The sequence below is a fragment of the Halalkalibacter okhensis genome, from assembly GCF_000787375.1.
Lineage (GTDB): Bacteria > Bacillota > Bacilli > Bacillales > Bacillaceae_D > Halalkalibacter > Halalkalibacter okhensis.
Genome location: NZ_JRJU01000003.1, coordinates 57672 through 115342 on the forward strand (window position 1 = coordinate 57672; position 57671 = coordinate 115342).

51 protein-coding genes, 1 pseudogene and 1 riboswitch (2 of these 53 cut by a window edge) are annotated in these 57671 nt (G+C 38.8%); of the genes and pseudogenes, 11 read left to right on the forward strand and 41 right to left on the reverse strand.

Annotated elements, in window-relative coordinates:
• Together LQ50_RS03340 and LQ50_RS03345 are read right to left on the reverse strand one after the other, a co-directional pair.
• Positions 1–1467: the 5' portion of a sensor histidine kinase gene (locus LQ50_RS03340; RefSeq protein ID WP_034626204.1), read on the reverse strand. 336 nt of this gene lie to the left of the window's left edge; only the first 1467 of its 1803 coding nucleotides appear in the window; its start codon is at positions 1465–1467; its stop codon lies off the left edge, out of view.
• Complete coding sequence (locus LQ50_RS03345; RefSeq protein ID WP_034626205.1) at positions 1467–2507, reverse strand: response regulator transcription factor; 1041 nt, start codon at positions 2505–2507, stop codon at positions 1467–1469. Before LQ50_RS03345 ends, LQ50_RS03340 begins: the two co-directional genes overlap by 1 nt.
• 193 nt (positions 2508–2700) lie before the next feature.
• Between LQ50_RS03345 and LQ50_RS03350 the strand changes: the two genes are divergently transcribed.
• The 5 genes from LQ50_RS03350 to LQ50_RS03370 all read left to right on the forward strand — a co-directional run bounded on the left by LQ50_RS03350 (position 2701) and on the right by LQ50_RS03370 (position 7456).
• Complete coding sequence (locus LQ50_RS03350) at positions 2701–3666, forward strand: ABC transporter permease (RefSeq protein WP_034626207.1); 966 nt, start codon at positions 2701–2703, stop codon at positions 3664–3666.
• Between the two features lie 16 nt (positions 3667–3682).
• Positions 3683–4564, forward strand: coding sequence for a carbohydrate ABC transporter permease (locus LQ50_RS03355; protein WP_034626208.1), 882 nt, complete (start codon positions 3683–3685; stop codon positions 4562–4564).
• Positions 4565–4713: 149 nt separating this feature from the next.
• Positions 4714–6291 carry an extracellular solute-binding protein gene (locus tag LQ50_RS03360; protein WP_034626210.1) on the forward strand — a complete coding sequence of 526 codons (1578 nt, stop codon included), beginning with the start codon at positions 4714–4716 and terminating at the stop codon, positions 6289–6291.
• A gap of 223 nt (positions 6292–6514) precedes the next feature.
• Positions 6515–6964, forward strand: coding sequence for an Lrp/AsnC family transcriptional regulator (locus LQ50_RS03365; RefSeq protein ID WP_034626489.1), 450 nt, complete (start codon positions 6515–6517; stop codon positions 6962–6964).
• Positions 6965–7249: 285 nt separating this feature from the next.
• Complete coding sequence (locus LQ50_RS03370; RefSeq protein WP_034626211.1) at positions 7250–7456, forward strand: zinc ribbon domain-containing protein; 207 nt, start codon at positions 7250–7252, stop codon at positions 7454–7456.
• 99 nt (positions 7457–7555) lie between these two features.
• Here LQ50_RS03370 and LQ50_RS03375 read toward each other — a convergent pair whose 3' ends face one another.
• The 6 genes from LQ50_RS03375 to rnhA all read right to left on the reverse strand — a co-directional run bounded on the left by LQ50_RS03375 (position 7556) and on the right by rnhA (position 12256).
• A complete protein-coding gene (locus LQ50_RS03375) occupies positions 7556–7816 on the reverse strand; it encodes a catalase-related domain-containing protein (RefSeq protein WP_034626213.1) in 261 nt (86 codons plus the stop codon).
• A gap of 37 nt (positions 7817–7853) precedes the next feature.
• On the reverse strand, positions 7854–8306 hold the full coding sequence (locus tag LQ50_RS03380) for a TlpA family protein disulfide reductase (RefSeq protein WP_034626214.1): 453 nt from the start codon (positions 8304–8306) through the stop codon (positions 7854–7856).
• 505 nt (positions 8307–8811) lie between these two features.
• Positions 8812–9357, reverse strand: coding sequence for a peroxiredoxin (locus LQ50_RS03385; RefSeq protein ID WP_034626216.1), 546 nt, complete (start codon positions 9355–9357; stop codon positions 8812–8814).
• Between the two features lie 242 nt (positions 9358–9599).
• Entirely contained in the window at positions 9600–10967 is a 1368-nt protein-coding gene (locus tag LQ50_RS03390) for an aldehyde dehydrogenase (RefSeq protein ID WP_034626217.1), read from the reverse strand.
• A 5-nt stretch (positions 10968–10972) separates the two neighbouring features.
• Positions 10973–11623, reverse strand: coding sequence for a hypothetical protein (locus tag LQ50_RS03395; protein WP_034626219.1), 651 nt, complete (start codon positions 11621–11623; stop codon positions 10973–10975).
• A 15-nt stretch (positions 11624–11638) separates the two neighbouring features.
• The gene (gene rnhA / locus LQ50_RS03400) at positions 11639–12256 is read right to left on the reverse strand and encodes a ribonuclease H (RefSeq protein ID WP_034626220.1); all 618 of its coding nucleotides are present in this window, start codon (positions 12254–12256) and stop codon (positions 11639–11641) included.
• A gap of 83 nt (positions 12257–12339) precedes the next feature.
• On the opposite strand from rnhA, the gene LQ50_RS26200 reads away from it, so the two are divergent.
• Both LQ50_RS26200 and LQ50_RS03405 read left to right on the forward strand, forming a co-directional pair.
• On the forward strand, positions 12340–12474 hold the full coding sequence (locus LQ50_RS26200) for a hypothetical protein (RefSeq protein ID WP_272913698.1): 135 nt from the start codon (positions 12340–12342) through the stop codon (positions 12472–12474).
• Positions 12475–12543: 69 nt separating this feature from the next.
• Entirely contained in the window at positions 12544–12795 is a 252-nt protein-coding gene (locus LQ50_RS03405; RefSeq protein ID WP_034626221.1) for a hypothetical protein, read from the forward strand.
• 44 nt (positions 12796–12839) lie between these two features.
• Here LQ50_RS03405 and LQ50_RS03410 read toward each other — a convergent pair whose 3' ends face one another.
• The 3 genes from LQ50_RS03410 to LQ50_RS03420 all read right to left on the reverse strand — a co-directional run bounded on the left by LQ50_RS03410 (position 12840) and on the right by LQ50_RS03420 (position 15022).
• Entirely contained in the window at positions 12840–13691 is an 852-nt protein-coding gene (locus tag LQ50_RS03410; protein ID WP_034626223.1) for a polysaccharide deacetylase family protein, read from the reverse strand.
• Between the two features lie 56 nt (positions 13692–13747).
• Positions 13748–14083: a hypothetical protein gene (locus LQ50_RS03415; protein ID WP_034626225.1), complete on the reverse strand. Its 336-nt coding sequence runs from the start codon at positions 14081–14083 to the stop codon at positions 13748–13750.
• A gap of 186 nt (positions 14084–14269) precedes the next feature.
• Positions 14270–15022: a YkgJ family cysteine cluster protein gene (locus LQ50_RS03420; RefSeq protein WP_052144563.1), complete on the reverse strand. Its 753-nt coding sequence runs from the start codon at positions 15020–15022 to the stop codon at positions 14270–14272.
• 216 nt (positions 15023–15238) lie between these two features.
• Here LQ50_RS03420 and glcT point away from each other — a divergent pair, with 216 nt between their 5' ends.
• From glcT to mreBH, 4 genes are all read left to right on the forward strand, one after another.
• Positions 15239–16069 (forward strand): glucose PTS transporter transcription antiterminator GlcT, encoded by an 831-nt coding sequence (gene glcT / locus LQ50_RS03425; protein WP_034626227.1) that lies wholly within the window; start codon positions 15239–15241, stop codon positions 16067–16069.
• Positions 16070–16244: 175 nt separating this feature from the next.
• Positions 16245–18275 (forward strand): glucose-specific PTS transporter subunit IIBC, encoded by a 2031-nt coding sequence (gene ptsG, locus LQ50_RS03430; RefSeq protein ID WP_034626228.1) that lies wholly within the window; start codon positions 16245–16247, stop codon positions 18273–18275.
• Positions 18276–18377: 102 nt separating this feature from the next.
• A complete protein-coding gene (locus LQ50_RS24590) occupies positions 18378–18512 on the forward strand; it encodes a DUF2639 domain-containing protein (protein ID WP_070808110.1) in 135 nt (44 codons plus the stop codon).
• A gap of 277 nt (positions 18513–18789) precedes the next feature.
• Positions 18790–19797, forward strand: a complete 1008-nt coding sequence (gene mreBH / locus LQ50_RS03435; RefSeq protein ID WP_034626230.1) for a rod-share determining protein MreBH — start codon at positions 18790–18792, stop codon at positions 19795–19797.
• Between the two features lie 530 nt (positions 19798–20327).
• On the opposite strand, the gene LQ50_RS03445 is transcribed toward mreBH, so the two are convergent.
• The 30 genes and pseudogenes from LQ50_RS03445 to LQ50_RS03590 all read right to left on the reverse strand — a co-directional run.
• A complete protein-coding gene (locus tag LQ50_RS03445) occupies positions 20328–21131 on the reverse strand; it encodes a carbon-nitrogen family hydrolase (RefSeq protein WP_034626233.1) in 804 nt (267 codons plus the stop codon).
• A gap of 127 nt (positions 21132–21258) precedes the next feature.
• On the reverse strand, positions 21259–22215 hold the full coding sequence (locus LQ50_RS03450; RefSeq protein WP_034626234.1) for a calcium/sodium antiporter: 957 nt from the start codon (positions 22213–22215) through the stop codon (positions 21259–21261).
• A 114-nt stretch (positions 22216–22329) separates the two neighbouring features.
• Complete coding sequence (thiT, locus tag LQ50_RS03455; RefSeq protein WP_034626236.1) at positions 22330–22899, reverse strand: energy-coupled thiamine transporter ThiT; 570 nt, start codon at positions 22897–22899, stop codon at positions 22330–22332.
• A 72-nt stretch (positions 22900–22971) separates the two neighbouring features.
• A riboswitch (TPP riboswitch) is annotated at positions 22972–23071 on the reverse strand.
• Between the two features lie 13 nt (positions 23072–23084).
• Positions 23085–24572 (reverse strand): amidase family protein, encoded by a 1488-nt coding sequence (locus LQ50_RS03460; RefSeq protein WP_034626238.1) that lies wholly within the window; start codon positions 24570–24572, stop codon positions 23085–23087.
• Between the two features lie 144 nt (positions 24573–24716).
• A complete protein-coding gene (locus tag LQ50_RS03465) occupies positions 24717–26570 on the reverse strand; it encodes a PTS fructose transporter subunit IIABC (protein WP_034626239.1) in 1854 nt (617 codons plus the stop codon).
• Position 26571: 1 nt separating this feature from the next.
• Complete coding sequence (pfkB, locus tag LQ50_RS03470) at positions 26572–27495, reverse strand: 1-phosphofructokinase (RefSeq protein WP_034626241.1); 924 nt, start codon at positions 27493–27495, stop codon at positions 26572–26574.
• Positions 27492–28247, reverse strand: a complete 756-nt coding sequence (locus LQ50_RS03475; protein ID WP_034626242.1) for a DeoR/GlpR family DNA-binding transcription regulator — start codon at positions 28245–28247, stop codon at positions 27492–27494. Before LQ50_RS03475 ends, pfkB begins: the two co-directional genes overlap by 4 nt.
• Before the next feature lie 320 nt (positions 28248–28567).
• Positions 28568–29590, reverse strand: coding sequence for an inositol 2-dehydrogenase (iolG, locus tag LQ50_RS03480; RefSeq protein WP_034626243.1), 1023 nt, complete (start codon positions 29588–29590; stop codon positions 28568–28570).
• 40 nt (positions 29591–29630) lie between these two features.
• Positions 29631–31364, reverse strand: a complete 1734-nt coding sequence (locus LQ50_RS03485; protein ID WP_084138614.1) for a solute:sodium symporter family transporter — start codon at positions 31362–31364, stop codon at positions 29631–29633.
• A gap of 453 nt (positions 31365–31817) precedes the next feature.
• Positions 31818–33716 carry an ABC-F family ATP-binding cassette domain-containing protein gene (locus tag LQ50_RS03490; protein ID WP_034626244.1) on the reverse strand — a complete coding sequence of 633 codons (1899 nt, stop codon included), beginning with the start codon at positions 33714–33716 and terminating at the stop codon, positions 31818–31820.
• A 182-nt stretch (positions 33717–33898) separates the two neighbouring features.
• A complete protein-coding gene (locus LQ50_RS03495) occupies positions 33899–34948 on the reverse strand; it encodes a nitric oxide synthase oxygenase (RefSeq protein WP_034626245.1) in 1050 nt (349 codons plus the stop codon).
• A gap of 413 nt (positions 34949–35361) precedes the next feature.
• Positions 35362–35841: a glutathione peroxidase gene (locus LQ50_RS03500; RefSeq protein ID WP_034626247.1), complete on the reverse strand. Its 480-nt coding sequence runs from the start codon at positions 35839–35841 to the stop codon at positions 35362–35364.
• A 71-nt stretch (positions 35842–35912) separates the two neighbouring features.
• Positions 35913–36626: a trehalose operon repressor gene (treR, locus tag LQ50_RS03505; protein ID WP_034626249.1), complete on the reverse strand. Its 714-nt coding sequence runs from the start codon at positions 36624–36626 to the stop codon at positions 35913–35915.
• Between the two features lie 32 nt (positions 36627–36658).
• Positions 36659–38335, reverse strand: coding sequence for an alpha,alpha-phosphotrehalase (treC, locus tag LQ50_RS03510; RefSeq protein WP_034626251.1), 1677 nt, complete (start codon positions 38333–38335; stop codon positions 36659–36661).
• Positions 38336–38562: 227 nt separating this feature from the next.
• Entirely contained in the window at positions 38563–39060 is a 498-nt protein-coding gene (locus LQ50_RS03515) for a PTS sugar transporter subunit IIA (RefSeq protein ID WP_034626252.1), read from the reverse strand.
• Between the two features lie 73 nt (positions 39061–39133).
• Positions 39134–40567, reverse strand: coding sequence for a PTS system trehalose-specific EIIBC component (gene treP, locus LQ50_RS03520; protein WP_034626254.1), 1434 nt, complete (start codon positions 40565–40567; stop codon positions 39134–39136).
• A gap of 294 nt (positions 40568–40861) precedes the next feature.
• The gene (locus tag LQ50_RS03525) at positions 40862–42175 is read right to left on the reverse strand and encodes a polysaccharide biosynthesis protein (protein ID WP_034626256.1); all 1314 of its coding nucleotides are present in this window, start codon (positions 42173–42175) and stop codon (positions 40862–40864) included.
• 180 nt (positions 42176–42355) lie between these two features.
• Positions 42356–43651: an ATP-binding protein gene (locus LQ50_RS03530; protein ID WP_052144564.1), complete on the reverse strand. Its 1296-nt coding sequence runs from the start codon at positions 43649–43651 to the stop codon at positions 42356–42358.
• A gap of 168 nt (positions 43652–43819) precedes the next feature.
• Positions 43820–45175 carry an aspartate aminotransferase family protein gene (locus LQ50_RS03535; protein WP_084138615.1) on the reverse strand — a complete coding sequence of 452 codons (1356 nt, stop codon included), beginning with the start codon at positions 45173–45175 and terminating at the stop codon, positions 43820–43822.
• Positions 45176–45571: 396 nt separating this feature from the next.
• Complete coding sequence (locus LQ50_RS03540; protein WP_034626258.1) at positions 45572–45793, reverse strand: hypothetical protein; 222 nt, start codon at positions 45791–45793, stop codon at positions 45572–45574.
• Between the two features lie 3 nt (positions 45794–45796).
• Positions 45797–47217, reverse strand: a pseudogene (hydA, locus tag LQ50_RS03545) (dihydropyrimidinase).
• Positions 47218–47233: 16 nt separating this feature from the next.
• Complete coding sequence (gene preA / locus LQ50_RS03550) at positions 47234–48508, reverse strand: NAD-dependent dihydropyrimidine dehydrogenase subunit PreA (protein WP_034626259.1); 1275 nt, start codon at positions 48506–48508, stop codon at positions 47234–47236.
• Between the two features lie 23 nt (positions 48509–48531).
• A complete protein-coding gene (locus LQ50_RS03555; protein ID WP_052144565.1) occupies positions 48532–49902 on the reverse strand; it encodes an NAD(P)-dependent oxidoreductase in 1371 nt (456 codons plus the stop codon).
• 455 nt (positions 49903–50357) lie between these two features.
• Positions 50358–51365: a Gfo/Idh/MocA family protein gene (locus tag LQ50_RS03560; RefSeq protein ID WP_034626260.1), complete on the reverse strand. Its 1008-nt coding sequence runs from the start codon at positions 51363–51365 to the stop codon at positions 50358–50360.
• A 135-nt stretch (positions 51366–51500) separates the two neighbouring features.
• Positions 51501–52034, reverse strand: a complete 534-nt coding sequence (locus LQ50_RS03565) for a chromate transporter (RefSeq protein WP_034626262.1) — start codon at positions 52032–52034, stop codon at positions 51501–51503.
• The gene (locus LQ50_RS03570; protein WP_034626263.1) at positions 52035–52610 is read right to left on the reverse strand and encodes a chromate transporter; all 576 of its coding nucleotides are present in this window, start codon (positions 52608–52610) and stop codon (positions 52035–52037) included.
• A 52-nt stretch (positions 52611–52662) separates the two neighbouring features.
• Positions 52663–54312 (reverse strand): gamma-glutamyltransferase, encoded by a 1650-nt coding sequence (gene ggt, locus LQ50_RS03575; protein WP_034626265.1) that lies wholly within the window; start codon positions 54310–54312, stop codon positions 52663–52665.
• 209 nt (positions 54313–54521) lie between these two features.
• Positions 54522–55370 carry a transglutaminase family protein gene (locus tag LQ50_RS03580; protein WP_034626266.1) on the reverse strand — a complete coding sequence of 283 codons (849 nt, stop codon included), beginning with the start codon at positions 55368–55370 and terminating at the stop codon, positions 54522–54524.
• Positions 55367–56329, reverse strand: coding sequence for an alpha-E domain-containing protein (locus tag LQ50_RS03585; RefSeq protein WP_034626267.1), 963 nt, complete (start codon positions 56327–56329; stop codon positions 55367–55369). Before LQ50_RS03585 ends, LQ50_RS03580 begins: the two co-directional genes overlap by 4 nt.
• Before the next feature lie 22 nt (positions 56330–56351).
• A protein-coding gene (locus tag LQ50_RS03590; protein ID WP_034626269.1) for a circularly permuted type 2 ATP-grasp protein crosses the window boundary here: on the reverse strand, positions 56352–57671 show its 3' portion. 111 nt of this gene lie beyond the right edge of the window; the window shows 1320 of its 1431 coding nt (coding positions 112–1431); its start codon lies beyond the right edge, outside the window — the gene reads right to left on this strand; its stop codon occupies positions 56352–56354.

Genomic DNA, 57671 nt, shown 5'->3' on the forward strand with positions numbered 1-57671 from the left:
AAGGGGCTGTAAGGTTAATTTGGCAATGTCTTCATTGAAGAGTTGTTCTTCTATCTCAAACGATATATTAATCTTCTTTTGAAAGCGGTGTTGCTGAACAATTAAAAAGTTTCTGATATGATTGAGTTCATCTTTTAGTGTCACAACTTCAAAATTCCGAATCGAGTACCTGAACATATTAGATAAAGCTTCTGCCATTTCAGATATTTCCTCTGATTCATTTAATACAGCATACGCATTCATTGTTTCTAATGTATTGTGGAGAAAATGGGGGTTTATTTGCGACTGTAGCGCCTGCAATTCAGTTTTTTGTTTTTCTATTTTTATTTCTTGATTATGCAATTCGGACTCATATAACTCCTCCACTAATTGCGATAATTTACTGACCATTATATTGTAACTATTAACCATGCAACTGATTTCATCTGATCCTTTTAATGATTTAATTTTTTCCCATTCACCCGTTTCGATCTTTTTCATGCCCATTTGTACTTTTTGTAATGGAACTACCACACTCCGAGCTAAACCGGTTGATATCCCCATAGCAACAAGTAATACTGCAAATGACGCTATAATAGCATTATGTTTAATGCCTGAAACAGGTTCTAACACACTTTTCACAGGAGTCATTGCAACCAGTGTCCAACCCGTCTCAGCGGAACGGTTATAATAGAACATCATGTCTTCGTCTTCCCACATTTCATTAAAAGTGCCATTTTCCTGCTCTGCCATCTTACTCCCTAAACTTTCATCTAGTCGTTTCCCTAACCAGTTTTCATTTGGATGATAAACAATTCTGCCATCTTCACCAACTATATAGACAGTTGTATCCTTATTAAGCTGAGTAATATTCCAAAGTTGTTCCATGGCTGATGCATTGATTTCAACTCCTAATATTCCTTTAGGCACAAAAGAATTGACTCCTCTTAAGCGCCTTGTCACACTGATGACATATTCGTTATTGTAAAGACTTTTATTAGCAATTAAACTAATTCTTCCACTCTCTGGTGTTGATAAAAGTAGTTTTTTATAGACTTCTTCGGTTGGAAAAGCTCTATCGTTACTAAGCCCTCGATCTGATAAGATAAGTTGATTGTTCTCTCCTAGTAAATAAACCAATTGAATATCGTAATTTTGTAGGTGGATTTTATTCATTTCTTTTAAAATATCGTTATAATGGCTGTATCTCTCAAACGCTTGGGTCTCTCCTAGATCTAAGAACTCCTTTGCTTTTCGGTCTGTTAAGAGCGATAAAGTAGCTAACTCTAGATCCCGTATATAGCGGTCTGTTTGAAAACTAGTATTTTCAACAATGTGCTCTAAGTACATCTCTGCTTGTTTTTTTATTTGAGCTGTTGCTTGCATGTAAATTAAAAAGGAAGCAAAGGCAATGGCCAGAATAATAACAAAGGCAAAATAGATTAAGATTCTCGTTTTCAGACTTAGATGATAGAACCATTCGCTCATCAGTCAATCCCCATTTTCAATCGATACTCAGAAGGCGTTTGTCCGGTGAACTTCTTAAAGGTCTTCGTAAAATGAGGATGATCATTTAAACCGATTAAACCCGGTATATCCGTTACACGAATATTTTTTTGCAATAGAAGCTTTTTGGCGAGGTCCATACGATGCCGAATTCGATATTGGATAAACGTTTCGCCTGTCTCTTTTTTAAATAATTGACTGAAATAAGAGGAGTTCAATCCTAATCGAATGGCAACCTCGTCTAAGCTCACATCTCGATTTAAGTTTTCGTTTATATATTCTTTAGCAACTTCGATGGGATCAACTTCATTTCCCTTCCTTTTTTCCTCTACTCTCTCAATGATTTCAAAGCACTTCTCTTGCAGACGATCATTAGCCTTCTCTATACTAGACTCATTAATTTCCCATTGAAAAGATTGGAACATTTGCCCCCCTTTATTACTAATGTTACGAAATAGCACCTCAAGACTATGTGACAATAAGTCACAATAATATTTGGGGTGAATCGACTTCTCAAGAACTTTCTGTCTCCATGTTGTTAAATATCCTTCTACCTTTTGTCCATCAATTGCCCAAATTGCTTGTTCTAAATGTTCTAGTAGCCACTCCAATTCAACCGCTGTCACAAAGTCATGATTTTGTTCTTTTAAATTTTGGATACACCGCTCTACTGTTGCCGATATTTTCGCTTTCGTCACTGGCTTTAATAGATATTCTTTCACCCCATACTGTATCGCTTGTTGGGCAAATTCGAAGCGGTCATATCCAGATACAATGATCCACTGTGTATCTGGATAAATACCTTGCCACTTTTTAATGAGCCCTAGTCCATCCATTGCTCCCATCTCAATATCTGTAAAAATGAGATCATATTTATTCGTTTCTAATAGCAGATCTGCCTCTTCAGCACAATCGAGGTCCGTTAGTTCAGTAATTTGAAAGGTTTCCACTTCTATTTTAGATAACAATGTTAGTAACCCTTTTCGAATTAACGGTTCATCTTCAATAACTAAGATTTTCATATAAATCTACCTCCTTAATATGAAAGCGCTTACTTTAATGACCATTATAGCAACTAGAATTCAATTTATGTAATTATTTTTCATTTTAATCAAAAAAAAACACAAGACATACAAATCACACTCTATTGTTGTAAGCCTTTTCATTAATTATGCTTATCTTACATTCAAGATAATAGAAGGAGGGAATAAACAAATGAAATTAGAGGCATCTACCAAGCCAGTTAACGTAAAGAAAACTAAAAGAAAGGCAAAATTCAAGAGTACATTAAAATCGATGTGGAAATATAAAACTCTTTATTTTATTGCTCTACCAGGGTTTGCATACTTTATCATTTTTAAATACATTCCACTTCTCGGTTCAGTCATTGCTTTTCAAGACTATAGCATCTTTAAAGGGATCAGTGGAAGTGAATGGGTAGGATTCGCACAGTTTGAAAAAATGTTCTCCTATTCCGAGTTTCTACGCATTTTAAAAAATACGTTGCTTATTAATTTTTATGATCTAATTTTCGCCTTTACAGCACCTATTATTCTAGCTTTATTGCTAAATGAAGTTCGTAAAGTTCTGGCAAAGCGGATTATCCAAACGGTTGTCTATATGCCGCATTTTTTATCATGGGTAATCATTAGTGGGGTTTTCATTGGTATTCTATCCCCTTCAACTGGACTGGTTAATCAAGTGGTGGAGTTTTTTGGTTTTGATCCTATCTACTTTTTAGGTGATGAAAGTTATATCAGATCGATTATCGTAGGCTCTGGAGTGTGGCGTGATACTGGTTGGGGAACGATTATCTACTTGGCCGCTTTAGCTGGTATTAATCCTAACCTATATGAAGCTGCGGAAGTCGATGGAGCTAGTAGATGGCAACAAACTTGGGCGATTACATTACCGACTCTTCTACCGACAATCACTATTTTATTCTTACTTCAAATTGGTAACTTCTTAGACTTTGGCTTTGAACGTGTATATGTATTTTTAAACCCACTTAATCGTGAAAATGGAGAAATATTCGACACATATATTTACCATGTTGGACTTCTTCAAAATCAATTTAGCTATACCACAGCCGTCGGTATTTTTAAATCTGTAGTCGGTTTAGTCCTACTAGTTGGAGCTAATTTTTTAAGTAAACGAGCAACTGGAAACAGTCTGTATTAAGGGGGGGAGTGTAACGATGGCGATTAAAGATAGTAGATCAAGAAAGATCTTTTTGTTTTCAAATTTAACCTTTTTAATTATTTTTTCTCTAATCATGATTTTACCGATTATCCATGTGTTAGCACAGTCTTTTAGTAGCTCTGGTGCTATTGATCGTGGAGAAGTGGTTCTCTTACCAGTCGATTTTACGCTTAACAACTATCAATATGTTTTTCAAGACATTAGCATATGGAGATCGTTTGGTGTCACGATATTCATTACCGTTTTTGGTACATTATTTAATTTAATTGCGACGGCATCATTTGCCTATCCTTTATCTAGAAAGGAGTTTGTCGGCCGTAGAATTCTATTGTTTATGGTGTTATTTACAATGATATTCTCTGCTCCACTTATTCCAACCTATCTTCTAGTACAGAAACTGGGCTTACTTGATTCATTATGGGCCTTAATTTTACCTACTTCTATAAGTGCCTTTAACTTTTTTGTCATGAGATCTTTCTTTATGCAAATTCCACAAGAGTTGATTGATTCTAGTCGAATAGATGGGTGTAGCGAGCTGCGGATTTTGTGGCAGATGGTTCTTCCACTTTCTAAACCAGCTTTGGCCACTCTTGGAATCTTCTACGCTGTCTTTCATTGGAACACGTATTTTCATGCTTTAATGTTTATCGAGAATAGAAAGTTATATCCTTTACAAGTAAAACTACGAGAAATGATTGTTGATGATACAATAGTAGCAGACCCTACTTCTGACATCTTCACGACAATGTTATCAAGCTCACCAGAAGGCATTAAAATGGCTACAATTATCGTTGCGACAGTTCCAATCTTATTTATCTATCCATTTTTACAAAGGTATTTTATTAAAGGATTTATGCTCGGGAGTTTGAAAGATTAGCGAACCCTTTTTAACATATTAGTTTGTGACTTTCTAGGATTTACACAAACTCACCTAAAAATATAACATTCATTAAAATCAATAAGCCTGTTACTTTATTAATTGTAAGCACTTACATTTTTCATTCCACTATACTAAGGAGGTCTATTATGTTAAAAAGAACGATTTTGCTTATCCTCTTCATGTTTATTGCAACTGGTCTTATTGCCTGTAATAACGAGGAGACATCAAGTCCTCAAACTAACGATTCAGAACAGAATGAGAACCAAGATGGCCTGGAGGAACCACTTGCTTTTTCAATATCTATGAGAACCTTAGCAACAGAGTATGTTGAAAATCACCCTGATATCAATGAAGATAAATGGGTGAAAGAGTTAGAGAATTTGACGAATACGGATATGACAATTAATCTCGTTCCACATCGTGAATACGTTGAAAAAATGACGTTAATGCTTGCATCTGGTAATATTCCAGATGTGGTCCAGTCTTCTGGTGGTCTTCATGGTCCCGAGCTTGCAGGTGCTGTTGAAGCGGGGGTCTTTATGCCACTTGACGACTTATTACAGGAACATGGTCAAAATCTTCTAAAGGTAATTCCCCAAGCCGCTTGGGACCAAGTGACTTATGAAGATGGTAAAATCTATGCCATCCCTGATTACCTTGCGAACCGTTCTCGTCGGGGTATGGCCATTCGTATGGATTTACTAGAGCAAACAGGTCTAGACATTCCTAAAACTACGGATGAATTTTTAGAAGTACTACGAGCCTTTAAGGAGCTTGGTATTGAGAATCCATTCCAAGGTCGTGAGCAATTCAAATATGCGGATACGTTCTTTGGAGCATTTGATGCATTGCCTTATCAGTGGGAGCTTTACGAAGGTGAAGTCGTACCTAAATTCATGGCAGGAGATAAGACTTTAGATGCACTTGCCTTCTACCGTACGATGTATGAAGAAGGATTAATCCACAGAGAATTTTTAACAACACCACAACCTGAATACCGCAGCAATATCATCGCTGGTAAATCAGGCATGTGGTCGATGAATGCAGAAGAGGTTCTAGCTTGGGAACAAGAGCTTCAACAAAATGTCCCTGAAGCACGAGTGTCCATTATTCCTTCTCCTATAGGACCAGATGGCCAAGGTGGACACTACCTTTACAACTCAGTTACTCGTTCATTCTTAATCAACAAAGATACGAAAGCAGATGTTGAAAGGTTAATACAGTTTTTTGACTGGCAAGTATCAGAAGAAGCCGAAACGTTCTTCACATTTGGCTTAGAAGGGGAAAACCATACAGTTGAAGCAAATGGCGACATTAATTATGATGTCCCAACTGATTCTAACGGAATTAACGAACAGCGCTACCGTAATTACTGGCTTTGGTTAATCAGAGATGCAACCTTCACACGTGGTGTTCTTGAACAAACCGATGAGGGGCTAGAATTAATTGAAATCTTTGACGGTATCTTAGCAGAAGAGGGGCGTGATAGTTTCCACTTTGACCCACCTTTAGATTCATTGCAAACGAACCCAGATATTCGTCCAGGAAGTGACACACCAGCAGACATTTGGATGACAGGTGCTGCTAGAATTATCTTAGGTCAACAACCACTTGAGTACCATGATCAAATCGTTGAAGATTGGTTAAATCGAGGCGGACGTGAAGCCATTGAAGAAGCCACTCAACGCTATAAGGATGGCGTTGGAGTACAAGTCCCAGAATAATATATAAAGAAACGTCGGGTCATAATCGCACCGACGTTTCTTTCATGTAATTCAACTTTTAATATACATCAATGGGTTCTAAGAGGTATCGGGTTCCCTTAGAGGCATATGCTTGTAGAGCCATTCGTGTTTTTTTTGAACAAGCTCTTGACGATTTTGTTTTTTCACTCAGTGGTTTTGAACTATAATAGAAGGAAGAACAATGGATGAAGGTGCTGATAAGATGAAATTAGATAACACGGATAAACGAATTTTAGAGCTTTTAACAGCGAATGGACGAATGTCTTATGTGGATATCGCAAAGGAGCTTGGCCTATCACGCGTCGCTATTCGCGAAAGAATCAATCAATTAATGGAGGAAGAAGTGATCGAAAAGTTTAGTGTCGTGATCAACTCTGATAAAGTTGGAAAAAAAGTATCTGCCTTTTTTGAGGTCGATTGTGAACCAACATCACTTGTTGCGGTTGCAGAGACATTAGCTGAGAATCCCAAAGTAGCTAGCTGTTATCAAATGACAGGACCTAGCACATTGCATATGCATGTTCTTGTAGAAGACTTTGACCAATTAGAGCACTTTATCAATGAAGAACTATACGCATTAAAAGGAATCACCAGAGTAGAGAGTCATATTTTATTAAGGCGATTTAAAAGCCGTACCGGATTGAAGCTATAAGAGCCTCCCTAAAACGTTTCTAGAAAAGGCCACTGAAGAAGGTACGATTTTCACCTTTTTCAGTGGCCTTGTTTCTCGACTTTCGGGAACCCCCTATCTACTTTGGATCATCCAATTAGACAGGTGTCTAGTTCCAACTCTAGTGTATAAAGGATAAAGACACCCTTCGTCTATAAACACCTTTCGTATCTCTTGCTTGGACTTATTAATTTTTCTTCTAATGAAGTGAAACTCTCACTTCTTTCAAACCGTATTATGGATAAGATAACATAAGGAGGGCTTTCAATGGAAAAACGAGGCTGTATCAAATGTGGGCACACAGAAGCCAAAACGAAAGAAATTGCGACAACAGGAACAGGGCTTTCAAAAATGTTTGATGTTCAACACAATAAGTTTCGGGTCGTGTATTGTACAAATTGTGGATACTCAGAACTTTATAACAGTCAGACATCAACAGCATCCAACGTTATTGACTTTTTCTTTGGAGGATAAATAGTTTATGCAATAAATAGATCCATACCATTTTTAAAGCCTGCTATGAGATTTCATAGCAGGCTTTTTTTATGCCAGCCCTTCATTAAGGGCACCTTATTATTTCAAATGCTCTAAATATGGAGTTAAGTCAATATTCAATTCCTTCGCTACTTGCTTCCCGAGTTCTTCATCAGCACGGAAGAAATTGCAAACAGCAAGAAGTTTTGTTTGTTCGTCAAGCGCTACAAGATCTTTTGCGATAGTTTTGATTAGTGCATCTTGCTCTTCAGTAGAGTAACGACGATAAAATGGCCCTATTATTTGAGCATTTTGAAGATCATAAATTGGAGCATCTTGATTGATTGGTAAATTATCCATTTTCATCTCTCCTTATTCCTTATTTTCATAAAAGATATTATTTTACTTCTTGGCCTAGAACGCGATTGACACGCTTACGTAACATATCCATTCCACTTCCACCAGCTTGGAAATGTCTAAGTTTTCCTTCAGCATCAAATACATAATACGCAGGTACATACTTGTTTTCGAACGCATCTGTCAGCTTGTGTTCACTGTCCACAAAAGTAGGTTGAATGATATCATGACCTTGCGCCATAGCTTCAATGACTGACATATCCAAATCCTTCTCAGAACGAGGCATATGTATTGCCACGACATTCAGATCATCATCATATTCATCACGAAACTCATTAATATCCGGCATGGCATCTTTACATAAACCACAACTTACAGACCAGAAATGAATCAGTGTTGCTTTGCCACTCTCAAGTAATTCGTCCTTTGTCACTTCTCCATTTAACCATGCTGTAGCACCTGTCAATTCTGGCATTTCTTCACGTAGTTTCATAAATTCCACTCCTAATTATTTATATTTTATCAATTCAAATCTATTAATATGAGTACTTTATTTTTATACTAAAAGACTTTCCTAATGTTTCAAACACGAACCTTGCTCACATTTTCACAAAATAAGATGAGTGCGCCTTTCGAGAAAATCACGCAGGAAGGCTTAAAACATTACGGCGGACCTGCTTATGCTTCGAACTCAATCATATTGGTAAAGCTCTTTGCACCTTAACTCTGCGATCATGTGGCGATGGCTCCTCTCGCCGTGCGCCTTTCGAGAAAATCACGCAGGAAGGCTTAGAACATTACGGCGGACCTGCTTATGCTTCGAACTCAATCATATCGGTAAAGCTCTTTGCACCTTAACTCTGCTATCATGTGGCGATGGCTCCTCTCGCCGTGCGCCTTTCGAGAAAATCACTCAAAAGGCTTAAAACATTACGGCGGCTCCGCTCATCGCTTCGATCAAATACATAAAGGTAAAAAGACACCTTTATGTATTTGATCTACAGCGTTTTTTGTCCTGGTTTCCAGTTGGCTGGGCAAAGTCCACCTGTTTGTAAAGCTTGCAATACTCTTAATGTTTCATCTACATCTCGACCAATATTGTTGTGATTGACAACAGAGTACATTAACTCACCTTCTGGGCTAATAATGAATAAGCCACGAAGAGCAACTCCTTCTTCTTCAACTAGTACACCGTACTCACGAGATACAACATGATTCGTATCCGCCGCTAACGGATATGCTAACTCGCCAAGTCCATTTTCATCTCTGCCTGTATTAATCCACGCTTTATGTGTATGGATCGTGTCCGTTGACACCCCTATTACTTCCGCATCTAAGTCTTCAAACTCATCAAAACGATCACTTAATGAAGTGATTTCAGTTGGACAAACGAACGTGAAATCCATCGGGTAAAAGAACAGCACTGTCCATTTATCATTTTTCATGTTTTCCTCTAAACTTACTTTTGAAAATTCCTTATTAGGCATTACTGCTTCCATTTCGAATCGAGGTGCTTGTTTAGCTACCATTCTTTTATCAGTCATTTATCGCAACCCCTTATTTATAATAATTATCATCTGATTACATTTATTATTGTATCGAACCTTTTTCACCATGTCAATGATAAACAATAATAATTTTAAAGAAAGAATAATCATTAGCAATACGAATAGATAGAAAACCCTATGGAACAAATAGTCCCATAGGGTTTCTTTCTTTATATCTTTCTCATTGTGCTTTCTCATTCTATTGATCATGATTGAAAAAAACTTAAACAAACGTTTATTTAACGAAACAATGTTCTTAATATACGCATGGTTTTTTTATCTTGTTGATATCTAATAGGCAAGTCAAAACGCGTCGTTTGTTTCAAGACACTTTTTTTATTTGTAAACGTAGAGAAGCTTTCATACCCATGATAGCCTCCCATTCCACTTTCTCCTTTTCCGCCAAAAGGTAAATGAGGGGTAGCAAGATGCATAATCGTATCATTGACACATCCCCCACCATATGAGAGCTGCTGCATGAATAACTGCTGCACCCGTTGATCTTCTGCAAAAACATACAAAGCTAATGGTTCAGGCCTCTCACGTACCTTTGCCATCACCTCATGATCAGTTTCATAAGAGAAAACAGGCAATATTGGCCCAAAAATCTCCTCTTCCATAATAGGCGCATCCCACTTCACATTTTTAAGCACCGTCGGAGATAGACTTAATTGCTCCTCTTTAGAGAATCCACCTGTAATGACATCGCCTTCCTCTAAAAATGTAAGCAAACGCTTAAAGTGACGCTCACTTACGATTCTTGGATATGTACCGTCTTTAAATTTTGACTCATAAATATTCTCAATTTCATTTTTTAATTGAGAGAGGAACTCTTCTTGGATATCTTTATGAACAAGCGCATAATCAGGAGCGACACATGTTTGACCCGCGTTAATAAATTTCCCCCAGGCGATTCGTTTGGCAGCAAGCTTAACCTTGGCACTCTTATCAACAATAACGGGACTTTTCCCACCTAGTTCCAGCGTTACGGGGATTAAATTTCTCGAAGCTGCTTCCATTACCTTTTTCCCTACACCAACACTGCCTGTAAAGAAAATATAATCAAATCGTTTTGAAAGCAATGATTGACTAACACTCGCGTCACCTTCGACTGCTGCAATATATTCGTTTGAAAAATAATCCTCAACTAATTTTGAAATGACCTTCGATGTATGAGGTGTTAACTCAGATGGCTTGATGACTGCACAATTCCCTCCAGCAATTGATCCGATTAAAGGAGCAATCGCTAGCTGAAGCGGATAATTCCAAGGAGCAATAATCAGCGTTACTCCATGCGGTTCATGATAAATATACCCTTTAGAACCAATATGTGAGAGCGCCGTCTTAACTTTTTTAGGCCTTGCCCACTTACGAAGATGCCTCTTAATGTACGAAATTTCTTGATAAAGTGGACCAAGTTCTGTTAAAAAAGCCTCTTCGTTTGATTTATTCAAGTCTTTATTCAAAGCAAGAAGAAAGTCCTCTTCATACGTTTGTAGCGCTTGCTTTAAGGTCGTTAATTGCTTCAGACGAAATGATAGATCTCTTGTCTTTCCACTATAAAAAAACTCTTTTTGTTTTAACAATAGATGATCTGTCACTGACACAACTCCTAAATAAATAAAATATAAAGATACATCAAAAGTGGGATTAGAAAAATAATACCATTTACCATTTTCCTGAAAAGAAGGTTGTTCGTAAAGATTTTCCCCTCTCTTCTCACACGAAACGCTTCAATTAATTCCGTATGTACATCTTTAGCATGTGGAAATTGGCAGCGATTAGAAAAGCGGATAACGATGTCTTTTTGACTATTATCCTCACTCGAACGTTCTTCATGCTCCATCATAGGCCAACTCACATTAATTCGTGCTTTTCCTCCATCAATAAGAAATTGATACACCTGTGATTCAGACATCTGCTTGGTTGTTACTTTCTCTTCAAAATCATATCCAAGTTGACTGAGCACCTTCCTGACCGTCTGAACCGTAAAAAGCCAATCGACTTCAATAATGGTTATTTTCGGAAGTCGATAATACTGCCATGCTGTTACCGTTAGAATCATTCCTATCAAGATATAAAATATCTCAGGACCGGTCCCTAAAGGGTTACTCATCAGTGGTAACAACGTAAGCAGCATAGTAGTAAGCAGATAATAAACAGGGGATTCTACTTCAACCCCGTTTCGTTTTTTTATCGAGACGACCTGACTTACAAGTAAAACAGCTAATAAGAATAAAAAGACACCCCCAAAAGCTATCAACTTTATACGTCCCCCTTATTTACGTCCATAATCGGCTTTAATTTCTCCCCACGCTTCTGTATGCCATTTTTTTATTTGGTTAGGGTAACTATTTGTTTGCAACCATTTTTCAGCTCGGTCCATTAATGACCAGATATAGGCTGTTTTTTCATTTCGTTCTAATGTTGACTTAGCCTTCTTCTGTTTAACCCATTTAATGGCTGTCATCGAATCGGAATAAATGGTCTTAGAGCTTCCTTGTTCTTTTAAATAAGCTAACCCGTGAACAATGGCCAAAAATTCACCCATGTTATTTGTACCAATATGGATTTCATCATGAGCAAATAGGATTTCCCCTGTTTTTGTATGAACCCCTTTGTATTCGACAATGCCCGGATTGCCTCGACAGCCAACATCAACGGAAATGCTGTCCCATTCTACTTCCTCTATGCTTTCTTTCCCTTTTTTCTCATGCGATCGTTTACTTGTTGGTTTCATCTCACCATTAAAAGCCGCTTCCGCTTCCGCCTTTGTTGGAAACGATTTGAACCTAGCTCCCGTAAATCCCTTTACTTGTGCCTCACATTCCGCCCAAGATGTAAATATTCCGGTTTTCCTTCCTTTCCAAACAACATAAAACTTCTTTTTTGCCACGACGACACCTACTCTGAATAGAATTTTGATCTAAAGAAATAGTAACAGTGAAACCCATTTAAGACAATCAAGGAGGATGTACAATGAATAAGCGAAATAGACAAAAAGGGAAGGCATTAACAAACAACCAAACCCCAAAAGAAAACTTACTCAATGAAGAAGTAGCCAGTGAAATGATTGATAACGGGACAAACCGTGCAAACAATAAAAAGAAATAAATTCTATTTTGATGAATAAATTCAAAATAATCTTCCAATAATGGTGCTAAAAAAGAGGTGTAACCTAGCGTGGATGTGACGATTAACCGCAAACGTTCAGTTAACGAGCCTGGGGACCTTATCAGCACAAAAAAGAATAAGCTATATGCCATTATTGAAGACCGCGGTGAAAAATATCCTTTCCATCTTCTATGTCTAGAAACATTTACGATTATCGAAAGCTATGACTCGCTTCCGACAAACCAGGAGATCGAAGAGGATATCGGAGACAAGCTCGACGGAATCTATCAACATCGAGATTCGCATATTACATTAAACTAATAGGGATTGGCTCACCTCTGAGCTAATCCCTTTAGTCTTTCACATTATTTTAATGTAGCATCCGCTAATGTAACAAACTCATATCCTTGTTCCTGCAAGTCTAACACAGCCAAACGGACTCCCTCTGCCGTTCCGCTGTTAGGTTGGTTCATATGGAGAAGCACGATCGATCCACTTGTCGCCTTCATCATGGCTTGATGAACCTCACCTGCTGTGAACGTTGCTCCTGCATCACCTAAAATATCAAAATTAACAACCTGCAGCCCTAAATCATTCACAATTTCAACAGCGACATCGTCATAAAATGCCGTACCAGAACGAAATAAAGTAGGAGCTTGTCCTGTTCGTTCTCGTATGGTCTCTTGATTCCCAATTACTTCTTTTTCTACTTCCTCAGGGCTATTTGTCCCCTGAATTCCCCAAGCAGAATTCCCAGTTACAGATAGAGGAACATGAGCGGTTCCGTGATTTTCAATTTGAAATAATGGATCTTGCGCAAGCTCTAAAAACAAAGCCTCATGCTCTAGTATCCAGCGTTCATTGATAAATAAAGTTGCTGGGATTTCTTTCTCTCTCAAAAAATCAATTAATGCTTCATCATAGCCATTGCCATACGGGCCTCCACAAGCATCAAACGTTAAAGCAATCACATTCTCATCTGTATCTATCCGTGTTTTAACCCCTTCGACATTCTCCCCCCATTGAATGGGATCACGCCCTTGATATACGCTGATGTCGATCTCTTTTTCACTATCAGCGAATTCCTCTTCTACTACTTCTTCCTCGATAACCGGTTCTTCTCCTATGTTTTCAATTGACTCTTCGTTTTCATCCTGAGTTGCACACGCCTGTAAGCAAATAACAGCAAAAAGGAGAAAAATTTGAAACCACTTCATCCAAAACTTCCTTTCAACAATAATCCCCTAAGCATTAGCTCTTAGGGGGAATATCATTACTCATTTTTCGATGATTCTTTCTCTGGCATCTCGGATTCCTCATACCAATCATCAAGAACTTTTGCATCTAGTACTCTGCCTTCAACGAAAGACGATTGCTTATCTAAGAAAAGACTCTTCCACTCGACGTCCATGTCTTCAGCAATATTTACTACTGTCAGTAATTCTTGCCAAGCAACATAGCGTTTGTACCAAAAAAACTGTGGTTGCTCCGTCATGTATGGATACAGATCATCAAATTCAGTATGCTTACAATCTACAGTACGTTCAAATTGTGTCTTTGCCTGGATCACTCGCTCTTTTAAATACGCATGAATTTCTTTCTCTTCCACCTGTAATCCCTCCCAGTCATCTTTCTATCTAATAGACAGTATTCATAAAAAACCAGCAACAGGTTATATTAGTTCTAACCTATGCAGCATCGCAAAAATTCAGAATAGAAATACAAAATTTATATTACCATCATACCACGAGTAACGGTTTTACTAAACGGAAAATAGTTAGAAAATTATTGAAAATTAATTAAATCTCCCTAATTCCTCTTGCAGCAAGAATGGCAAATAGTTCACATCTAAAGCATCATCAGGATAAGCAATTCCTAACTCTTTATCCTCAACCACTTCAAGGATCTCTTGAATTACTTCATCCATTCCTTCTACATAATAACGATGCATAAACTCATAACTTATCGGTTCTTTTGGTAATAGTTCATTGCCACAAACATCTGCATCTACATAATTGACATACGTTCGACAAGGAATGGGACGAACTTCATATGCCATGCATTTATTTGTTTCTTGATTTAAGAATACACAAGGAAGGTGTAACTCTTTGTATTTCCTCTTGAAATCTTGATCGTTTCTAAAATCGAGCTGCCCAGCCTTCTTCAAAGCAGAAACTTGGGTATCCAAATATTGTTCAACTTGGTTTTTAATCGCTTGCTTTCTCTCATCTGGCAATTGATTTATATAAGATAGCATAAATTTCACTTCTAAACGGGTAACTATAATAGGAAAATAACAACAATGAGCACACCCAACCCGACAAAGTGAGTTCAGTTCCATCTCTTTTTCCACATGCTCGATTTCCGTATTTACTTGGGACAACATTTTCTCAAATGATTCATTTAAGACTGTTTGAACATGCTTGCCTTCACTTTCATCTAATATTTCATCTACTAAATCCAAAAAGGGTTCATCGTAATTGTAATCTCGTTCATTCATCTGCTTGACGACCTTTTTCATATCTTCATAAGTTAATTGATGCTTCACGGTTTAACAGCTCCTTCTTCACATATAATAGTAGTCCATCTAGCAAGAAAAATCGACCGTTTTATTGGTTGATCTTGAAATAGATAATCCCTACGTCGCAAGCCTTTGAGTGTTTGTAATCATTTTCATTGACGTTCATTTTTTTTCTCGATATGATTAATGTGGACAAGAGTACACAATTCGACAAAATTCTATTTTAATGAAAGGAGGAAAAGCATGTTAACCGTCAAAAAAGTACTTAATAACAATGTTTTAGTTGCAGAACACCCGAACTATGCAGAAGTGATTTTAATTGGAAAAGGACTCGGTTTCGGAAAGAAAACAGGAGACCATGTGGCTGATGAGCAAGCTGAAAAGTTTTTTGTTTTAAAAGAAGAGAAGGAACAAGAGCAATATAAACAACTACTTGATTATGTTGACGAAAGCTTTATCGGGCTTATGAACGACATCATAGAGATTGTTGAAGAAAGATTTTCGGTTAATCTACATGAGCATATCCATATTGCCTTAACGGACCATTTATTTTACGCCATAAAAAGGGTTAAACAAGGATTAGATGTAAAAAATCCATTTCTTCCAGAAACCGAATTAGCTTATCCAAAAGAATTTTCTGTCGCTACTGAACTGGTTGATTATTTGAGCAACCAATTAGACCTTGATATCCCTCCTGGAGAAGTAGGATTCGTTGCCTTACACATCCATAGTGCTTTAACAAGACGTTCACTAAAAGAAGTAAATCGGCATACACAACTAATCAGCGAATTGGTTTCAGTCACGGAAGAAGCGTTAAAATTAAAGATTGATCGTAAAGATGTCAATTATTTAAGACTTGTACGCCATCTTCACCATGCCATTGAGAGAATAAATAAAGGACAATATTTTGATAATCAAGATTCTTTAAAAAAAGTGTTGCAAGCTGAATATCCAGTGTGCTACAATTTGTCATGGAAATTGATGAAAATTATGCAACAAACCTTAAGAAAAGCGATTCCAGAGGCTGAAGCAGTATACTTAACACTGCATCTCCAACGGCTCTCGAAGCAATAATAAGAATGCTATCATATTTCTTTTTACGTGTTACTGGTTATGCAGGCATGAGCGGAAAGGAAGCGATTGCACAGCTATCTTATGATACCTGTGTGATTCCCTTGCCACTCATGCCTTTTTTGTTGCATAAATTTCAAACTACTATTTCAAACTAATCATATAAGGAGGAATCATTATGTTTAAAAATTCGTTTGGCGTTTTGCAACGTGTCGGTAAAGCACTTATGTTACCCGTTGCCTTGTTACCAGCAGCAGGTATCCTGCTTGCGTTTGGTAACGCCTTACAAAACCCAGATTTGACTGCAAGAATTCCAGCTCTAGAAGCTGAATGGATCGTTATGCTTGCTAGCATAATGGAAAATGCGGGAGACATCGTCTTTGCAAATCTTGCTCTCTTATTTGCCGTCGGGGTTGCCATCGGGCTCTCAAATGGAGATGGGGTTGCTGGTTTAGCTGCTTTAATCGGGTACTTAATCATTAACGTGACAATGAGTGTACTCGGAGGCTATGGCGAGTGGACACCAGAAATGATCGCCGATGACCCAGGGATTTCAAGTGTTTTAGGAATTCCTACATTACAAACTGGGGTATTTGGCGGGATCATAGCCGGTTTACTCGCAGCCTATACGTACAAAAAATACTTTAATATCGAACTTCCGTCTTATCTTGGCTTCTTTGCTGGGAAGCGTTTCGTTCCAATTGCAACAGCATTTTTTGGATTATTAATTGGTCTTGCGCTTTATTTTGTTTGGCCAACGATTCAAGTCGGGTTAAACAATCTTTCTTACTTAATGGTTGAAACAAACCAAACGGTATCAGCCTTTATTTTCGGGGTGATTGAACGTGCATTAATTCCATTTGGTCTTCACCACATTTTCTATTCACCATTTTGGTTTGAATTTGGACAGTATACAAACGCTGCTGGAGAAGTAATTCGTGGTGACCAACGTATCTTCTTCGCTCAAATTAGAGATGGTGCAGAGTTAACAGCTGGTACATTTATGACAGGTAAGTTTCCTTTCATGATGTTTGGTCTTCCTGCTGCCGCTCTAGCAATTTACCATTGTGCTCGTCCAGAACAAAAGAAAATTGTTGCTGGGATTATGGGATCTGCTGCGTTAACATCGTTTTTAACTGGTATTACAGAGCCAATTGAATTTAGTTTCTTATTTGTCGCTCCAGTACTATTTGCGATTCACACCGTATTTGCAGGTTTATCTTTTATGGTCATGCAAATCCTTGACGTTAAGATCGGTATGACTTTCTCAGGTGGGGTTATTGACTTCCTATTATTTGGGGTTCTACCAAACCGAACAGACTGGTGGCTTGTTATTCCAATAGGTTTAATTTTCGCCGTGATTTACTACTTCGGTTTCCGTTTTGCGATTAAGAAGTTTAACTTAATGACTCCAGGTCGTGAAGATATGGCAGAAGATGATACACCTTCATCTGGCAACACATCTGAACTACCTTATAACGTACTAAAAGCGTTAGGCGGAAAAGAAAACTTAACAAATCTAGATGCGTGTATTACACGCCTTCGTGTTAGCGTAAACGATGTCGATAAAGTCGAAAAAGACACATTGAAGAAGCTAGGGGCTTCTGGTGTTATGACAATGGGGAACAACATCCAAGCTATCTTTGGACCGCGTTCTGACCAAATTAAATCGCAAATGCAAGATATTATTAGCGGTCGTACACCTACTCCTGTCGAAGAAGAAGCACCAAAAAATGAAGCTGTTGCTGGTGACGTTTCATTTGTCTCACCTTTAGCAGGAAAAGTGCTTCCAATCACAGAAGTACCGGATCAAGTGTTCTCTGGAAAAATGATGGGTGATGGCTTTGCTATTGAACCGACAGAAGGTGTTGTTAAATCACCTGTAAACGGGAAAATTGTTAACCTCTTCCCAACAAAGCATGCGATCGGTATCTTGTCTGATGAAGGAAAAGAAATCCTCATCCACGTTGGGTTAGATACAGTAAATCTTAAAGGGGAAGGGTTCGAAGCCCTCATTAAGCAAGATGATTCTATCGAACAAGGACAAGAACTCCTACGCTTTGACTTAGATTTCATTAAAGAAAACGCAACATCAACGATTACTCCGATCGTCTTCACCAACTTAGCTGAAGGTGAATTCGTAGAAATTAATAAAGAAGAGCACGTAACATTGAACGAAAAAGATGTTATTTCGATCAAACAAAAGTAACATGTCAGACAAGTTCAAGTCATAGAATGAAACAAACAGAAAAAACGAGGAAGCCACAGGCTTGCTCGTTTTTGTTTTCACTTTTTGGAGAGGGTGGTTGGTATGTATATTGGAAGTAAAGGTTGGTATGTAAAAAAGCTAAAAGAAAAAGGCATACGTTATATAGAAGGACGAAAAATTGAACGCTATAAGACATACGTATTAGCAAACCTTCTACATGAAACCGAGTCAAAATAATTAACATGAGTGTCTGACCATGCTCCACTTCCCTTTATTCGTTCAACCTTTTGACGAACGAGGTCAGGCACTTCTTCAGACCTTTTTACCTATGTCATATGACGCACTTCCCGAAAAAGTGGTAATCCCTTCCTATATATAACGACAAATCCCTTACTACTGCCGTAAACTCTCATATTATTACATAGAAGATGAGCGATTCGACACTATTCTCGTTTCTTCATACCTGTTAAAATCAATACTTACCTAGAAAAGTTTGATAAAAGTTGGTGAAATCATGTTCTCAAATATGGAAATAGGAATTGACCTAGGTACTGCTAACATTCTTGTGTATAGTAAAGACAAAGGAATAATTTTAAATGAACCATCAGTCGTTGCCCTTAATCTTGATACAAATGATGTTCTTGCTGTTGGAACAGAAGCAAAAAATATGGTCGGGAAAACACCTGCGAATATTGTCGCGATCAGGCCATTAAAAGATGGCGTGATCGCTGATTTTGATATGACAGCAAGCATGCTTAAAGCAATCATGAAAAAAACGAGTAAGGAAGTAGGCCTTTCTCTAAGGAAACCAAATGTCGTTGTGTGTGCCCCGTCTGGTTCAACATCTGTTGAGCGTCGTGCCATCTTAGATGCCGTTCGCAGCTTCGGCGCCAAAAACGTTCACCTCATTGAAGAACCTTTAGCAGCAGCAATTGGTTCCGGCCTTCCAGTCGATGAACCAATCGCAAATGTCGTTGTTGATATCGGTGGAGGAACAACAGAGGTCGCAATTATTTCATTTGGTGGTGTGGTCACCTGTCACTCAGCTCGCATTGGTGGAGACAAATTTGACGAAGCCATTATTCAACATGTACGGAAGAAATATAATATTTTAATTGGGGAGCGAACGGCTGAGCAAATTAAAATAGAAATCGGCTACGCCCCTATTGATCACGAGGAATTAACGATGGAAGTCCGCGGACGTGATCTTGTTCATGGCTTGCCAAAAACCGTCACTCTCTATTCAACAGAAATCCAAAATGCTCTTAATGAATTGCTCCTGCAGATGCTTGAATCCATCAAAGCGACTCTTGAAGATTGTCCTCCTGAATTAAGCGGAGATATCGTTGACCAAGGTGTCATGCTAACCGGTGGAGGAGCATTAATTAATGGATTACAAGAATGGCTCTCTAATGAAATTTCTGTCCCTGTTCATATTGCGCCTAACCCGCTTGAATCCGTAGCTATTGGTACAGGCCGTTCGTTGAAATTCATTGACAAACTACAAAAAATCTCAGTTTAAACGACAAATTGAAAAATTAGAAAAAGCGGACACCCACACTAAACGTGGTTGGCCGCTTTTTTTATGTTCTGTTAACAGGAGGGGTGGGGCTTTCTTGCTTTAACTCCCGCTTTCCTGGGGCTCCCTACGACTTTCGGGTGTCACCCCCTTCTTTGACTCCCGTTCTCCGGGCTTCCTCCAACTTTCGGGTGCCATCCCCTTCCTTTGACTCCCGTTCCTGGGGCTCTCCACGGAGTTCGGGTGCCATCCCCCTTCTTTGACTCCCGTTCTCCTGGCTTCCTCCAACTTTCGGGTGCCATCTCCCTTCTTTGACTCCCGTTCTCGGGGCTTCCTCCAACTTTCGGGTGCCATCTCCTTCCTTTGACTCCCGTTCCTGGGGCTCTCCACGGAGTTCGGGTGCCATCCCCCTTCTTTGACTCCCGTTCTCGGGGCTCCCTCCAACTTTCGGGTGTCGTCCCCTTCCTTTGACTCCCGCCCACAAGGTTTCCCCTCACGATCGGGAGCCAAGAAGGTCGCTCCGCCTACTCCATTCATTTCCCTTCTTTATCCATATACAATTCAGGGACTCTACTCGAAAACACTGGTACATCTTTACGGATACGCTGCACTTCATCAAGATGTAAGCTTACTTTTGATGTTTCTTCATGCGTTGAAGAAGCACGATGAACAACGTCTCCCCATGGATTGATCACCATAGACCCACCTGCAAATTCAACCTCATTATAGGTACCAACGCGATTACAGCTGACAACAAATAGCTGATTTTCAATTGCTCTTGCTTGCTGGAGAATTTCCCAATGACCCGCTCTTGCCATTGGCCACTCAGCAACGACAAACACAACCTCCGCTTCTTGTAATGCAAGTGAACGCACAAGCTCAGGGAAACGTAAGTCATAACAAATAATAACCCCCATTTTATGACCATCAAGCTCGAATGTTTCTACAGAGCTTCCTCCCCCTTTTAGGTATAGGTGCTCATCTAACATTGGCACAAGATGAATTTTGTCATAGGTATGAATGATTTCACCATCCCGATTCAGAATATAGGATCGATTATAAATGCCTCCATTGTCTTTCACCGCAACGGATCCCGCAATCATATTTACGTTTAACTCACTCGCTAATTTTTTCAGAAATTGTTCGGTTTCATCTTTATCCGTTTTAATGACTTCAGCTAAAGTTGTTAGAGTATAAGCTGTCGTCCACATTTCAGGCAAAACAAGGATATCAGGTTGTTGTTCTTTACATACTCGTTCTGCCCACTCTTTTACTTTGTTTCGATTTTCAGTTGGATTGCCAGGAATAATATCCATTTGATATGAAGCTAGTTTCATGTACTTCTCCTCCCCTACATGTTACTGTAATTTGTTTTAATTATATCATTGCCGGAAACGAAAGAAGAAGAACATCATACAAAAAAGCAACAAAACCACCCACCTATGGTTTTGTTGCTTTTACGAATTAGTTTCTTATAATAATATAAATTAAATAAATCACATAAAAAACCGTTAAAGCCATTCCCTCATATTTCTTCACTTTATAGTGCGTTAACGAGAAGATAAACAATACGATTGTTAGAACTAGTAAAACAAAAATATCAAAGAATAATTTGTCGTTCACTGGAAGTGGTGAAATAATAGATGCGATCCCAAGGACAAATAGCAAATTAAAAATAGAGCTCCCCACAATGTTTCCTAAGGCAATCTCACTTTGTTGTTTCATCGCAGCCGTGATCGAGGTAATGAGCTCAGGTAAAGAAGATCCGATTGCCACGATTGTGAGCCCCACTAACGTCTCACTCATACCAAAGCGCAAAGCAATATCCGTACTGCTTTCTACAACTAAATATCCTCCTAAAACAATAGCAGCCAGACCCCCTACTGTAATCAGAATGTTCTTTCCCCATCCACCAGTTTGGTCAGTCGCATCATCACCAACCGGCTCTTCACGACTATTTCGCGCTGCTTCAATGACATAGTATAAAAAGATAGCAAAGAATAATAAGAGGATAATCCCGTCACTTCGAGTAATGAAATTTTCATTTGTAAATTCAAGAGCTCGATCGCTCATCGCCACAAGCAAGACAATAGTAGCTAAAAAGGCAAATGGAATTTCTTTTTTTATGGTAGGCCTCTCAACAGCTAGTGGAAAAATAGCAGCCGTAATCCCCACAACAAGTGACATATTTAATAAATTACTTCCGATAATGTTACCTATTGTGACATCTGCATTCCCTTCTAAGGCAGCAATGATACTAACAGTTGCTTCAGGGGCACCTGTTCCAAAAGCAACAATCGTTAACCCTACGATAAGAGGCGGGACGCGAAACAAGGCAGCAATATTAGACGAACCATCAATAAAATAATCGGCCCCTTTAATCAATAACCCAAATCCAATAATTAGTAAAAGATATACCATATTACGCTCACCACCTATTTGTTGTCTCTTTTACTTTACACAGTTCCCCTTGATTTTACCCCCAAAAAAATGCAATAGAAAAACGACTCTATAATGAGCCGTTCTTTTCTATTGCTATGCCGCATCTGAGATCTTTTTCTGGTGTTTGGCCAAAAAGAATTGTGGGTACTTTTTTGAAAGTAAAAGAAGTACAGCAAGCGTTAATAACATCTCAGGAATTAAATAAGAAATATTATAATAAAAAGAATACAAACCAACACTGATTCCATCCGGAGCGTATTCACCAAACCAAATGACACCAGATGCAAAATGACTAAAAAAGCGAAGGGTCGTAGCAAACAAAAGTCCAAACACAATAGCAAGCGGACTAGGAACTGAACCTTTTTTCAACATAAATACACTCGCCAGTCCTAACACAAGGTACGCCAATGGATAATCGAGTACTAGCTGGACCGGATGAACCACATAACCCCCAATAATCAGGTTTAACAATCCAACTAACAAGCCTGTAATCACACCCATTTTCCATCCACGTCTAAACGCAATAATAAAGATGGGAACCATAATCAACGATATCGAACCACCCATCGCCCAAAGAGCGCCAAACTTCACATTGCTTAAGACAATCGCCAAACCTGTCATTACTGCCACTTCAATCATGGTTAATAAACGATCTCGAGACATAAAAAAAACCTCCTTTTGTTTTTATCCACAAGGAGGAAAAGTGTCAATTCAAAATGCGCACAAATACGTACACATGAATAACAGCCACTTCCCTACGCTAGTTTAAACTAGATCAGGTTCTAAGAGTTGAGGGTTTCCCTCTCTCAGTCACTCGACACCCCTAGTGGATACATCTTAAAAATTGTCTATTTCATTATATCATAAAAGAGCGGGTTTTTTCTTACATTTGTTTGCTTTTCAAAAGCTGCTGCTGCCTCGATTAACTTCGCCTCTGAAAATGCTTTGCCTGTAAACGTCATTCCAACTGGTTCTCCTTCTTCTGTGTAACCTGCGGGAACCGTAATCGAAGGATAGCCCGCTTTTGCCGGAATCGCAGCTCCGAGATTATTTGGAAAAACAAGGATATCTAGATCATCCTTTGCCAGTGCTGCGTCTATGCCGTTTTCAGTAGAATGATAGTGATCAAACTGCAGTGCATTTAAATAGTCAACCTCGGTTAACGTCCCACTTGTCTCATCTGATTTCACCAGCAATGATTGACCATATTTTAACCTCCGCTTGGCATCCTCTTGGTTAAAGCGAATGACATCCGTTAATTTATGTACGGGTAGATTCGGGCTGATCCCCTGTAAATAGGCATTTAAATTTGCCTTGAACTCATACAACAATACGTCAATCGTCCATTTTTCTTTTTCCGATGGAATGAGGACCTCATCAACAACTTCTGCTCCGCCACCTTTTAATGTTTCAAGCGCCTGAAGTAAGATTGCGTTTTTCTCATCAGTCAATTGAGTAAAGAAAGGATCCCTCGCCACACCAATCCTTGTTCCTGCAAGTGTAGGTGACTCAAGGGCTTTCAATAAAGATGTGGCTGAAAGTGGATTACTTTTTGTTACAACATCTTGCTCATCTTTCCCCATCATCGCTACTAATAAATACACAGCATCTTTTACATAGCGAGCCATCGGTCCTGCTGTGTCTTGAGTATGCGAAATGGGAATGACTCCATGTCGACTAATCAGACCTACAGTCGGCTTAATGCCAACAAGACTATTTTGACTAGAAGGACTTAAGATGGATCCTGACGTTTCCGTTCCAACTGCGACCGTAGCTAAGTGCGCCGCAATGGCTGCACCAGACCCAGAGCTTGAGCCCCCAACATCAAACTTTCCTGGTCCATATGGATTTAACACTTGGCCACCTCTGGAACTGTAGCCACTAGGCATATTCTCTGTCGACATAAAGTAGGCCCATTCTGACATATTCGTTTTTCCTAAAATGATGGCTCCTGCTTCACGAAGCTGTTTTACTAAGAATGCATCTTCCTTTGCAAAGTGCTCTGCTAATGCCAGTGAACCCGCACTCGTATGCAACTTATCTTTTGTATCAATGTTGTCCTTTAATAAAACAGGAATTCCATGAAGGGGCCCTCTCACCTTTCCATTCGCCCTTTCTAGATCCAACACATTCGCTATATGAAGAGCATCGGGATTCACTTCAATAACTGAATTGAGTGCAGGACCTGATTGATCTATACGGGCAATACGGTCAAGATAAATAAATACCAATTCTCTTGCGGATACTTCATTATCGTCCATTTTCTTTTGAATCTCGTCAATACTTGCTTGTAACAACCAGTTCTTTTCAATCTCTTTTAATTTAGGATTCACCATGCATAGACCTACTTTCAAGGTATAATTATATTGTTTTATTATACTGAATTTTTCGTTAGTGAACTAGTTTAAAGCTTAAACGAAAAAAAGCCATGAGAGGAGTGAATTCTCCTCTCATGGCGTGTAGCAAACACTTATCTACTGTTACACCGTTTTCTTCTTCCAAATACCTAATACTAATGCGGTAACAATCGCACCTGCAATGATAGCCAATAGGTACATAAACCAACCACCAGACACTAGCCCAATAACAAAGACTCCACCATGTGGTGCTGGCAAACCAATCCCAAATAACGCCGTTAGTCCACCTGCAACTGCCGCTCCTGCGACTGCTGCTGGAATCACTCGACCAGGATCCGCTGCAGCAAACGGAATCGCTCCTTCAGTAATAAAAGAGGCACCTAAAATATAATTCGTTTTCCCTGCTTCTTGCTCTTGCTTCGTAAACTTACGCTTAAAGAATGTTGTTGCTAACGCAATTCCAAGTGGCGGAACCATACCACCAGCCATTACAGCTGCATGCGGACCAAAGTTACCAGCATCAATCATTGCAATACCGAAAGTGAAAGCCGCTTTGTTGATAGGTCCTCCCATATCAATGGCCATCATTCCACCAAGGATGATTCCAAGTAAAACCATATTCGTTGTACCCATACCGCCTAACCAGCCTTCTAAGCCGCGGTTAATCGCACTTAATGGGGTAACAAGTAATAACATAATCATACCTGTGAAGAAAATATTGAGAACAGGATAGAACAAAATCGTCGTAATCCCACTTAATTGTTGCGGTAACCCAGCTAGTAGCTTTTTAACGAATAAAGCAATATAACCACCTAAGAAACCAGCAATCAGTCCACCTAAGAAACCAGCATCGCCATTAACCGCAATAAGACCACCAACCATACCAGCAGCGAAACCAGGACGATCAGCAATACTCATGGCAATAAATGCAGCAAGTACCGGAATCATTAAAGCAAAGGCCGATCCTCCACCAATGTCCATTAACATTTGAGCAAACTCGTTATTAAGGTCGATATCAATTAGGAAAGAAAGGGCGATTAAAATACCTCCACCAACGACAAATGGGAGCATATTTGAAACACCATTCATTAAATGTTTGTAAAATCCGCCACCGGCTTTTCCTTTTTCTTGATTATCGTCGCCTTTAGAACCACCAGATCCTTGATAAACAGGAACATTTCCTGATTTCGCTTGATCGACTAGCTCTTTAGTACGACGGATTCCATCTGTTACAGGCACTTCGATTACTTTTTTACCTGCAAAGCGATCCATCGCGACCTTCGTGCTCGCTGCAACGATAATTGCTTGAGCATTCTCAATTTCTTCAGGAGTTAGTTGATCTTTAACCCCACCAGAACCATTCGTTTCTACTTTGATGGTTAAGCCCTGCTTTTTCGCTTCATCCTTTAAAGCATCAGCAGCCATAAACGTATGAGCAATTCCTGTTGGGCAACCCGTAACAGCTAACAGATCATAGCCATCCTTTGCTGGTACTTTTTCTGCTTCTTCTTTATCTAGCTGCTCGGCTTCCTTCTGATCAATCGCTGCAACCACATCTGCCTCTGATTTTGCTTCAAGCAAAGACTTACGGAAAGCTTCATCCATTAAAAATGTCGACAAGCGCGATAATGTTGCCAGGTGCGCTTCGTTCGCTCCAGCTGAAGCAGCAATCATGAAGAATAGATGTGTCGGCTGGCCATCAAGTGCTTCATAATCTAGTCCGCTATCTGAACGACCAAACGCAATCGATGGTGTTTTTACTGCCTCACTTTTTGCGTGAGGAATTGCAATTCCATCACCTAAGCCAGTTGTACTTTGTTCCTCTCTAGCTAGGATTGCTTTTTTGTAGTCAGCTGCATTGTTTAATCTGCCTGCTTCGTCAAGCTTATTCACTAATTCATCAATGGCTGATGTTTTATCGTTTGCCTTCATGTTAAGAAGGATTGTATCTCTTTTTAATAAATCTGAGATTTTCATTTTATTCATCCCTTTCTAATTCTCTGATGTTAATTTCTTTCATCAAAGACTCTACTTGATCTCTGTCTGCAAATCCTTTAGAAAAAGCGGTTGCGCTTCCTGTTGCGACTGCAAACTTAAAGGCATCTTCTAATGACACTTTTTCTTGGTTAGCAGCAATAAAACCAGCAACAACAGAGTCACCTGCCCCTACAGAGTTTTTCACTTCTCCTTTAGGTGTGTTTGCAAAAAGAATCTGATCTTTCGTCCCTAAAATAGCTCCATCACCAGCGAACGAAACCAACACATATTGAATTCCTTTTCCAATAAGCTCTTGTACATAAGGAATTGCCTCTTTTGGTTCATTTATTTCTACTGAGAATAACTCTCCTAATTCATGGTGATTCGGCTTAATAAATGTCGGTTGACTTTCAAGCACTTTTTTCATCGCTTCACCACTTGAATCAATAAATACATCGGCTTTTCTAGTTCTTGCACTCTTACATAACACTTCGTATATTTCACTAGGAATTGTCGCTGGTACACTACCTGCCAGAACAAGTGCGTCCCCTTCATTTAGCACAGCTAATTGCTTTTGCAATTGCTCAAGATGTTCATCTGTAATATCAGGTGAGACCCCATTAATTTCAGATTCCGATTCACTCTTAATCTTTATATTAATTCTTGTGTCTCCAGCAACTTGAACAAAGTTTGTCTTAATGTCTTCCTTTTCAACGACCGTTTTTATATAGTCACCTGTGAACCCTCCGATAAACCCAAGTGCTTCACTTTGATGTCCGAGTCGTTTAAGAACTCTTGAGACGTTTATTCCTTTGCCGCCAGGGGCTTTATAATCATAATTAGAACGATTCACTACCCCAAAGTTAACTCGCTCTACTTCCACAAAATAATCAAGAGCAGGATTTAAAGTAACGGTATATATCACAGGCTAACCACCTCTAATGTTGTCAATTTACGTACGTCACGCATGTATTCGTCACCTATTTTTTCACTTGTTACTAGTATTGCCTCTTCCACATTACTAAATTTACTAAATGAAACTTCACCAAACTTTGAATGGTCTGCCAATATATAACTTTGGCGTGATCGTTTCATTGCACTCTCTTTAATAAATGCCTCTTCAGGATCAGGGGTTGTATAGCCATCTTGAATCGATACACCATTAACACCAATAAATGCTTTATCAAACCTGAACGACTCCAACGTTTGAATCGCACTTCTGCCAACAAAAGCCCTCGTTCCTTCTTTCACATATCCACCTACCACATGAGTTTGTATCTGTAAATCAATCAACATCCCAATGTTAGATAGTCCATTTGTTACAACAACCACTTCCTTGCCTGCCAAGAAAGGAATCATCTCAACTGTACTTGTACCGGCATCTAAAAAGATGCAGTCGCCATCGTCAACAAACGACGCAGCCTTTTCAGCGATCTTTTTCTTTTCTTGACTGTTTTTGATCGTTTTTTCCGCAACGGTTGGTTCATCTAACTTCTTTTGAAGAAGTGTCGCTCCGCCATGAATACGCTTTAATTTCTTTGCTTTTTCGAGGTCGGTTAAATCTCTTCGAATTGTTGATTCCGAGGCATCAGTCTCATCAACTAATTCCTGCATTTTTACTGTTACTCTCTCTTTTAACATCGAGAGGATCTTTTCATGTCGTTCAATTGTGAGCAAAACTCTTCACCTCATCTTAACTTCAATCCTAGTATACACTCAAATTCGACCATTTTCAATCATTTTCGATCACAAATACCCAAAAAGAAAGCGCTAACCATTTATTAGGTTACCACTTCGAAAAAGATTTATTGATTGCCGCTAGATCATCTTTAAAAATTCTACTAAATAATCCCTTACTTGTTAGTATTATTCTCTAGATAACAGTCAGATTCTAAATAGAGCACTTATTCTACCGAACATTTTAGAATTAAATCATCTCATTTAAACAGATACGGTCTTTGCGGCATTCCTCCGCAAAGACCGACTCACTTTAACTCTTAAATGTTCACCGTATTGACTTCTGTTAAAGAAACAGAACGTTTTTCTTCCCACGAACGTTTCGCTGCAAGCGCTAGTAGTTCTGCCTTGTAACCATCTTCACCACTGCATGTTAACGGCTTATCTTCTAAAATAGCCTCAGCAAACTCCTTAATCTCTTCCACATAAGCATCCTTATAGCGATCTAAGAAGAAATATTTTGGGTGATCTAGTTCTACTGAATCTTTTGTAGCAATCTGCACATTAGTTTGAGCTTCATTTTCAGCCGAAACCACCCCATTGCTACCAAATACTTCTACTCTTTGATCATAACCATAGACTGCTTGACGACTATTGTCGATCATTGCCATAGCACCATTTTCAAATGTTAACGTAATAAGCGCCGTGTCAACATCTCCATGAGTACCGAACATTGGATCCACTAAATTAGCTGCATTAACGGACACTTCCGTCACTTCACTCCCTGACAAATAACGAACCATATCAAAATCATGAATCGTCATATCCATAAACATGCCGCCAGAACGTTTCACATATTCTTCAGGAGGAGCTTCAGGATCTCTTGAACTAACTTTAATGATATGTGGTTCCCCAATTTTCCCAGACTTTACAACTTCATGTACGCGACGGAAGTGTTTATCAAAACGTCGGTTAAAACCCACTTGAAATTTCACACCAGCTTCCTCAACAACTTGAAGCGCCTCTTTTGTCTCTTCGATCTCAAAGCTCACAGGTTTTTCACAAAAGATATGCTTCCCTGCTCTTGCAGCAGCTTTAATATATAGCGCGTGAGTATCTGTTGATGAACAAATGAAAATCGCATCAATTTCTGGATTATTAATTAGCTCTTCCGAATGATTTGTAATAATAGGTACTTGTTGTTCATAAATGGTTCCTTTTAAATGGTCAGTATAAACATCTGAAATGGCTATCAACTGTAACAAGCTTGAGTTTAGTATATTACTTGCATGTAACTGCCCAATTCTACCTGCTCCAATGATACCGATGCTAACTTTTTTCATTTCTTTTCCCTCTTTTCGATATAATGTATTGATTGTATTTTTAGTAAGAAGACACTTTCTTCGTGTCATCTGTCTTGAAATTTGTATGTTTTTTCTCCATCTTCACCCAGTACCAAATAATAGCCCCAATTAACGCTAAGACACCAAATAAGAAAACAAATAGCCACGGTGAGTAAGGAACACTTACTTCCGCCACTCCAATTGGTGAGAAGAATGCATAGACAGCAATCATGATTACAATCATTGCAATAGAGAACGGCTTCGCGTATTTCCAAGGTTTAAGATCCACAACATTGGCATCATGTAATTCGAATGGCGTATCCCTTGGTCTAAGTCTACCAACAATAACCATCGTAAGAACATTAAGTGGAAATAGGACCGATAAGACATAAAGGAAGTTAATATCTGCTAAAACCACTTTTGAAGCCGCATACAAAATAACATGAACAACAACTGCAATTTTAGGTGCAATGGCTGGAATGCGCTTACTAAAGAATCCAACTAAAACCATGGCTAATATAGGCATGCTATAAAATCCGAACATCTCTTGTAAATAAGCATATAACCCTTGAGGCGCAAAAATAATAAATGGCGCAACAACAACCGAAATCGCCGCCAAGGTAGCAGCAAAGACTCTCCCTGCTTTTACGAGTTCATTTTCTTTCGCTTGAGGTTTAAACATAGGCTTATAAATATCTAATGTAAATAAGGTAATAGAAGCATTTAATGCATTGTTAAATGAACTCATGATCGCCCCAAATAAAATCGCTGCTAAAATCCCCGAAAGAGCAAGTGGCATTACATCAGCTACTAATGTAGGATAAGCCAAGTCTGGATTAGCAAGCGTATTGCCATACATCAAAAAGGCAATGATACCTGGCAATGCCAAGAACGTCACTCCAAACACTTTAAACATCCCTGCAAAAAGTACCCCTTTTTGACCTTCAGCTAAGTTCTTTGCCCCTAAGCTTCGTTGAATAATTGATTGATTTGTCGCCCAATAGAATAAGTTATTAAACAACATCCCTGTTAACAAAACAGCCCAGGGAACCGATGAGTTATGGTCACCAATCGCATTTAACTTTGTTGGATTCGCTGTTAACAATTGATTGACACCTTCTTGAATATTCCCTCCACCAAGCGCGATTAGCGCCAGAAAGGGAATAAGCAAACCACCGGCAATCAGTCCAATTCCGTTAATGGTATCACTCATTGCCGTTGCTTTAAGTCCACCTAAAATAACATACCCGCACCCGACAAGACCGATTGCAACCGATACCAACAAAACAATCATAAATGGAGACATATTTGTAATGGATGTTAATGAAAATATACTATCTAGAACAAGCGCCCCCGAATAAAGAACGGTTGGCAAATAGGCTACCGCATATCCAACAATAAAAAGGATCGAAACTATTTGTCTTGTTCGTAAGTCATAGCGTTGTTCTAAAAAATCTGGAATCGTTGTAATCCCTGTTTTTAAGTAACGAGGCAAAAAGACAAACGCCATAATAATCAGCGCGATCGGCGATGATACTTCCCATGCCATAACAACCATTGATTCACCAAAAGCTTGACCATTTAACCCAACGATCTGTTCTGTTGATAAATTAGTAAGGATAATCGAACAAGCAATAACTAAACCAGGTAAGCTCCTTCCCCCAAGAAAATAACCATCTTGGCTGTTTAAATCCGTTCCTTTTGTTTTGTACCAGGAAAACCACATGACAAAGACGGTATAAACCATAAACGTTGTAAATATCACCCAAAGCATTCTAAAACCCTCCATTTAATTAATCATTTAAATTAGGAAAATAGTTAATAGTACTAGTTTTAAACGATATAGCTACAATGTATTTTCTTGAGGGAAAGCGCTTAATCAAACAACAAAAAGAAATCGATTACATAATGATTACTATGTACACCTAATAAAAGATAATAATTAAGGTTTCTCATGGCCTTTTATTTAATCCACTTATTAAAAGCGTTTTTAAATATTAACAAACGATAATGTTCCTCCAATCTATCCTAGAATAACAGGAAAGCGCTTAACTAATCATAGTTTAAATGGTTTTCTCCATTAAATCAAGAACTTACTGAAAATTTATAGTAAATTGTTAATTTAAAAGAGTGTTCTAAAAAGCTTTTACCCTTTTAGAACACTCTTCCTACTAAGTAAATCTTGACGAGACCTGCTATGCACTGTGGGTAGGTTTCTATATAGAATTTACTTGCTTTCTATTTCCTCCACTAACAAAGAAAGCTCCGTCCACCGCTCTATCGTTTCTTCTAGTTCTTTTTCAACCAATTCTTTTTCCTTCATTTTATCCGAGATGACCCCATAATCACTACCTGCTTCAGTAATGGCTAGTTCGATCTTTTCAATCTTCTCTTCAATTGCTGCAATTTTGTCTTCTATTTGATTCCATTCTTGCTGGTCTTTGTAAGAGAGTTTTTTACGGGGTTCTTTCCTCGGCATCGCTTGTTTACTATTCTCTTCTTTTTCACTTGCCTTCGCTTGCTCTAACTTCCTTTGCTTATCGGCTAAATAATCCGTGTAATGCCCCTGAAACCTTGAAACAAAACCATTTCCTTCAAACACAAGCAAGTGATCGACTACACGATCAAGAAAATAACGATCATGCGACACCGTGATTACAACGCCTGGAAACTGCTCTAAATAATCTTCAAGCACCGACAACGTTTCTGTATCTAAATCATTTGTAGGCTCATCTAAAAACAACACATTCGGTTCCGTCATAAGAACCCTCAATAAATAAAGACGTCTTCGTTCCCCACCCGACAAACGACGAATATACGTGTATTGCATCGATCTTGGGAATAAGAATCGTTCTAGCATTTGTTCAGCTGTAATCGTGGTTCCGTCTATCGTATAGACAACCTCTGCTATTTCTTTAATATAATCAATCACACGTAAGGCTCCATCAATTTCTTCATCCTCTTGCGTGTAATAACCTATTTTTACCGTTTCCCCAGTTGTAATGGTTCCTGAATCCGGAGCAATGCGACCAGCTAACATATTCAACAAGGTGGTTTTCCCACTTCCATTTGGCCCTACTATCCCTAATCGTTCTCCTTTAACGAGTAAATAATCGAGTGAGTCGATCAAGATACGTTCATCGTAAGTTTTAGAAACCCCTTCTAGTTCTATGACTTGATTTCCCAATCTCTTTGACCCAATAGCAAAATCAAACTCCCCACGTCCAGAAAATCCTTCCTCCTCCTGCAGTGCTTCAACTCGTTGAATTCGGGCCTTTTGCTTCGTTGTTCGAGCCTTTGCTCCTCGCTTTAGCCATGCTAGCTCACGTCTTAAAATATTTGCTCGTTTCTGGTCTCTTTGCGCTTCCTGTTGTTCTCTTTCTGCCTTTTTCTCTAAAAACGTTTGATAATTTCCAACATATTTAAATAACCGCCCTTGGTCGAGTTCATACATATGATTGGTTACGCGGTTTAAAAAATAGCGGTCATGCGTAATGAGGATAATTGACCCCTTGTATGTCGAAAGGAACGTTTCTAGCCATTCAATGGTTTCATGATCAAGATGGTTTGTTGGCTCATCTAACAGCAACAAATCAGCCGGTTGAATAAGAGCCTTCGCTATCGCGACACGCTTCTTTTGCCCGCCTGAAAGCTGATGAACCTTTGCTTCATAGTCACTAATCCCAAGCTTCGAGAGAACCGTCTTAGCAATGGTATTGGCCTCCCATGCATCAAGCTCATCCATTTTTTGCTGCCACTTCATAAACTGCTGCTGATATTCTGGGCTTTCTGGAGCTTTTTCAAACAGCAACAAACTTCGCTCATACGCACGCATCGTTGACATGACCTTAGAGTCACCATAATAAATTTGTTCCATCACCGTAAGATCATCTTGTAGTGCAGGCTGTTGCGGCAAATATTCTATTTGAAAGTCATTCGCATGAATTTGCTCGCCTTTATCTGCTGACTCCACTCCAGCAATAATCTTTAAAAGCGTAGACTTCCCTGTGCCGTTCACACCAATTAATCCTATCCGCTCTTTTTCTCCAATCGTAAATGACAAGTGATCAAATAACGTCTTATCACCGTATGTTTTAGTTAACTCCTCAATTTGTAAAATGCTCATTATTTTCCGTCCTTTACCCCTAGACTTATGTACTCTATTTTAGCGCAACTTACCATTGCTTGCATCTTCTAATAACACCCAGCAAAAAAAGAAAGCCACTGAAAAAGGTACGATTTTCACCTTTTTCAGTGGCCTTTAAGCAATCTCGCCCAAAGGTCTTCCCTTTAGACACCCAAACAATCCTAATACATTCTGTCTTGATAAAAATAATTTGGCTTAACGACGCTATCATCGTAGTCCTTATGAAAAATATGCGTAGCAGCTGGAGAGACGGGAGGGATCAACCACGACCATGTCCCTGTTACAGACCTTCCTTTTCCTGCTTCTCTTTCTTCAAATTGTTTAAACTGTTTGGCCGCTGTGTGATGATCGACTATGCTGACTCCTGCTTGCTTAAATGAGTATAATACAGCTTCATTCAGTTCAATAAGAGCACGATCTTTCCACAACGTTGAGTCTCTGGTCGTCTCAAGGCCCAGCAAATTTGCCACTTTTGGCAACACATTATAACGTTGCTCGTCTGCTAAATCTCTTGCTCCTATCTCCGTCCCCATATACCAGCCATTAAATGGGGCAGCTTCATATGTAATTCCCCCGATTTCAAGCTTCATATCAGATATAAATGGAACAGCATACCACTGTAACTCAAGTTCTTGAAAGTTCTCTATCGTCGGATGTTTAATCATAACATTTAAAAGGCATTCCTCTGGAATCGAATATACTTTCGGCTCCCGATTTTCCACTTGAATCACTAATGGCAAGATATCATATGGAGTTTGCTCCCCTCTCCACCCAAGTGACTCACAAAAAGTTGTGAATGCAACTGAGTCTGGATCTCCAATGATTCCATCCTTAGTTTCGTACCCTGCGTAACGAATTAATTGATGATTAAATATACGAACATAACCAGGCTTGAAAATGGTAATCGTTGGAATCACTTTGCCTTGATTGCTTCCATATTGAAGATGAAAGAACAACGCATTCGCGATTTCATCTTCGGTTTCAAGCTCCCTCTCATCTAGGACATGCATGGATTCCCAAAACAAACGGCCAATACAACGATTGCTGTTTCTCCAAGCCATCCTCGCCCCATGAGCAAGCTCTTCATATGTATGAGTATAGGTTCCTGTATCAGAAATTTCCTGAAGAATTTTTGTCATTCGGTCATTATAATCTTTTCCTAATTCTTGATAACACAACTTCAAAAACTGCTTTGCTTCTTCTTGTAACACTTCGTCCACCTCATTTTACCAAATACACTTCTTATTGTAGGCGAGATTTTCAATTTTACACTATTAAGGAGTGAGCATGTTTTCCCGGATCCTTTTTCCGCTATTCTATTTAAATGCCCAGTTTTGAGAGCGGTTTAGGATCCCTATTCCGTTAATTTCCTATTTTGACCTTAATGCTTATTGGTTTTGTTACTTTAGCGGAACCAGGATCCTATGCACTCCTATTTGCACGGTTTTTCTACCTATTAACGGAATGAGAATCCAGCATGTCTTAAAAAAGAAAAGAGGAGGAGCTGTTTCCTGTTAAGTAGGGCATTACCCATAAAAATAAGCAGCCCAATTGGCAAATTGGACTACTTTTGCTGTGTTATTTGAACCGTCAACAACATTACATCGAAACGTCTTTTTAATCATTAGTCTACTAATAACTTCCGTATATCTTCTTCCATCTTTTCAGGTATCACCGTTGGGCCGTATCTTTTCACAACCTTACCATGCTTATCAATGAGGAATTTCGTGAAATTCCACTTAATCTCCGAGCTTAATACTCCCTTTTTTTCACTTTTTAAAAACTGATAAAGAGGGTGTGCACCTTTCCCATTGACATTAATCTTTTGAAACAAGGGGAACGTAACTCCAAAATTGATCTGACAAGCATCCTCCATTTCTTCGTCAGGAACAGGTTCTTGTTGAAGAAATTGATTTGTTGGAAAACCAAGCACGGCTAAATCTTGATCTTTATACTTTTGATAGAGCCCTTCTAACCCTTTAAATTGAGGAGCAAGTCCACACTTGGTAGCCGTATTAACAATTAACAAGACATTTCCTTGATACGATTTGAGACTTACTTCTTCTCCATTAGGCTTCATTACCGAAAAGTCATGAACACTCATCAAATTCCTCCTCCGTTTACACTCATTATACTGTAAATGAGGGTTTGGCACGAAGATTATGCTTTGATCAGTTAGCGTGTTCTTCTCGCAAAATCAACAAATCGAAATTTATCAGGACGATGCCGCGATTCTGTGTATTGAAACATGGTAGCATCATCAAGATACACATGGCTCTTTACAACAACAATCGTGTCATACCCTTGCAAATCAAGCAATTCTTTGTCTTCCTCTGTTGGCGTTTCAACGGTTATTTCTTTTTTTGCGAAACTAATCGTTAGTCCAAGAACTTCTTCAACATACGCGTAAAGCGATCGCTCGCATACCTCATAAGTCAGTCCAGGAACAAGGGAAGAAAGTAAATAATCTTTGTCTAAAATAATTCGTTCTCGATCAATTTCTCGGACTCGTGTAACATTCCAAATAGGTGCTACTTCCTTCACCTGAAATTCCTCTTGCATATAAAGAGACATCATTTGTTCTTCTAGACGAATGACATCTGTTTTCGCCCGTTTCCCCATTTTATCAGCTAGTTCACGAAAACTAACCAAGCCTGAGATTGGGAAGTTAATTTTTGTCACGTCTAAAACAACCGACCCTTTTCCTTGCATCTTCTGAATATATCCATGCTCAGATAGTAATTTTAATGCCTTACGAATCGTTTCACGTGAGGCTTTGTAGCTATCAGCTAATTCATTTTCGGATGGTAGGAGTTCGTTAGCCTTTAATCCTCCGTTTTGAATTCGCTCAGCTAAATCATCATAAATCTTTTGAAATTTACTTTTCATCATCTATACCACCTGCGTATAGTGTATCATGTTTACTTCGTGTAATAAACGAGTGACTCATACGGTCTAAGTTTGATACTGCGCGAAAGTGGTTGCTTCTCTTCATAATTTGAAAGAAGACACTCACTGCTTGAAATCGAATCAATCCACACTTCAGGTAGGTCAAATGTACCTTCCACACCGTAGAAATTATTAATAACTAAAACTTTTTCATTTCCTTGTACACGCTCATATACAAACAATTGTGGATCGTTCTCTAACAATAAACGGTAGTCACCAACTGTTAAGATATCATAGTCTTTGCGTAATTGAATCAGTTTTTTGTAATGATAGAAGATCGATGATTCATCCGCTACAGCACGCTCAGCGTTAATGTCTTTGTAATTTGCAGCTACTGGAATCCAAGGTGTTCCTGTAGTGAAGCCCGCATTTTCTTCATCATTCCATTGTACCGGAGTTCTAGAATTGTCACGAGATTTGCGTTTTATAATCTCCATGATTTCTTCTTCGCTTAACCCTTTTTCTTTCATAATGCGGTAATAATTCAATGTCTCAACATCACGGTAATCCGCTATAGACTCAAAACCAGGATCCGTCATACCAAACTCTTCACCTTGGTAAATATATGGAGTTCCTTGCATAAGGTGGATCGTCGTTGCTAGCATTTTTGCTGATTCATTATGATAGGTTGTATCATTTCCATAACGTGTAACAATTCTTGGCTGATCGTGGTTGCACCAAAATAGTGCATTCCAACCCCCACCTTTGTTCATTTCAACTTGCCATTTCGTTAAAATTTGCTTCAAGGCAAGGAAATCAAAATCTGCAATCGCCCACTTTTCACCATTTGGATAGTCTACTTTTAGATGGTGGAAATTAAAGGTCATACTTAATTCATTGCTTGCAGGATTTGAATACTTGATACAATGTTCAATCGAGGTCGACGACATTTCACCAACTGTCATACTGTCATACTTTGATAGCACTTCTTTATTCATTTCATTTAGAAACTCATGAACTCTTGGACCATCTGTATAAAATTTGCGACCATCCCCTGGTGCTACACTTCCATCATCATTTGGAAATGTTTGATCTTTAGAGATCAAATTGATCACATCGAGACGGAAACCATCAATCCCTTTTTCAAACCAGAAATGCATCATGTCGTACACATGCTTACGCAATGTTTCATTTTCCCAATTCAGGTCTGCTTGCGTCACGTCAAAAAGATGCAAGTAATATTGACCTGTTTTCTCATCGTACTTCCATGCATTCCCACCAAATTTAGATTGCCAATTGGACGGCTCCGCACCTTCTACAGGATCCTTCCAAATGTAAAAGTCTCGATAGGGATTGTCTTTTGATTCACGCGATTGTTTAAACCAATTATGTTCCGTTGACGTATGATTGACGACTAGATCCATAATTAACTTCATTCCACGCTGATGTGTTTCTGCAAGAAGTTGATCAAAATCCTCCATCGTCCCATATTCTTCATGAATTGAATAATAGTCCGATATGTCATAGCCATTATCCTTTTGAGGAGAAGCATATACTGGTGTGAGCCAAAGCACATCCACTCCTAGTTCCTTTAGATAATCTAATTTCTCAATAATTCCTTGTAAATCTCCAACACCATTGCCAGTCGTATCGTTGAAGCTTTTCGGGTAAATTTGATAAACTGTAGACTTTCTCCACCATTCAGTCATCTTTTGCACCTTCCTTAACTTAGCCATCTTGTTGTCATTGTTCTTAGTATCTTCATTCAGCCTATCCTAAAACCACTCTTCTACGTATTTTTGAAAATAACAGAGTGATCTTGTATATACAAGTTGAGTTTACTTTGTTTCAACTAAAAAAACAAGTATCGCTTAAAAGCACACCAATAAAGTCCTTATTGATGTGCTTTTGTTTTTTGATTTTTAGTTAATATGAACTATTTCTTCAAAGTAATCGTTAATACGTTCGTTTCTGTCTTTGTCGCCGGGACGCCTGTATTTTTTTCCATTATCTCAACAACATCATCTGTATTTGTAATAATCATTGGGGTAATCGTACTAGCCGCCTTCTCACGAACAACATTTAAGTCAAACTCAATTAACTTATCTCCTCGTTTTACTTTGTCACCTGCTTTAACAAAGCTTTCGAAGCCTTCCCCATTTAAGTTCACTGTTTCTAACCCGATGTGAATTAAAATCTCCATACCTGATTTCGTTTTTATACCAACAGCATGTTTTGTCGGGAATACTTGTACGATTTCACCATCAACCGGGCTGACTACTTCCCCATCTTCAGGATCAAAAGCAACTCCATCCCCCATCATCTTCTGTGAGAATACTGGATCTGGAACCTCTGCTAGTTCAAGAACCTTTCCGGTAATAGGTGACGTTACTTCTACTTTGCTTTCCTTTTTTCCAAATAAACTCTTTAACATAAACATTCACTCTCCTCTAAACTTAAAACAAAAAAGGAATAGCAACCACTTTTCGTGGTTGCACTCCTTTTTATTATTTACCTAAACGCTTATATGCATTTACACCCATTTTCGATTTAGCAAAAATCATTGTTAATATAATTGGGACAACAATGGCTATCACCATTGCCACAGCGAACATAAGCATATGTTGTACTTGAATAGAAAGAATTCCTGGAATACCACCTACACCAATGGAATTCGCCATAACCCCACTACCAACTGAAACAATCGCTGCTAAACTTGAGCCGATGATCGCTGCAAGGAATGGGAATCCATATCGTAAGTTAATCCCAAAGATCGCTGGCTCCGTTACACCTAAATAACATGAAATCGAAGCTGGAACCGATACTTGCTTTTCTTTCTCGTCTCTTCTATTGATGATAATCATTGCTACAACGGCAGAACCTTGAGCAATATTAGATAAAGCAATCATTGGCCATAAGTTCGTTCCACCGAATTCACTCATTAGTTGTAAATCAATCGCATTTGTCATGTGATGAAGTCCAGTGATAACTAATGGTGCATAAGCAAATCCGAATACAGCAGCAAATAACCAACCAAACGTGGACGTTAAGCCCGTGTAAACAACATTAGAAACCCAAGAACCAATTGTCCAACCGATTGGACCTAGTACAACATGAGCCACTAAAACAGCAGGAATCAATGCAAAGAATGGAACAAAAATCATTGAAATGACACTTGGAATCACCTTACGTAAACCTAACTCTAAATACGCAAGAACAAAACCAGCAAGAATAGCTGGAATCACTTGAGCTTGGTAACCGATCATCTCTACTTGTGCAAAACCAAAATCCCAGAAAGGAATCTCCTCTGTACCAGCTACTCCATAAGCATTTAATAACTGTGGAGAAACCAATGTAATACCTAAGACAATACCAAGAATTTGAGTTGTTCCCATTTTTCTTGATATCGCCCACGTAATCCCAACAGGTAAGAAGTGGAATATCGCTTCACCTATTAACCATAAGAACGCATGAGCCCCGGCCCAGAATTGAGAAACCTCTACTAACGTTTGCGTTCCACCATTCATCATATTAATTTCGCCAATCACATTTCTAAAACCTAAAATAAGACCCCCGACAACTAGTGCTGGAATTAATGGTGTGAAAATATCAGCAAGATGTCCAATTAGACGTTGTAAGAAATTCATATTTTGTTTAGCGGCTTCTTTCGCCTCTTCTTTAGATGTGTCACCAACACCAGCTATCTTTGTAAATTCATTATAAAATGATGCGACCTCATTCCCAACGATCACTTGGAATTGTCCCGCTTGTGTAAATGTTCCTTTAACAATGGCAATCTCTTCTACTTTTTTGATATCAGCTTTACTCGTATCATTTAAAACGAATCTCATTCGAGTAGCACAGTGAGTGACAACTGAGATGTTTTCGCTTCCACCTATATATTCGAGCAACTGTTTGGCTGAATCTGTATATTTGCTCATTTTTATCCCCCTTTTTTCACTTTCATAACAAAACATTTATTTTTACTATTTGTATATACAAGTTTTGTTTGCGTTTTCATTCTAACTTGTATGTACAAGTATGTCAATGATATTTTATTTTAAATTTTTATCCTCTATTTAAGAACGATCTTCTATAAGACTGTTTTCATATTTTGCCTTAAAGGAGCAGAGATATTCCCCTTTAGTTGAAGCTATCAATAAGCCCCCATAAAAATGGGTGTCACAAAAGTTTTAATCTTTTGTAACACCCTCAAAATGACAGTATCATTTGGTTTATTTTTTTTGTAACAATAAATTTACATTAATTTTTTTGCAAATCGTTAAATAATGTAAGAACGTTAGCAACACGGCCCCCATGTTCATCCCTAAAATAATTCCATCCATTTGTAAACTTGGATTCGACCCTAACACATACATCATCACAAAAGAAAAAACCGTCGAGTAAAGCGCATGAACAAACGCATCCTTCACAAGTCCAAGTCCAATTAAATAGGCTTGCATCGGAATAACAAAAAAATGAAATAAGAAATACGGAACGAGCAATTGCAAATAACGAATAGCCGGTGAGTTCTCAAAGAAAAGACTCGTTAACGGTTCAGCAAAGAAGTAAAAGACAGCCACAGCAGGTATTCCATATGCAGCTGTTAATACCATCACTTTTCGTAAAAGAGATCGCAGCCTTGCCACCTCTCCTCTTGAGTAAGCCTCAGACACCGTTGGGATTAACACAATCAACAAGGAATGAGCAATAAAAGCAGGAAAAAAACCAATGGTAAATGCAACTCCCGCCATTTTTCCATATTGCACCATTGCCAGCGAATCAATCATTCCTGCTCTCACTAACGTTTCTTTAATAAAAAATGGTTTAACAGCAAATGTTGCCGCATGAAAAATTCGTAATCCGGTTGTTGGTATCGACACTTCGAGCAAGCTTTTCCGAACTTTACTACCTGATAGGTTTGCTCTTGGCTCTTTCTTTAATGCTCTCATCTGGATTAAAAAAGCAATAAATAAAAAGCTAAGTACAAGAAACTCACTCGCAATTAACGTGCATAATGCAACCAGCAATGCTACTTCTGCTTCAAATGAAGTTAATGTAAATAAAAGAATTAACAAAATAAGCTGCCCCGCACGTCTAAGGAAGTTGGCAAATGCAATCTTCCCCATTTTTTGTGCACCCATGAAATATCCCCTTGCAACCGAGGAAAAAGAAATGATTGGTATTAAACATAGGAACAACCATGGAACAAGCGGATGATAGCGGTCAAACACAGGAATGATCGGTAGAATCCATACTGCTAGCAAAGAAAAGACAATGGTGCATATTGTCGCAAATTTTAATGCATGCACTAGCATACTGCGATGGAAAATAACATCTTTCTCCGCAACAAATTTCGAAATCGAAATAGGCAGCTCCAAACTTGCTATAACGACAATAAATAACACCGTCGGTAAGATGGACATGTACAACCCTAGTCCTTCTTCCCCTAACTCCCTTGCTAAAACCATATTAATTAAAAATTCTATACATTCTCCTAAAAATGCAGCAACAATCAACAACAACGCACTTTTAAAAAAGATATTCATTGTTTCTCTCCCCCACATCCTGTCCAATTAATTTATATGAGACAAGTTGCTAAAATATGGTTGAGAAAACAAGATTCATTTAAAAACAACAAAAAAACCAAGCTTGTATACTAAGCTCGGATGTAAATATTTTATGTATGGATCTTTTTAACTGCTTCGTTACTATAGACTTCCGTTTCATCACTCATTCAAGGTTAGGGCAACTTCTAATGTCGGTTTTGTTCTTTCGTTTATTGGCATAACAATAGTTACCTTTGTTCCTACATTCACCCGACTTTCGTATCTGAGTGTACCGCCCATTTCCTCAATAATTCTAAATGACACCACGGTCCCAAGACCTGTTCCCTTTTCTTTTGTAGAATAAAAAACTGTCCCAATATTAGCCAGCTGTTCTGGACTCATTCCTTTGCCGGTATCTGTAATGGTTAGTCTGACTACCGTTTTATCCTCTTCAACCTTCACTCTGACTTGCCCTTTTTCTGGTGTTGCTTCAATCGCATTTTTTATTAAGTTGATTAATACTTGCTTAAACTGATTTTTATCACAGCTTATTAACGTATTCTCTGTCCCTACAATATGTAATTCGACATTCTCTTTAAGAGAATAAGGGGTTACAAAGCTAATAATCTCATTTAAAATTTGATTTACTTCAATGACCTCAATATTCTTAAATTGTGGTTTAGCAAAGTTTAAATAATCACTTATAATTTGCTCCGCCCGATTCATTTCACATAAGGCAATATTAAAATATTCTTTCTTCTTTCCTTTTTCATCTTTTTGCATTAATTGCAAAAAGCCTTTAACAACAGTTAATGGGTTCCGCACTTCATGGGCAATGGAAGCAGCTAGCTCACTAATTGCATTTAATTTCACGGCTCTTTGCATTTCTTCTTGCATCCGCTTTCTTTCTGACAATTGCTCGAGAAGTAATGTGGCAAAACCAACGGAAATTACATTAGCCCCAATAAACACAAAGATGTAAAAAATAATATGACCTATTTGTCCATTTAAACGACCTATTAAATCTAGATAAACAAGCAAAAGGGTGATTTGAGCAAGAGCAGGCCAAAATACCAACATTATTGTAAAGTTAACTCTCTGCCACTTTGCCAATATCTGTTGATAACGATTGGTAAACAGATAAAAAAGAATCGAGGAACCAATAATTACAGCAAGCCCAATAATAAAATGTTCCCCACCTATAATGGTTCTTGTTAGAAGAGCCACCGCGCATACCGCCCAACCGGCTTTCGTACCTCCATATAAAAAAGCAAGCAATAACAACGCATGACGAAGGTCCCAATGTAACCCTTGTTCCTCAAAAGAAAAAACGATGCATAAAATCGTTGCTATTCCAAATAAAACAACTAAGACCGATTTAGACTGTTTTTCTTTGCTCTCATTAAGAAAAAGGGTAACAACTAAAATAGGCATCAATACAATTAAAAGGTGTAACAGTAGTTTCTCTGCGATCATATAGAGGCTCCCACCTTTGTTCCACGTGCTGTGGTTTCAATTATGCTACATCAATATTCGACAGACTCCATGCTATTCCTTCAAAAAAATAGAAATTTTGTCAGAGATATTATCGAAAAACACCAAGAGCCCTACTCGACCTTTAGTAGGGCCTCTAATGTATTTTACCTACAAGTTAACATTCACTGACTCTACAATGGTCTCAATAAGGAGCTTGATTTCCTCTTCATTAATGATAAGAGGCGGAGCAATCGTTAACACATTATTAAAACCAGCAACCGTTGCGCCATTTTTCCCAATAATGACCCCCTTCTCTTTACAACTAGCAATTACGTTATTGACCAATTGAACATTCAACGGGTCTTTTGTCTCCTTATCATTGACTAACTCAATTCCAATTAGCAATCCTTTGCCTCGTACGTCCCCTACGTTGGGATGCGGCAATAATTGCTTAATGAGTTCATCCAACATTTTAGCTCCAACCGCTTTGGCTCTTGTATAAAGTCCTTCTTTTTCCATGATCTCTAGGTTCTTTAACGCCAGTGCACAAGCCGCTGGGTTCCCACCAAACGTATTGACATGTCTAAAATAATCATACTCATCCGAACCTTTAAAAGCCTCGTAAACCTCTTTTTTTACAGCTGTAACCGATAATGGCAAATAGGCACTTGTAATCCCTTTAGCCATCGTAATGATATCGGGCTTTACACCGTAGTTCATGAATCCAAATGGCTCTCCCGTTCGCCCAAAGCCGCAGATCACCTCATCCACAATCAGTAGCGCGCCTTTTTCCTGACACACTTCATGTACTGACTTCAAGTAATCTTCAGGCGGAAGAAGAATGCCTCCACCAGTAATAATTGGCTCCATAATAACAGCAGCTACCGTTTCAGCTAGCTCCCACACCATCATTTGTTCAATCGCTTTTACCTCTTCTCGTTCCCTCCCAGTTTTAGTCGGTACCACTGGAGATCGATACGTATCTGGAGGAGCCACATGAAGAAACCCTGTCGTCATTGGTTCATATTTATATTTCCTTTGTGCCTGACCTGTAGCCGCTAAGGCGCCCATCGTATTTCCGTGATAAGAACGATATCTTGAGATGATTTTATATCGATTCGTTTCCCCCTTTTGTTGGTGATATTGGCGCGCCATTTTAAAGGCTGCTTCATTGGCTTCAGACCCGCTATTCGAGTAAAAAATGACGTAATCTCCACCAAGTAATTCATTTAATTTCTCTGCCAGTTCAATAGCAGGACCATGACTATGCGTAAGTGGAAAATAAGCAAGTTGCTTCATTTGTTCATAAGCCGCCTCGGCTAATTCCTCTCTCCCATACCCAACATTCACACACCAAAGACCTGACATCGCATCTAAGAAGCGATTGCCTTCTTCATCTGTTACCCATACACCTTTTGCTTCTTTAGCAATGAGAGTACTTTCTGGATTATAGGGCTTCATGCCATGCCAAACATAGGCTTCATCCTTCTTTTGATTCATACTCGTCATCTCAGATTTTGACATAATACCTCCTCCTAACCTTTTTACATTTTTATTTATTGGCTCTGGGATTTAGACACGATATTATTACAATTTCTCTCCTTTATTATCAGCGAATCAAGTTCTAATAGCATTAGACAATATGTAAAAGCAAACATGGTCTCTCTCAACATGCAAAGAGCTGAGAAAGATCGATTTTTTCTCAGCTCTAAACGGCCTTGCTTATCACCAACCCTTTCACGTTTTCTTAAACTTTCAAGAAACGATCATCCATTCAATTAATAATCGACACTGAATCCATCAACTCACCCCTAGCAAGGATTCATTTTTTCTACATCGACGAAAAATTGTCTGCTTAAGACAAAACAACTGTACAGCCGTTTCCTGCTTCGATACACTATTAGCGCCTCTAACAATATACTAGCTTTGTTGCCTTTCAAGCATTTTTGTAGCAAAATACTTTCGGGCGTCAGCTGTTTGTATATGCAGTTGAACATAGTCTTCGTCTTCTTTTCCGCCCAACCGTAAAAAATCGACGAATGCTCCACTTAAATTCTCGATTACTTTTGTGATTTCATAGCCTTTTTCAAGCAGCATATCCACTTTTTCACGTTCTGTTACGTACTGCTGATAATCTGACATGCTTCACACCTCCACTTGTAAAGACGATTCATTTACGAGTGTTTCATAAGTAGGTCCAAATTTTTGCCGTTTTATATACTTGCCTGCCCCCTCTACTCCAACAAACACTTTCTCACGAATTACAAATTCACCTCGTGATAAAACCGTGACTGGTTCGCCTGTCACTTTCATTCCTTCAAATGGGTTATAATCGACCGCCATGTGATGAGTAGAAGCAGAAATTACACGTTCGGCATTTGGATCAAACAAAACTAAGTCAGCATCTGTCCCAACTGCAATGGTTCCCTTTTTCGGAAACAATCCAAATAATTTTGCTGACCTAGTTGACGTGAGATCAACAAATTGTTGCAATGAAATTCTACCTTTTTTGACCCCTTCTGAAAATAACAAACTAACACGATCTTCAATAATCGGCCCACCATTTGGTATTTTTGTAAAGTCACCTTTGCCTAGATCCTTTTGACCGTTAAAATCAAAAGAACATTGATCGGATCCCAGTGTTTGAAGCTGTCCTGTTTTCAAGGCATTCCAAAGAACTTCTTGATGCGACTTCTCTCGTAATGGTGGGGACCAAACATACTTAGCTCCTTCAAAGTCAGGCTTATCTAAGTAAGTTTCATCGAGAACTAAATATTGAGGGCACGTTTCTCCGTACACTTGAATTCCCTTTTGTCTGGCTTCAGTAATCTTTTCCACAGCTTCTGCACAAGAAACATGAACAACATAAAGCTGCGAGTCCGCTAACCCTGTTAATTGTGTCCTGTTGCTTCTCCCTCTATTTCAGACGGCCTTGTTTTTGCGTGGTATATGGGGTCCGTTTGTCCATTCGCTAGTGCTTGTTTTGTCAAATATTCAATCACATCGCCATTTTCTGCATGAACCATGACGAGACTACCAAGATCTCTTGCTGCAATTAACGTCCGGAATAACGTTTCATCATCTGCTTGAAAGACATTTTTGTAGGCCATAAAAACTTTAAACGATGTAATTCCCTCATCCTCTATCACAGATGGGAGTTGTTCTAATACGGAATCATTCATTTCCCCAACCATTAAGTGAAAGCTATAATCTATCACTGCTTTATGCTCTGATTTCGCGTGCCAACGATCAATGGCAGCTTGAAGTGGTTCTCCTTTATTCGTAAGGCAAAAATCGATTATTGTTGTTGTTCCTCCAAAAGCAGCTGCTTTTGTTCCCGTTGCAAAATCATCCTTCGTTACCGTACCTCCAAACGGCATTTCTAGATGCGTATGTGGGTCAATGCCACCTGGAAAAACATATAATCCAGTTGCATCGACTATTTCTGCCCCTTCTGCCGTTATTTTTTCCCCAATTGCTGAAATTGTCGACCCTTCAATTAATACATCAGCTTGATATTCATCTGTTGCCGTGACAATCGTTCCATTTTTAATGATTTTTTTCATCTAATCATCCCCTCCGTTATGCTTTTACTGTTGTTATTCCATTAATCATTGCTTGACGTTCATTCCAGGTCATTGAAGGCAGTCCATTTTCAAGCTCAATCATATCTATGGCTCCATCTACTGGACAAACAATAGAACAAAGGTTACAACCGACACAATCTTCTTCTCTTACTTTCAAATACTTATTGCCTGAAGGGTCTTTCAACATATCAATGCATTGATGCGATGTATCTTCACAAGCGATATGACACTTGTTGCAGTTGATACAGGTTTCTGGATTGATGCGTGCAACGATTTTATGATTCAAATCTAAATCGCCCCAATCTGAATACCGTGTTACAGATTGACCAACTAATTCACTAACAGAGGTGAGACCTTTTTCCTCTAAATAATTAGATAGACCATCTTTCATGTCTTCTACAATTCGGAAACCATGGTGCATCGCAGCTGTACATACTTGAACATTGGAAGCTCCCATTAACATAAACTCAACAGCGTTCTTCCAGTCTGACACTCCACCCATTCCTGAAATTGGAACGGAAACACGCGGATTTCTTGCACATTCAGCTACCATATTAAGAGCAATAGGTTTAACAGCAGGTCCACAGTAGCCTCCATGTGCTCCTTTTCCGGCAACATGGGGAATCGTATTCCACGAATCAATATCTACTCCTGCTAAACTATTAATCGTGTTAATCATACTGACCGCATCAGCACCACCTTGCACAGCTGATTCTGCTGTTACCGTAATATCTGTAATATTAGGAGTTAATTTTACAATGACGGGCGTTTGGGCCACTTCTTTTACCCAGTAGGTTTGACGTTCAACTAACTCTGGTACTTGGCCTGAAGCGGCTCCCATTCCGCGTTCAGCCATTCCATGAGGACAACCAAAGTTCAACTCCAAACCATCTACCCCTACATCTTCCACACGTTTCACAATCTCATGCCATTTCTCCTGTTTTGGCTCGACCATTAAAGAGGCGATGATCGTATGATCTGGAAACCGTTTCTTCGTCTCTGCAATTTCTTTTAAATTCACTTCCAACGGCCGATCGGTAATGAGTTCAATATTATTAAATCCTGCTACCCTTTGACCGTTAAAACTTACCGCGGCAAATCTAGACGATACATTCAAAATTGGGTCACCTAACGTTTTCCAAACTGCTCCTCCCCAACCCGCCTCAAACGCTCGTTGGACTTGATACCCTGAATTGGTTGGTGGTGCAGATGCTAACCAAAAAGGATTAGGTGATGTGATTCCCGCAAAACTTGTACGTAAATTAACCATATTATCCCCTCCCATTTTCTCGTCTAGGCCGTCTCGCTTGCAATTTTCTTATTCTGCTTATGAATTTGGTAGGCTACTAATTTTCCTTGCTGAGCAGCGGATACAACCATCGCTTCTCCTTGTCCTTTGCCAAAGATCACATCTCCACAGGCGAACACTTTTTCATTCGATGTTTGATAGGATTCACTGTTTACTTCCACCACTCCGTCATCATGATTCAAGCCAAATTGCTCAATTAATCCAATATAACGCGATTGACCAATGGCACGGATGAGAACATCCACGTCAAGAACGAATTCTGATCCTTCAATGGGAATAGGGCGCCTCCGTCCATCATCATTCGGTTCACCTAGCTTCATTTTGATACACTCAAGACCTGTTAACTTGCCTGTTTGATCTGTGATAACACGCTTAGGTGAGGTGAGCCAACGAAACTCAACACCTTCTTGTTTGGCAAATTCAAATTCAAATGGATAAGCCGTCATTTCCTCAGCCGTTCTACGGTATACAATAGATACATTCTCAGCCCCTAAACGTACCGAACATGTCGCTGCATCAATGGCTGTATTTCCAGCACCAATTACTGCTACCTTTTTATCGATATATTGATCTGTTAACGCGCCAGATTTTGTTTCCTTTACAAATTCGATTGCATCAAGAACTCCCTCTGCATCCTCTCCCTCTATTCCTACATAAGGAACAGCAGCCATTCCAATAGCAAGAACTACGGCATCATAATTTTCCACTAGTTCAAAAGCAGAAACATCCACTCCGACTCTTGTATTAGTCCGGATCTCAACATCAAGACTTTTTACTTGATCTACCTCCCAATAAGAAACAGCCTGCGGCAAACGAAAGGAGACAATCCCATATGTATTTAACCCACCTGCTTCTTTTTCTGCTTCGAATATGGTTACTTTATATCCTAATAAAGCCAGTTCCCGAGCCGCTGAAAGGCCAGCTGGTCCACCACCAACAATGGCTACTGTCTTGCCATTTTTTTCTCCTGCCTTAAACAACACTTGTTCATTTGTCATCGCCCAATCTGTTGCATATCTTTGTAAATTGCCAATCATTATTGGCTTTGTTGAGTGATTTAACACACAAGCTCCTTCACATAGTTCTTCTGTCGGACATACTCTTGAACAGCTTGCGCCAACTGGATTTTCCTGCATTATAGTCTTTGCAGAACCTTTAACATTTCCTGATGCGATCTTTTTGATGAATGCCGGTATATCAATTCCGGTTGGGCAAGCCTGTATACAGGGGGCGTCATAACAATATAGACAACGACTCGCTTCCTCTAATGCCTCTTGCTTTGAAAGACCGTTGTCGACTTCTTGAAAGTTTTGTTCAAGCTTGCTAATTAATTGACTTTTCAGATTTATACTCATATGATAAACCTCCTTTTTTCAAAAGAACCAAGATTGATACTACTTAAACAAATACATCAAAATAATCAATTTTTTAACTATTCTAACAATAAAGTTTGCACTAATGGCTTCTTCCATTTGTTGCATTATACAAGTTGTTACTTATTAAAATTGGAAATTATTTAATTAATCGTATCCTACCATATCTCTTCCATCTTCATGTCAAATGCGGAAGGTTTTATTACATATTTTCATTGTTCCTCTATCAAGTTCTGCCAACGAATTAGAAGTTAGAGGTGAGCATTGACCATTTTCTAAACATACTTAAAGGCCGCTTCGTAAAGGTTGTTGCAGAAGGAATATTTTTTCATAGTGAGGTAGAGAGGAAGGCCATTAAAAACAACAAATTATGAGAAAACAGCCTACCTAAAAGAACCCTTAACGTCAGCCGTTAAGGGTGGAAGATTGATTCATTATTACACATTCATTAAAATATTTTGCTGTAAGGACTTTTGACAAGCCTCAAGTACTTTCATGTTTGCGATCGTCTCCAAAGCGCTATAAATTGGGTTTTTCCCTTCTAATACACAATCTGAGAAGTGCTCTATTTGCAAAGCATACTGATCACCCTTAATTGATTCTTCACGTGTTTTTCCGTCCTGGTCCGTAATCAATATTTGACCATTTCCTTCATGAATATCTGGCCTGAAAGCTGCTGGCAATTCAATTCTTCCCTTTGTACCGATAACTGTATATTGATTCTCAAACGGTTGCTGGAAGCTACAAGAAAAGCTAGCGGTAACCCCGTCCTCAAAAGTCATTAATCCTGCAGCTGTAAGATCTACACCTATATTCTCTGGAATGTCACCAGAGACAAACACTCGCTTTGGTTCTTTTCCTAAAATAAAACGACTCGCATGTATACAATAACAGCCAACGTCGTAAAGACTTCCCCCACCTAGTTCCGGATTCAATCGAATGTTCTGTGCTTCATTGACAACATCCATAGAATACGAAAATGTTGATCGTATGAAATTCACATCACCAATTTCCCCATTTCCAATCAACTCCTTCACACGCTGGTGCTGGGGATGGAATTGATACATAAATGCTTCCATAAACAAAACATTGTTTTGCTTGCAAACTTCAACCATATGAATGGTCTCTTCAACAGTTATTGCCGCTGGTTTTTCACAGAGGATATGCTTCCCTTTTTGAGCTGCTTTTGTCACCCATGTAACATGAAGGTTGTTCGGTAAAGGAATATAGACTGCTTCAATGTCATCATCTTCCAATAATTCATTATAGCTACCGTACCGTTTAGGAATGTCAAACAATTCTCCAAATTCCTCTGCTTTTTTACGGTCGCTACTACTAGCAACAGCAACAACTTCTGCATTTCCAGCTCGTTCTATAGCTGGAATGATTGCCTTCCTTGCTATACCTGCCGTACCTAAAATGCCCCATTTTACCGTTTTACTCATTTGCTTATCACCTTTTCTAATGTTTCTTCTATATATTCATTCAAGACAACAAGAAAAAACCCTCCTATATCTTATAAAAATCAACAGAGGCCATTGAAAAAGGCCGTTTTTCACCTTTTCCAATGCCCTCTGCAACTAAAAGCTTAAAAAGATCGCTCCATATCCTAGTCCACCCACGATGACAAATGCAGGATGAACCTTCCATTTCTCTAATAATAAAAACGCTGCTACGATTAAAAAGAGCGTATGCCAGATTCCTGCTCCTATATATGAGCTTTCTAAGAAACGATATGTTAATACTCCTAATAAAATGGCAATAGTTGGCCGTACAAGTGAAGTCATTCGCTTTACTTTTGGAGACTCTTTAAATTTGTACAAAAGTCCTAAAAGAGCAATCATTAAAATTAACGATGGCGCAACCGTTGCGAAGACGCCGACAATCGCTCCAAATACACCTCCAACCTCATATCCAATATATCCAGCCATTTTTGTCGCAATCGGTCCAGGCAATGCGTTACCTAATGCAAGCACTTCACTAAACTCTTCAACGGTCATCCACTGATATTTCGCTACAACTTCATACTCAACTAACGGAATAGATGCAGGACCTCCACCATACCCCAATATGCCTGGAATAAAAAACGCCAGAAACAGTTCCCAATAGATCATTTAATTCGCCCCCCTCTGCTTTTGCTTCTCTTCTTCCTTCTGTTTGTTAGGCTTGAACAAAGCATAAGCAAGTAAGATGGCAATTACGATCCCTGGATGAACATGTACGAGTTCAATAAGTAAAAAACTAACCAATAAAAGAGTAACACTGATTTTCCAACCGAGACCTTGGTTGGACTTTTTAAAAAAGTCCCACGTAAGAACCGCCATCATTACAACAACAACCGGTATAACCCCTCTTGTCATGCCACTAACCCAAGGCTGGTCTTTGAATGCTGTCAATGTCGTTAATAATACGATCATCATCAAAATCGATGGCACAATGGATGAGAGCACAGCATTAATCATTCCTAATACCCCAGCAACTCGATATCCAATATATCCAGCCATTTTTGTGTTAATTGGACCTGGTAATGTATTCCCTAGTGCTAAAACATCACTAAATTCGTCATCGTTCATCCACTTAAACGTTGTTACCACTTCTTTATGGACAAGCGGAATAGCAGAGGGACCACCACCAAATCCTAAAATACCCGATCTAAAAAATGCGATAAAAAGATTAATATGAGTTTTCAAATGACTCCCACCTTAAAACAAAATGATCTATCTAAAATGCCTTTCATAAATGTTAATAACCTAGCGCCGCTCCGTCTCCTCGCGGGTCTGCTCCACCACGTTTTACGTTGTGATCATCGATCAGAATGGCACCTGCATGCCCCATAACATCAGTAAATTCTCCCACTACTTCTATATCATGCCCCAGATTTTCAAGAGCTTGAATCGTTTCCTTTGGCACTCTCGATTCGACTTTCAAACTATTCGAACTCTCCCCCCATGTTCGACCATATAACCATCTTGGTGCTTCAATAGCCGCTTGAACATCAAATTGATAATCAACAATTTTAGTCACTAATGCAGCTTGAGTTTGTGGTTGCCCTTCGCCTCCCATCGTTCCATAAACGAGGTATGGATCGTTGTCTTTTAGAAGCATAGCTGGGTTTAACGTATGGAATGTTCTCTTGTTAGGCTCTAAACGATTCACATCGTGTTCATCCAACGAGAAAAAACTTCCTCTGTTTTGAAGGAGGATCCCTGTTTGTTTTGGAATAATTCCAGAACCAAAATCATGATAAATGCTTTGAATAAATGAAACAGCATTTCCTTCTTGGTCAACAACCCCAAACCAAACTGTATCTCCTTTCGGGTCTAATTGCTTTGCCATTTCATTTGAAAAGCTACGATTTATTTGCTGCGCAAGCTCCATGCCATGTGACTTAGATAACAAATCTTCTAACGGGATATCAACAAAGTCTGGATCTGTTAACCACTGGTCACGATCTTTAAATGCTAGTTTCGTAGCTTCAATCAGCAAATGATAATATTCTTTTGAACCTTCTTCAATTGTCTGGAAGTCAAAGTTATTTAAAATATTTAAAATCGATAACGATGCCATCCCTTGTGTATTAGGAGGCAAATTATATGCAGTATACCCTCGATAATTAACACTAATTGGATCCACCCAACTTGAACGGTGATTTTTAAAATCATTAAGAGTCAACAAACCACCATTTTCTTGAAGATCACAAACGATGTTTTCTGCAATCTCCCCTTCGTAAAATGCTTTGCTCCCACAAGAAGCAATTGTTTCTAATGTGTTCGCCAAGTCCGGTTGCTTCATCAGATCTCCCTTTTTATATAAAGAACCATTCGATTTGAGGAATGTCTTCTTAAACTCATCAAATCGATGTAAGTATCGAAATTCACGATCTTCTTCGTTTATGTTCACGTTCGTCCAGTGCTCTTGACTAGGTGTAACCGCAAATCCATTTTTCGCATAACGAATTGCAGCTTGTAGTAAATCTTTCCAAGAGTATGTACAATTGAGGTTATTTTTTGCATAGCGATAAGCTTCATCCCAACCAGCAACAGCACCTGGTACTGTATTGGCAGATAAATAGCCACGAGTAGGAATTTTGTTGTATCCCTTTTCTTTATAAAAAGAGATTGAGCAATGTTCTCCTGAACGACCACTGCTATTTAGAGCTTCCACTTTCTTTGTTTTCGCATTGTAAATCAACCAGAAGTTATCTCCGCCAATGCTATTCATATGCGGATAAACAACAGAAATCGTTGAAGCAGCCGCAATTGCTGCTTCAATCGCGTTTCCTCCATTTTGCAGGACATTCATTCCCGCTTGTGACGCTAAGTAGTGAGGGGTTGTAATCATTCCATTTGGCCCCATGGTTGTTGCTCGATAAGCTTGATCACGCTTGCTCATAAAATACCACCCTTCCTCTCCTGCTTTTCCATTATAATATCTTTTGTTAATTATTTTAAGAACTTTTTCGCACAAAAGGAAATTAAATATCAAATTCAATATACAAAAAGTAAAATATATCAAATCTCTAATTCCATTCAAACAACAAAGGGGTTTTCCACAAAGGTCATGTTCTACCTTTGTGGAAAACCCCTAGACAGAGTTTGCCCTTACATCATCGATTTGACCGATATCGACACATTCAAATCTTGCTCTGCACTGCCGTAATGAACACCTTTCAGCGGTGAGATATCTGCATAGTCCCGACCAGTAGCTACGCAAATGTGCTGATTTTGGGCCATAATGTTATTTGTAGGATCAAATCCAATCCAACCATAGGTAGGAAAATACACTTCAACCCAAGCATGTGTAACCGAGTCACCACGCATAGCCACATCTTCACCAGAATAAATATACCCACTTACATAACGGGCAGGAATTCCGTAATGACGACAGACAGCTAACATCACATGAGTAAAATCCTGACATACCCCAGTTCGTTTTTCAAATGATTCAGCCGCCGTTGTTTTTACGTCAGTTGACCCAGGTAGGTATTGAAAATTTTCATAAATATACGAATTTAACCGATCCATAAAAGCGTTAAGATCCACTTTTTTGCTTTCTAGTACTTCACCAATTAAAGAAAGTTGCTCATATGATAATGAAGTATAGGGCGTCTTCATCAAATATTCAGCAAACGTTTGTTTAAACTTTTCGCTTCCCATTATATCTTTCATTTCATTTGTCATACTCACATCCACGCTTGGATGGGTTAACTCAACAATTGACCTTGTTTTAACAAGTAGTTCATGATGTGGAGCCCATATGTAAAATGTAGCAACATCATTCTTCCAATAATCGCGGTGTTCTGAACAAAATGCCTCTGGACTAATTGTTTGTTCGTATGAAAGGACTTGCTGATTTTCATTCGTTATCGGTTTAAAAATACTCTGATTAATACTTTGCCTTATTGGCATGCTATATTGGTAATGAGTGCTTTGAAGCACTTCGTATTTCATAATGATTTAATCTCTCCTAAGTAGTAAGTATCCATAATCGCTTTACCTACATCATCACATAATTGTTGAAGTCTTTGAAAATAGTCATGAAGTGAGATTGACACTTGATCAAGTGAGTCATAACTAACCTCACTCATCAATTCATTCAACTTATTATATAGGGCTTCCGAGTAGCTTGTTACCCCCTCAGCTTGTAACTTGCCAAATGCATACTGCAAACGATGGACATTGAAATTTGCTGATCGCGGTAACGTTTTATCAAATATTAAGTAATTAACAACCTTTAATGGTTCAATTAACGCTTGATACTTTTGCAAATAAGATTCATATCCGCCGACTGCACTTAAAACCGCGCTCCAGTAGTGATAATTTACATTTTCTTTATTATCTCGCACCGATATTTTTTTATGATAGTATACATCAAGCGTTCTAGAAAGCTTACGTAATCGCTCTAAATGTTTCCCAAACATGATAAAAGAATAGGAATCTCCACGTGGCATTAACCCAGTAATAATCCCTTGATATTGAAATGATTTCTCCAATAACATTTGAAAAAAATCATTTAATTGTTCAATGGTTACGTCTTTTGCTGAAAATGTTATTATTTTTAAGTACAGCTCGTTAATCACTTCCCAAAGCTCCATCGGGATAATTTCTCGAATTCCCTTTGCATTCTCTCGAGCAATTGCCACACAAGAGCTAATGGAATTAGGATTTTCCTTAGAAAAAGCAAGATATTCAATGACAGAAGATCGATTGCAATCAGCATATTGATCATAAAATTGTTGAATATCACCTGAGATCTTCACAAGTTCTTCCCAGTTATCATCACGATCTATTTTTTGATTATTATTTTCTAAAATACTTACTAACCGAACCGAAAGTAATTTAGTTATATTATCAGCACGCTCCATATTTAACGATAACCAATAAAGTGAATCAGCGACACGACTTAACATGATTTCTCCTCTTTTCTGTGACTTAGTCTAGTATCCATGTATCTTTCCCGCCACCGCCTTGTGAAGAATTAACTACTAGTGACCCTTTTTGTAATGCCACACGCGTTAACCCTCCAGGTACGACATGAGGGATTTCATTTAATACAACGAAGGCTCGCAAATCAACATGTCGCCCCTGTATCCCTTCATCCGTGAAAGTGGGTGATTGAGAAAGGGAGATGGTAGGCTGAGCAATAAATGCGCTTGGATTTTCCTTAATTTTCTGACGATAAAGCCTTTTTTCATCTTCCGTTGCTTGAGGCCCAATCAACATATTATAGCCACCAGATGAGTTCCTTTCTTTAAAAACCAATTGATCTAGATTATTCAGAGCATACTCATAATCTTCCTGCTTTGACAACTGATAGGTCTCAACATTTTTTAAGATTGGATCTTCATTTAAATAAAAGCGAATCATATCAGGAACATAGGCGTAAGTTGCCTTATCATCGGCCACTCCATTGCCTACCCCATTTGCAATGGACACATTCCCTGCTCTATAAGCATCAATTAACCCAGGAACGCCAATCAACGAATCTTCTCGAAATACAAGTGGATCTAGGAAATCATCATCAATACGTCTATATATGACATCAACTTTCTTTAACCCTTTTGTTGTCTTCATATAGACCACTTGATTATTAACAACTAAATCTCGCGCTTCCACCAATTCAATGCCCATTTCCTTTGCAAGAAAACTATGGTCATAATAAGCTGAATTGTAGACCCCCGGTGTTAATAATACTATCGTCGGGTTCTCTTTCTTATTTGGTGTAATGTATTTCAATGCCGCATGCATTTCATGCAATTGATTCTCCAATGATTCTATTGAGTAATTATTAAATAGATCAGGAAATAATTTTCTCATAACAAATCTATTTTGAAAAACGTAAGAAAGACCTGAAGGATTACGAATATTGTCTTCTAAAACTAAATAGTTGCCTTCATGATCACGAATGAGATCGATTCCAGCTAGAAAGATATGATTTTTCGCTGGAACCTTGATTCCATAAACTTGATGATAAAAATGAGGAGAAGTAACAACTAAATCCCTCGGAATGACACCTTCATTTAATATATTTTGTTCCGTATATATGTCTTCTAAAAAGGCATTAAGTGCTAATACACGTTGCTGTAACCCCTTTTCCACAAACGCCCATTCTTCCTTTGAAATGATACGTGGCAGTGGATCAAAAGGCATCGTTCTCTCCGTTCCTTCTGTATTGTTGTAGACAGTAAACGTAATCCCCTGCCTGAGGAAATTTTGTTGTGCTAATTGATAACGTGACTCCACAACCTTTTT

Coding starts and splice junctions, on each gene's coding strand:
- LQ50_RS03345 (WP_034626205.1), bottom strand. CDS start 2,507: ATGAAAATCTTAGTTATTGAAGATGAACCGTTAATTCGAAAAGGGTTA.
- LQ50_RS03350 (WP_034626207.1), top strand. CDS start 2,701: ATGAAATTAGAGGCATCTACCAAGCCAGTTAACGTAAAGAAAACTAAA.
- LQ50_RS03355 (WP_034626208.1), top strand. CDS start 3,683: ATGGCGATTAAAGATAGTAGATCAAGAAAGATCTTTTTGTTTTCAAAT.
- LQ50_RS03360 (WP_034626210.1), top strand. CDS start 4,714: ATGTTAAAAAGAACGATTTTGCTTATCCTCTTCATGTTTATTGCAACT.
- LQ50_RS03365 (WP_034626489.1), top strand. CDS start 6,515: ATGAAATTAGATAACACGGATAAACGAATTTTAGAGCTTTTAACAGCG.
- LQ50_RS03370 (WP_034626211.1), top strand. CDS start 7,250: ATGGAAAAACGAGGCTGTATCAAATGTGGGCACACAGAAGCCAAAACG.
- LQ50_RS03375 (WP_034626213.1), bottom strand. CDS start 7,816: ATGGATAATTTACCAATCAATCAAGATGCTCCAATTTATGATCTTCAA.
- LQ50_RS03380 (WP_034626214.1), bottom strand. CDS start 8,306: ATGAAACTACGTGAAGAAATGCCAGAATTGACAGGTGCTACAGCATGG.
- LQ50_RS03385 (WP_034626216.1), bottom strand. CDS start 9,357: ATGACTGATAAAAGAATGGTAGCTAAACAAGCACCTCGATTCGAAATG.
- LQ50_RS26200 (WP_272913698.1), top strand. CDS start 12,340: ATGAATAAGCGAAATAGACAAAAAGGGAAGGCATTAACAAACAACCAA.
- LQ50_RS03410 (WP_034626223.1), bottom strand. CDS start 13,691: ATGAAGTGGTTTCAAATTTTTCTCCTTTTTGCTGTTATTTGCTTACAG.
- glcT (WP_034626227.1), top strand. CDS start 15,239: ATGTTAACCGTCAAAAAAGTACTTAATAACAATGTTTTAGTTGCAGAA.
- ptsG (WP_034626228.1), top strand. CDS start 16,245: ATGTTTAAAAATTCGTTTGGCGTTTTGCAACGTGTCGGTAAAGCACTT.
- LQ50_RS24590 (WP_070808110.1), top strand. CDS start 18,378: ATGTATATTGGAAGTAAAGGTTGGTATGTAAAAAAGCTAAAAGAAAAA.
- mreBH (WP_034626230.1), top strand. CDS start 18,790: ATGTTCTCAAATATGGAAATAGGAATTGACCTAGGTACTGCTAACATT.
- LQ50_RS03445 (WP_034626233.1), bottom strand. CDS start 21,131: ATGAAACTAGCTTCATATCAAATGGATATTATTCCTGGCAATCCAACT.
- LQ50_RS03450 (WP_034626234.1), bottom strand. CDS start 22,215: ATGGTATATCTTTTACTAATTATTGGATTTGGGTTATTGATTAAAGGG.
- thiT (WP_034626236.1), bottom strand. CDS start 22,899: ATGTCTCGAGATCGTTTATTAACCATGATTGAAGTGGCAGTAATGACA.
- LQ50_RS03460 (WP_034626238.1), bottom strand. CDS start 24,572: ATGGTGAATCCTAAATTAAAAGAGATTGAAAAGAACTGGTTGTTACAA.
- LQ50_RS03465 (WP_034626239.1), bottom strand. CDS start 26,570: ATGAAAATCTCAGATTTATTAAAAAGAGATACAATCCTTCTTAACATG.
- iolG (WP_034626243.1), bottom strand. CDS start 29,590: ATGAAAAAAGTTAGCATCGGTATCATTGGAGCAGGTAGAATTGGGCAG.
- LQ50_RS03485 (WP_084138614.1), bottom strand. CDS start 31,364: ATGCTTTGGGTGATATTTACAACGTTTATGGTTTATACCGTCTTTGTC.
- LQ50_RS03490 (WP_034626244.1), bottom strand. CDS start 33,716: ATGAGCATTTTACAAATTGAGGAGTTAACTAAAACATACGGTGATAAG.
- LQ50_RS03500 (WP_034626247.1), bottom strand. CDS start 35,841: ATGAGTGTTCATGACTTTTCGGTAATGAAGCCTAATGGAGAAGAAGTA.
- treR (WP_034626249.1), bottom strand. CDS start 36,626: ATGAAAAGTAAATTTCAAAAGATTTATGATGATTTAGCTGAGCGAATT.
- treC (WP_034626251.1), bottom strand. CDS start 38,335: ATGACTGAATGGTGGAGAAAGTCTACAGTTTATCAAATTTACCCGAAA.
- LQ50_RS03515 (WP_034626252.1), bottom strand. CDS start 39,060: ATGTTAAAGAGTTTATTTGGAAAAAAGGAAAGCAAAGTAGAAGTAACG.
- treP (WP_034626254.1), bottom strand. CDS start 40,567: ATGAGCAAATATACAGATTCAGCCAAACAGTTGCTCGAATATATAGGT.
- LQ50_RS03525 (WP_034626256.1), bottom strand. CDS start 42,175: ATGAATATCTTTTTTAAAAGTGCGTTGTTGTTGATTGTTGCTGCATTT.
- LQ50_RS03530 (WP_052144564.1), bottom strand. CDS start 43,651: ATGATCGCAGAGAAACTACTGTTACACCTTTTAATTGTATTGATGCCT.
- LQ50_RS03535 (WP_084138615.1), bottom strand. CDS start 45,175: ATGTCAAAATCTGAGATGACGAGTATGAATCAAAAGAAGGATGAAGCC.
- LQ50_RS03540 (WP_034626258.1), bottom strand. CDS start 45,793: ATGTCAGATTATCAGCAGTACGTAACAGAACGTGAAAAAGTGGATATG.
- preA (WP_034626259.1), bottom strand. CDS start 48,508: ATGGTTAATTTACGTACAAGTTTTGCGGGAATCACATCACCTAATCCT.
- LQ50_RS03555 (WP_052144565.1), bottom strand. CDS start 49,902: ATGAGTATAAATCTGAAAAGTCAATTAATTAGCAAGCTTGAACAAAAC.
- LQ50_RS03560 (WP_034626260.1), bottom strand. CDS start 51,365: ATGAGTAAAACGGTAAAATGGGGCATTTTAGGTACGGCAGGTATAGCA.
- LQ50_RS03565 (WP_034626262.1), bottom strand. CDS start 52,034: ATGATCTATTGGGAACTGTTTCTGGCGTTTTTTATTCCAGGCATATTG.
- ggt (WP_034626265.1), bottom strand. CDS start 54,312: ATGAGCAAGCGTGATCAAGCTTATCGAGCAACAACCATGGGGCCAAAT.
- LQ50_RS03580 (WP_034626266.1), bottom strand. CDS start 55,370: ATGAAATACGAAGTGCTTCAAAGCACTCATTACCAATATAGCATGCCA.
- LQ50_RS03585 (WP_034626267.1), bottom strand. CDS start 56,329: ATGTTAAGTCGTGTCGCTGATTCACTTTATTGGTTATCGTTAAATATG.